The following is a 57,671-nucleotide window of genomic DNA, read 5'->3' as shown; positions in this document are numbered from 1 at the left end:
CACGCGATAACAGGTATCCCCTATCTTGACGATGCGATTGGGATCCACCTTACTGTCTAAGGTGATTGCCGTCTCATACTCATTTTCCTTAGGTAGGGCCAATACCCTCATATCACCATCCATCTCACTCATGGACTTCTTCTGGGTGGCATTTGTGGCAGCACTCTGGACTAAGTTGTCCAACTGCGCCTGCCTGTCTCTGGCCATGTAGTCACCCGTCATGGCGCTTACCGCCCCCGAATAGGCTGATATCGGCTCACCAGCAGGGCCAAGATCTGAACTAAGGTCTGTGCTAATGTCTGAGCTAAGGTTAAGGCCGGGCGCATCTTCGAAAGAAAATGCCTTCTCCTCCTTGTGAGCATCAGAAGTCTCGGCTTTGGGCACAGCCTGAGATGCCTTACTATCTGTGGTTTTGGGATTCGTGGATTGAGTAGTAATTGGCTCAATATCGGTTGCTCGACTAGCAGCAACCTCCTCTGCAGATAACGGCTTAATCAGCGCGGCATTGGCCTTAACGGCACCCTGCGGCGTCGGTTTCTCCTCAGTCGATGCGCGCTGGCTATTTGCACTGTCATCTAACTCGCTTTGTGTTGGTTTAGGAGGCGTTTGTGTAGAAGCATTGGCAGGCAGAGAACGAGGTTTAAGCTTAGACTGAGGCTTAGACTGAACCTGAGACTGTACCTGAAATTGAGGTTGAGGTTGAGGTTGAGGTTGAGGTTGAGGTTGAGACCTAGCCCTCATGGCATCCAACTCTGCCTGAGTCAGCATATAGGCACTTATGGCTTTCTTGTCCTTCGGCATACTTTGCTGCAAATATGGCCCTTCGAACTGCCAACTCAACAAGGTCAGCAGTGCAAGATGCGTGAAGAGGACAACCAAGAAGATAGCCAGATCCATGCGGCCAACTCTCACAAGCAGGCCTTTAGCAAGGGGAACTTCTGTCAGCTTAGCTTGCTGACTGTCTGCAGGCTCATTGACGAAATGACTGAAGGCTGACGGCGCAACATCGATATCAAGATCAATATCAATATCAAGATTAAAATTGGGGCACGGCCAGGGAGGCTGACTATCCTTAGGGAGCACTCGCAATACCAACTCATCTTTTCCTTGGGTCACTTAGCGCTTTAGAGGTGATGAGATGCGATAAGTTCCGCCAAGGATACATGGTGGACAGAGTGAGATTTAAAAGCCAATATATTCAAACACTAAAATATATCCACACAATTTAAGCGTACATATGTACGCTAAATCATTTATTTTTTGAAAGCTTGCTGTTAGACTCGGCACTAATGAGGTCTAACCAGTTTTAGAGAGTGTAATGCCACCACAAACCATGCGGACACAAACAATGCCCCCCCAAGAGATCCCCCTGGATACCCAGCCCAACTTAGGAACAAACGTCGCCCCCTATAGTCGCGCCGAAGAGCTAGCCAATGCCCTCAGTCATGGCCTGGGGGTTATTGCAGGGATCATGGCATTGGTGTTTTCGCTACTCAAGGGATGGGACAGGCTAACCGATTTACAGCTTGGTGGATTGGCGCTCTACTGTTTGAGCATCATACTCCTGTTTCTCTGCTCTACCCTCTATCACAGCGTCTCCGCGCCCAAATTAAAACATCGACTCAAGATAGCCGATCACTGCGCCATCTACCTGCTGATCGCCGGCACCTACACTCCCCTGATGCAGATCCTGCTCGATAGTGTCGAAGCCGATGCCATTCTAGTCGCCATCTGGGCGCTGGCTCTTGGCGGTATCCTGTTCAAGACGCTGTTTATTCATCGCTTCAAGGCCTTTAGCCTGGTGCTCTATCTAGTGATGGGCTGGTTGTGTGTCATAGTGATGAAACAACTGCTGGCCGCCATGAGTCCGCTGGGATTTCAGCTACTCTTGGCGGGCGGGATCTTCTACAGTGTCGGGGTGATCTTCTACGTGGGTAAACGCATCCCCTATAATCACGCCATCTGGCATCTGTTTGTCCTAGCCGGCGCCCTCAGTCACTTTTTATGCGTCTATCTGACGGTGATTTAATTCAGATGATTTAACTCAGCTGCGCTAACTCAGGTGCGTTAACCTAGGCGCTCTAACCCTAGTGCTCCAACCCTAATGCTCCAACATAAAGGCGTCAAAGGCCTCATCCAGCTGCTGCGCCGCTTGGCTCATTCCAAAGCGATTCATCAGGCTAATGATGCACTCTATGGTGCACAGCCCCTCGGACAACTGGTTACGCCTCAGACGATAACGGGAGGGCTTGCATTCTTCTAGGGTCAACCGTCTTGCCGCTTGCAGATAGGGCGTTTGGCGCACCATCTTTCTCGCTTCCTGCCAGGTGGCATCGAGAATGATCACCTGTCCTACGCCCAGCATCCCACACTGGTTAGCCTGGTTCTGCTCATTCAGAAATGACGCTGCCAGAAGTTGCACGGACGAGTCAGCCTCATCCACACTCTCCCCATTATCTGCCTGATCAAGGTTAGATTCCTTGGGAAACAACAACAGGGCATCGCCCGACTCGCAGGCTTGTTTCAGCGCCTCATCGGGCGCAATCCGAGACCAGCGCACGCGGCGACAAAGTTCGGGAAAAGCGGCTAACGCCAGCTGACCAGTGTTACTGGGACGATCGTACTCTCGCTCGTGTGTTAGTAAGACAAACTTCACCCTTTCTCCTTCACTCTGTTGCTTTTCACCCAGTTTTCCCTTCACTCTGTTTTTCTTTTCCCGTCTTCCTTTACCCAGTATTCCTTTACCCAAGCTCTTCCCAGGCTTTTTTACCCATGGGGCATACTCAGCTAACGCTCGGTGAAAAGCCTTGATGAAAGGCGCTCTCCCCTTAGGTGAAAGCGCCCTATCTAAAAAATAAAATGACAGAATAATGAATGTAAAATGCAAGCGATGAGTATACCTCAAAGTGCTATGACAAATGCCATAACAAGTACCATGACAAACGCCATAAGCAAAGTAACGCCAAGGCGCTCGGTGGAAAGACACTCAGTAGAGAGGCAAACAGTGGAGAGGCATTAAGTTGAACAGCACTCAGTTGAAAGATAAATAGTGGAGAGACAAACAGAGCACAGCTCCAATGGCTCCCGGCACTAACGAAAATCTCGCGAGCTTGACTCAAAATCATTCACCATGCCAGATAGGTCATCCAGCCTGCCGGCAATAATATGTGACACACCAGATTGCGTCTCAAGTACGCCGGTTACCTTTAAAATTTTTGATGTTAGAAATGGCTGTCGCTGCGCCCTGGCCGTGGCGCTCCAGACGATCACATTGATGTTGCCCGTCTCATCTTCCAGTGTCACGAAGGTGACGCCCGAGGCGGTCCCCGGACGCTGACGTCCCACGACCACTCCGGCCACGCGAACCAGCTGCCCGTGACGACAACCTGATAGCTCTGCGGCGCGCAGACAGCCTTTAAATGGCATCTGCTCCCTGAGCTGCGCCATCACATGGCGCCCTAGGCTGAGTCCCAGGTGGCGATAATCACTCTGCATGGCCGCCATCTCGCTGGGAGGCGCCAACACCACCTGGCTAGAAGCTGGCGGCAGTTCATCAAACAGTGGCAGGCTCGGCTGATAGGCACTGAGTTGCCAGCGCGCCTGATACCTGTGTCCAGCCAGGCTCAACAGGGCATCGGCGCTGGCCAGTAGGGTCAGACAGCCCTGAGACAGACCAGTCTCATAGAGCTGCTCGACTCGCTTAAAGCCCCCCTCTGGACGCGCCTGAATCAGCACCTTGATATCCTCATGCCTCAGGCCTTTGACCTGGCGAAAGCCTAGGCGGATCGCCGGTTCCTCGCCTTCCTGCAGGCTCACCAGACTATTCTCCCAGTCGCTGTGATTGACGCATACCGGCAACACCATGACATGGTGACGCAACACATCCTGGATCAGCTGCGACGGGCTGTAAAACCCCATGGGTTGGCTGTTGAGTAAGGCGCAGCAGAAGGCCGCCGGATAATGATGCTTAAGATAGGCCGACACATAGGCCAGCAGGGCGAAGCTGGCCGAATGGGACTCGGGAAAACCATACTCGCCGAAGCCCTTGATCTGCCGGTAAATCTGCTCGGCAAATGTTTGGCTGTAGCCGCGCGCCGCCATCCCCTTGAGCAACTTAGCCTCAAACTTATCCAGCTCACCGGTGCGTTTCCAGCTTGCCATCGCCCGACGCAGCTGATCCGCTTCACCGCCGCTAAAACCGGCAGCCACCATGGCCAGCTGGATCACCTGCTCCTGAAAGATAGGCACGCCCATGGTGCGAGATAACACGGACTCGACCGCCGGACTAGGATACTCCACCGCTTCCAGGCCGTCCCTTCGTCTCAGGTAGGGATACACCATATCCCCCTGGATTGGCCCAGGCCTGACGATGGCGATCTGTACCACGAGGTCGTAATAGCAGGCAGGCTTAAGCCTTGGCAGCATGGCGCTCTGGGCCCGCGACTCGACCTGAAACACGCCTATGCTGTCGCCCTTCTGCAACATGCGATAGACCTCCGCCTCCTCCCAGACCACATCGGCCATGGAAAAGCCTTTCTCGGGTCGACTCAGCAAGGCAAAGGTCTTGCGGATCGCCGTCAGCATACCCAGCGCCAGGATATCCACCTTGAGCAGCCCTAGGGTCTCTAGATCATCTTTATCCCACTGGATCACTGTGCGCTCCGCCATGGCCGCATTTTCAATGGGCACCAGCTCAGACAAGGGGCCCGCCGAGATGATAAAACCGCCTACGTGCTGCGACAGGTGACGGGGAAAGCCGATCAGCGTCTGCACTAGGGGCAGCAACATGCGTCCGCGCCCCGAGTCTGGCAGCATGGCGGCCAGCTGAGTCGTCCAGTGGTGCTTGGGATCCCGGCGATCTATGCGCTTAATCATCAGGGCGATCTGCTCGGCATCTATTCCCAGCGCCTTGCCCACATCGCCCATGGCACTCTTGAAGCGGTAGCAGATCACCGCCGCGGCAAGCGCGGTGCGCTCACGGCCATATTTGCGGTAGATATACTGAATCACCTCCTCGCGCCGCTCATGCTCGAAGTCCACGTCGATATCCGGCGGCTCGTTACGCTCCTTAGAGATGAAGCGTTCGAACAACATGTTGATCTTAGTGGGATCCACCTCGGTGATCCCCAGGCAGTAACAGACCACTGAGTTCGCCGCCGAGCCCCGCCCCTGATAGAGGATCTGCTGGGATTTGGCGAAACAGACGATGTCATAGATGGTGAGAAAGAAATACTCATAGGCCATCGCCGCAATCAATTGCAGCTCCTTCTCATATTGCATCTTCACCTTAGCGGGCACCCCGGCCGGAAAGCGCCGTTTGGCCCCTTCCCGCACCGCCTGCGCCAGATACTCACTGGCCTGCATGTCGGCTGGTACCACCTCCGCCGGGTACTCATATTCGAGTTCATCCAGGGAGAAATGACAGCGACGGGCCAGCGCCAGGGCGTTGTCGATCCACGCCTGAGGGTAGCGTTTACGCTGCGCCGCTATTGGCTTGAGGCTGGCTTCAGCGTTGATGGAGCATAGGGCCGCACCGCTATCGAGATCCCGCCCATGGGCGATACAGGTCAAGATATCGAGCAGCGGCTGACGCTCCGCCTCATGCATGCGCACGCCACCGGCCGCCACACAGGGGATCGCCTGGGCCTGACTCAGCCATTGCCATTGCTGTAGGTTGAGTGCCTCTCCCGGCAGCAAGAGTCGCTCCATCAAGAGATGCAGGCGTCCCGAAAAGGCTGAAACCAGCCGTGAGGCTATGCCTCCTATGTGCTCACGATAACGAGATAACATATCGGGCTCTGCGCTCGCTCCCCCGCCGCCTTGCCTAAACTGCGCCAGAGTCGGTGGCCGCCACAGCAGCAGGCTCTGCTGCTGAGCCAGGATAGCCTCTAGGCTCACCCTGTACTCGCCCTTACTCTGACTCCGCCTGGCCTGGGTGACCAGGGCGCTGATCTCGCCATAGGCCAGACGACTGGGTGCCAGCAGCACAAACAGCCCCTCATCGAGATGAAACTCGGCGCCCAAGATCAACTTAAGGTTGCAGCGCTTAGCCGCCTCATGGGCCTTAACCACACCGGCGAAGGAACATTCGTCGGTCAACGCCAGCGCCTGATAGCCCAGGCGCTTGGCCTGCTCCACCAGCTCATGGGGGTGAGAGGCCCCCCGCAAAAAGCTGTAATTGGAGAGAGCGTGTAATTCGGCATACTGTGGCTCAGTGTGCTGTGATTGGGTGCGCATTAGCCAAACCATCCCTGCAGGAATAAGCCCTCAGGCGTGCGAAACACCCAGCAGAGTCCGCCATGGTGTCGGCGGGCAAGATAATAATCCCGCGGCGGACTCGCCGACCAGGGACTATGCAGTCGCTCCGGGCCCTTGAGCAGGCTCACCGACTCCTGCCCAATTGGCTCAGGCTGACGCAGTAGCCAATTGGGCCGAATGCGGCCGTCACACAGGCCATGAAACAGATCCGTAAACAAGGTCGCCTCCTCGCTCAGCGCACGGGTCTTACCCTGATAGCTGGCCCTTGGCTCGGCGCACAGGTTGCTCCCTGAGACCATAGCATCCTGACTCGCTCCCTTGCGTCCCTGGGCACCCAAACGGTTTTGAGAAAGGCTGCGGCTCTGCCAGCTCTGCTCCGGCAGGTGATGACTGTGATTCTCAAGTCCCTTAACCTTGTCTGCCCCTAAACGCGCCTCAAGCAGGGATAACAGACGCATGCTGGCATCGCTCTCCCCCTCACCCTGCCACCAATGGGGTGTCTGCACCGACAGTGCCACCAGCGTATCGGCCTGAATCGCCAGGCTAGTCACCGGTGCCTCCAGGGTAAGACGCTCCAGTTGCACGCGGCAAAGCTTAAGCAGGGCGTCGGCCCTATGTTCGGCGAAGGGGTAACGGATCTCACAGCGTAGCGGGGCTAGATTCAGATCGCGAAACACTAAGGTTAATGACAGCGCCAGCACCGCCTGTTGACGCTGTACAAGATAGGCCGATAGCGTCCCTAACATGCGCCCAAGGGGAAAGGCCAAGCCTTCGAGGTGACTCACCTCATAGAGCAAGGCCAGCTTGTGGCGATAAGACTCAGGCATCTGATAAAACTCATGCACCTGGGGTAGCTGACCTTTGAGGCGAGCCAGTAGGGTCAGCACGGTCTCGCCAAAACGCTCACCAAGCTCCTTGAACGGCAAGGTAAGCAGCGCCTTAACCTGGGTCAGCCCCATATTCTCAAGGGCCTGCAACACATGTTGCGGCAATGGCAAGACAGAGACCGGCAAAGACGCGATTTGGGCGAGAGTAACCTGGACAAACTCCTCCTGTGATAGCCTCTCTTGTGATAGCTCCTCCTGTGATAGCCGCTCCTGACCATAGGCCTGCTGCGCTAACACCTCGGGGGCTACTTCTTCAATCTCTGCGCCTTGGGGATAGGCTGGCGCCACTGACATGCCCTGCGGCTCATTGTCTCGCAGCAATCGCGTATTCTCTTGTGACAACGGCGCATTCTCTTGTGACAACGGCTCATTCTTTTGTGATAACGGCCAATAGTCATCTGATGGCTCACCAGCCTGCCTGAACATAGGCCGGTATCTGGCCCCTAGCTGAGCCAGCAGTGCATTCTCTCCCAGGGCAAACTGGCACTCGAGCCCATAATCCTGGGCTGTCTTATGATACTGGCTGATGAGTCTGTCCAGGCCGCCGAAAACCTTCGCCATCGAGCCTACCTCCAGCAGCAAGGTGTCTGTCAGACTCGGCGACTCATTCGGTTTCTTTTGCCTGGCCTGCTCGAACGGGCAGACGGGCGGCACGACCCTGGCGCTGTAACCATAGCTCCACTGGCACAGCCAATGGCTGGCCTCCTGACTCAAAGAGGGCTCATAGGCTAATAACTGCAGCGATGGGCTGAGCGCCTGGGCGGTCGCCAGACTCTGGCCCGTCTCGACCCCCAGCTTAGCCGCAGCGCTTGAGGCGATAAGGATCTGACTGGACTGACGCTCGAAGAGGGCCAGCTCGCTGCCCTGGGGCAAACCTTGATGGTAGCCTTGATACTGAAGTAACCAGTGAGGAAAATAGACCGCAAGCCACAGCATCTAAGCACTCCAGGGACCTTGCAAGACTTGGGCGCTCTCCTGAGGTCTATCCAGCTTCCTATCCAGTTCATCCTCCCATTCCTTCTCCCGTCCCCTCTCTGTAGCCACATCGAGCATCAGGCTCTGAGCCAATAGCTCGGGCAGAAGCGATAAGGAAAAGCCCGGCGCCGGCCAACCACCACGGCGCTTTAAAATATCTACCTGGGTCTCGAGCGGCTTATCTGTTCCTGCCTCGGTGTTAGCCTGCAAGGCGATCCGCAGCGGCACGGGATGGGCCTGCTCCTTCATCTTATCTGGCAGATAGCAGAAACACAGACTCTCGCCCTTCTCGCAGGCAAGCTGCAAGCGCCTGGCCTGACTGACACTGAGCTCCTTAAGCCAACATAAGACCAGAGGCGAGACGCCGCTAGTTAAGATCTGCTCGAGCGCCCATAGCTGCTCCTTCACCGCCTGGGTGTCGATCCACAAGAGACGGCTGATATCTATGCCCTGCATCGCTAACGCTTGGGGATAAGGCACATGAGGCGGCGCCACCAGGCTCACCAGCCCGGTACCACAACCTTCGGTCGATGCGTTAGGGATCAGGCGGCGCATCAGCGGCAGTACAAGGCTCAGCTCGCCAATCCCCTCGCTGGCAGAGAAGATTTCGCATAGCCCCTGATTAGGCCAGCCTCCCTGCCCTAGATGGCGATTAAGCTCAGGATAACCGCTATCCTGCCCCTCTTGCTGGGGATGATAGGCATCGCCGCGCCAAAGATCGGCGCGCTGGAGTAAACGTTCAAGTTGAAGATCTGCCAAGGCCATGATGCACCCGCTCTCATTCGATTCGCTTAAGGGATGGCTGAGTTGTTAGCCTTGAGCTGTTAACACTAAGATGCCAAGAGCTAATCGCGACTGAATCATGACCTAGTCACGACCCAATCACGACTGAACCACGACTTATACCGCAGCTGGACCGTAACAGAGCCACGACATCAATCTGGCATCTTTCCCAGGCAGCGCTAACCCTGCTTACCTTAAACATGGAAATCGAAACAATACTGTATATAAATACAGTATATTTATAAATGGGCAGATCACAAGCCCGAAAACGGGTGCTCTTTCGAGATCCTTCCACTGCTTGACGGCATAAGCCGCACTCTCTGCCTCTGGCTTAAGCAAGAGGGCAAGCTAGCCACTGATTTTCATCGGTGAACAGAGATAGCTGTTTTGCGACAATCAGTTGCAGCGGCTCATTGAAGTCAAAGCGCGGGATTCACACCGCGCAGGCACAAAAAAACCACCCTAAGGTGGCTTTATCGGTTATCGGCGTCGATCAACGGTATTTCTTGACCTTCTTGAGCGCTATCTGCTGCTTGAGGGGCGACAGGTGCTCGATAAAGACCTTGCCATCGAGATGATCCATCTCGTGTTGCAGCACGATTGCCAGGAAGTCATCGCTCTCGATCTCAAAGGCCTCACCCTGACGGTTAAGCGCCTTGACCTTCACCTTTTCGAAACGTGTCACCTTGGCGCGGTAGCCAGGAATTGAGAGACAGCCCTCTTCGCCGACGATCTCGCCCGAACGCTCGACGAACTCAGGATTGATCACCACGATGGGCTGATCGCGATCCTCAGACAGATCGATCACTAAGATGGCGTGTTCGCTGCCCACCTGAGTAGCGGCGAGCCCAATGCCATCGTCTGTGTGGTACATGGTTTCGATCAGATCATCGATAAAACCTTGCACGGCGGCAATGTCTTCTACGGGCTTGGCCTTACGTTTCAGGCGCTCATCAGGAATGGTCAATATATCGAGTACAGGCATAGTCTCAGGTTCTGGTTAATCAAATTAGGCATATAAAGTGGTGCCATTATGACCGAAATCACATTAAAGGCAACCGCAATCGGGTTTTCCCTTCAGGCCAAGCCTTGCAGCCGACTTGTATTTCATCGCTCAAGTCGATAGCATGACCAGATAAATGTATACAATATACGAGAATGATGATGACGACCCCTATACGTACCCCTCTGCCCAGTACCTTTTATGTGGCCAATACCATGGAGATCTTCGAGCGTCTCGCCTGGTATGGCTTCTTTACCCTCTCCTCCCTCTATATGACCTCTCCTGCTCACCAAGGCGGCTTAGGCTTTAGCGAACAGGAGCGTGGCCTGCTGCAGGGAATGATCCCCTTCTTTCTCTACCTGTTTCCTGTACTTACCGGTGCACTGGCCGATCGCTATGGCTACCGTAAGATGTTTCTTATCGCCTACGCCATCATGTGCCCCAGCTATTTCCTCCTAGGTCAGGTGAGCAGCTTTAGCGGCTTCTTCATCGCCTTCATGGGGGTCGCCATCGGCGCAGCCTGCTTTAAACCTGTGGTGACGGGCACTGTGGCACGCACCACAGATCACACCAACCGAGGCCTGGGTTTTGGCATCTTCTATATGATGGTCAATGTGGGCGGCTTCCTCGGCCCCTTCATCGCCGGCTATGTCCGCGCCATCAGCTGGGACTGGGTCTTCATCATGTCGGCAATCTGGATCGGCATAAATTTCATTCCGGCACTCTTCTTCTATCACGAACCGACCAATCCTCACCAGCAGCGGGGTAAGTCACTGTCTCAGGTATTCAGGGATATTCAAGAGGTGCTGGGCAATGCCCGTTTCGCCCTGCTGTTTTTCGGCACCTTAGTGATCCTGCTCTCCTACGGCGCCAAGTGGATCAGCGGCGAGCAGTGCCTGACCATCTACCTGGTGTGGTTTAGCCTGCATATGATCTGGAATGCCCTCGCCAAATCTGACAAGCAACTGCCCTGGTATCTGCAGAAGATCGCCCTTGGCAACAAGCCCTTCGTGATCTACCTGCTTATCCTTTCCGGCTTCTGGATGGTCTACCAACAGATCTTCATCACCCTGCCCATCTATATTCGCGATTTTGTCGATACCTCGGACCTAGTCGCCATGCTAGCCCCCTGGCCCGGACTGCTCGACTTCTTCGCCCCCGTGGATATCACGCTACTCGGTGACGAACTGCTCGGTACGGCAAAGGCCTATGGCGCCGGTAGCCTGAGCCTGTCAGACGCCTACTTCGATCTGGTGCATGCCAAGGTGATGATCCCAAGAGAAGAACTCGGGGAGGCGTTAGGAATTATCGCGCAAGCGCCAGAGCTCGCCAGTCAATATGCTCAGCAGTTTGCCCTGCAGTATCGCCAGATAAACCCCGAGTACCTTATCGGGCTCAATTTTCTCTCTATCGTGTTGATGCAGGTGATGGTGAGCCGCATCGCCGAGCGATTCAGTCCGCTGCCGGTTTTGGTGGCTGGCACCCTGATTCTTGGGCTAGGCACGGCGCTAGGCGGACTCGCCCACGGCATACTCATGGGCGGCGCCATGGTACTCACCTCCATCTTGGTATTTTCCATCGGTGAGATGGTGGCCTCACCTAAGAGTCAGGAATATGTGGCCAGCTTTGCCCCCCAGGATAAGAAGGCGATGTTTATGGGTTACTATTTTGTCTCATCGGCCATCGGCTTCTTGCTGGCTGGCCCGCTATCTGGCTACCTCTACGCCGAAATCGCCAAGGGCGCAAACCAGCCCGCCTTAATGTGGTACATCATAGGCGGATTTGGCCTGCTGGCCGCCATAGGGCTAGTGCTGTTTCATCGTATCGGAGCCAAACAGGCGTTATCGCCGGCGCAGCCTAATGCCTTAGGCGCACAGAGCTAGTCGACAGATGCCAGTTGAAAAATGCTTATCAAAAAAGGCGAGATTTATCTTGGTATTAGCAGACAGGCAATAAACCGATAATCAAGCAACAGACAGGTCAAAGTCCCATCGACCTGTCTGTCATCCCACTCCATACATACTCAAGCCAATACCAGCGACGGTTAAAGCGTCCAGCCTTCACTTCACTCACCCCGTTATCCTTAGAAATTATCTAGAAACTGGTTTACTATCAGAACATAGCCATTGCACCTAGCAAACGCCTGGCAAGACACATTAAACTCAGGCTAACTAAGCATTTCCTTGACAATGAGATGCCTTAAGGCCAGAACGGAGACAGCGTGAATCAGACACAGTTATCGCCCATGGCCAAGATATGGCACGTGGTTGCCCTGATCCCCGAGGGGCATGTCAGCTCCTATGGCAAGATAGCCGATCTCGCCGGCCTGCCAGGGCGAGCACGCTATGTCTCTCGCGCCCTCAAGATGGCGCCCGATACGTTAGCGCTCCCCTGGCATCGAGTGATCAACAGCCAGGGCAAGATCGCCTTTCCCGAGACCAGCCCCCATTTTATCGAGCAGATGCAGAGATTAAGAAGTGAAGCGATAGAAGTGAACCGAGGTCGGGTAAAGCTGTCCAAGTATGAGTGGCAGCCGGATCTGGCGACCCTAGTGTTTGCATTACCCTTTTAACTTATCGTGATCGGGAGAAGGCCTTGTCGATATTCAAATCCGCATTCATGATTTCATCTTTCTGTGCCATTGCCTTAAGCGCGCAGGCCGATGAATCCCCCTTAACCCCGCACACGGCGGAGTATCAGGTGAACTATGGCAGCATAGAACTGGGCAAGGCACGCTATCAACTGCCGGCGCCCCAGGATAACTTGTACCAATACCGTTTCGACAGCGATGTCAGCCTGCTGATGCTATGGGATAAGCGCACCGTCATCAGTACCTTCAGCGAGGAGGGAGGACAGCTGGTGCCCATGCGTTATATCCATAACCGCAGCGGTACCGGCTCAGACTATCAGGAGCAGTCGGCCTATGTGCTCGATCAAAAACTGGTACATAGCCGCTATAAGGATGAAAGGGCTAAGTTTCCCTATACGCAGGATCTCTTCGACCCCCTGATGGTACAACTGCAATTTAGGCTCGATATCATGAAGGGCAGCGACAAGCTGCACTACAAGATGCTCAAGAGCGGCGAGATCGATGAATATGACTTCAAGGTGGTCAGTAAGGAGCGCATGGTGCTCCCGAGCGGCACCTATGAGACGGTCAAGATAGAAGTCGTGCGTGACAACGACAAGCGCCAAACCTTTTTCTGGATGTCCCCCAAACTCGGCTACCTGCCCGTCAGACTCACCCACTTCGAGAAAGGCAGCAAACAGCTGGATATCCAGCTGCTAAATTATCACTACAGCGAGCCGATCATGGCGCAAACCGATAAACAAACCACGGAGCAGCCAAAAGTCGCCGCCGATACGCCACCCCAGATGCCGCCAAAGTCATAGCCAGGGTCATAGCAAGAGTCAATTGTCGCAAAGCTTGCGCGAGCAGCATTAAAAAGGGGCCTAGGCCCCTTCTTTTATTAAACACTTAGCCGACTAGTCGTCGGTCTCTTGGCTTAAGACAATCTCGCCCCGGGCAAACAGCTTCCACTCTCCCGGCTTTAAAATGTGCCAGTCTTCATTATCGGTCAGCGGCCTGGTGGCGATAACGGTCACGATATCGTTAGGCGTGGTCTCTTTGTCGAAATCGATCACCACATCGGTATCGATAAGCTTGGCCTTACCAAAGGGGGCTCGGCGGGTAATGTGGCACAGGTTGTTACTGCAATAACTCATCAGGTGCTCACCATCGCTTAAGATCATGTTAAACACCCCGAGGGCACGGATCTCATCGGCCAAGGTGGCGATAAAGCGATACACGGGCAGTAGATCCGATGGCGCCTCATCGCCAAAGCGCTCGACCACCTTCTCTAAGATCCAGCAAAACGCCAGCTCGCTATCAGTATCGCCGACTGGCTGGTAACGTCTCACGGCAAATTTTTGCTGATAATCGCTCAGCTGACCATTATGGGCATAGGTCCAGTAGCGTCCCCACAATTCGCGGGTAAAGGGATGGGTATTTTCCAGCGACACACAGCCGCGGTTCGCCTGACGAATATGGCTCACCACCACTTCACTCTTAATGGGGTAGGACTTGATCAACTGCGCCACATGAGACTGACTGCTGGGGGTAGCATCCTTAAAGGTACGACTCCCCTTGCCCTCATAGAAGGTGATCCCCCAACCATCGACGTGTGGCCCGGTGACGCCACCACGCTCTGCCAGCCCGGTAAAACTAAATACGATATCCGTGGGCACATTGGCACTCATGGCCAGCAACTCACACATAAAAAGACACCTTCACTCTAAAATTGCTTATCTTGATTAATTCTAACGACTTGACCCAATTTGTGGAATCCTCGCCTCAACAAAAAAGTTAAACAATTGTTTGAAAAATGCTTGTATAAAACCCGCCATAGGGTTAGATTTTATGCGACACAGGTCTGACCAGCATCTATAATTGTGATTATGGTCATATAAAAAATGCTGACATCGAGCAGCTTTCGGTCGCTATTGAAGGAGAATTACCGTGACTAGCTTACTTTGGATTTTTGTGATGCTCTTTGCATTAGGCGCCTTAGCCTACCTTAGAGTATCCCTGCTGACCTCGACCATCATCGCGGCTATCGTGATGGCGCTGGGTACAGCAACCGCAAGCATTTCCCCTCTTGCTTGGCTGGTCTTTTTGGCCATCGCCCTTCCCATCAACATAGGTGCCTTCAGAAAAAGCGTGATCACCCGTCCGCTACTGAAACTCTATAAAGGGATCATGCCGGAGATGTCTTCCACCGAGAAAGAAGCGATCGAAGCCGGTACCACCTGGTGGGAAGCGGATCTCTTTGCCGGTAAACCCAACTGGAAGAAGCTTCACAACTACCCTGTCGCCCGTCTAACCGCCGAAGAGCAGGCGTTTATCGAAGGACCGGTAGAGGAAGTCTGTAAGATGCTCAACCAGCATCAGGTTTCTCACCAACTCGGCGATCTGCCAGAATCTATCTGGCAATACCTCAAAGACAACGGCTTCTTCGCCATGATCATCAAGAAGAAATATGGTGGTCTGGAATTCTCTGCCTATGCCCAGTCTCGCGTACTACAAAAGCTGGCGGGCGTTAGCAGCGAGCTAGCATCTACCGTGGGCGTACCCAACTCACTCGGCCCCGGCGAGCTGCTACAACACTATGGTACGCCGGCGCAGCAAGATCATTATCTGCCTCGCCTGGCCAAAGGCCTGGAAGTCCCCTGTTTCGCCCTTACCAGCCCGGAAGCGGGTTCGGATGCCGGCGCTATCCCTGACTTCGGTATCGTCTGTAAAGGCCAATGGCAAGGCGAAGAAGTGCTGGGCATGAAGCTCACCTGGAACAAGCGTTATATCACCCTGGCGCCGATCGCTACCGTGCTGGGTCTGGCCTTTAAGCTGCAAGATCCCGACAAGCTACTGGGTGACAAGGAAGAGCTCGGTATCACCTGCGCCCTGATCCCAACGGATGTGCCAGGTGTCGAAACCGGTCGTCGTCACTTCCCGCTAAACTGTATGTTCCAAAATGGTCCGACGCGCGGTAACGAAGTATTTGTGCCACTGGATTTCATCATCGGTGGTCCAGAGATGGCCGGTCAGGGCTGGCGCATGCTGGTCGAGTGCCTCTCTGTTGGTCGCGGCATCACCCTGCCCTCTAACTCTGCAGGTGGCATCAAGACCGCAGCCGTGGCCACTGGTGCCTACGCCCGCATTCGTCGTCAATTCAAGCTGCCTATCGGTAAGCTGGAGGGGATCGAAGAACCGATGGCACGTATCGGCGGTAACGCCTACCTGATGGACGCTGTCACCACGCTAACGACCACAGGTATCGATCTAGGCGAGAAGCCTTCGGTGATCTCAGCCATCGTCAAGTATCACCTGACCGACAGAATGCAAAAATGCGTCATCGACGCCATGGACATTCACGGCGGTAAGGGCGTGTGTCTGGGTGAAAACAACTACCTAGGACGCGGTTATCAGGCGGCACCTATCGCCATTACCGTTGAAGGCGCGAACATCCTGACCCGCTCGATGATCATCTATGGTCAAGGGGCCATTCGTTGCCATCCTTACGTCTTAGCCGAGATGGAAGCGGCGTTTGATCCGGACCTTAATAAGTCACTGAACGATTTTGACTCTGCCCTCTTTGGTCATATCGGCTTCACCACCAGCAACCTGGTGCGCAGCTTCTGGCTAGGCCTGACCTCGAGCTACTTCTCAAATAGCCCATACAAGGACAAGACCAAGCGTTACTATCAGCACATGAACCGTTTCAGCGCCAACCTGGCACTGCTATCGGATCTGGCCATGGCGACCCTTGGTGGCGGCCTCAAGCGTAAAGAGCGCGTCTCGGCGCGTCTGGGGGATCTGCTAAGTCAGCTCTATCTGGCTTCTGCCACCCTGAAGCGTTATCAGGACGAAGGCCGCCAGAGTGAAGACCTCGCGCTGGTACAGTGGGCGGTAGAAGATGCCCTCTACAAGCTGCAAGACTCGCTGGACGATCTGCTCAACAACTTCCCAATGGGACTGGGCCGTGTACTGAGAGTCATCCTCTTCCCATTTGGTCGTCCAATTAAACGTCCAAGCGACGTGCTGGACCATAAGGTGGCTAAGATCATGCAAACCCCTTGTGCCAGCCGTGATCGTCTGGGTAAGGGCCAATTCTGGACCCCATCGCCTTTCAATGCTGTGGGTATTCAGGAGCAGACCTTTAAAGATATTCTGGCCTGTGAACCACTGCACGATAAGATCTGCAAGGCGACCGGTAAGCGTCACCCCTTCATGTGGCTGGATAAACTCGCCGCCGAAGGTAAGGCGCTGGGGATCTTAAGCGATGAGGAAGTGGCACTGCTCGAGCGCGCCGAGATAGGCCGCATGAAGTCAATCAACGTCGATGACTTCGCCCCAGAAGAGCTTAGAGCCCAGACCCTGAGCGATGAGACGCAAAATCAAGCGGCCTGAACTAAAGCCGATTAGATAGGCGCCAACAAACCATAAAAAAGGAGGCTAATGCCTCCTTTTTTATTGCCCACTAACAAGCTCTACAACATTAGAGCCAATCACAGTAAATATTTGCTCAGGAGTAGCGCAGGAAAAACCTTGAGAACAACGCAAGATCTTTAGATAAGTAGTTATTCTACAATTAAAAATACTAATACAGTTATCGAGCGTTTTAACAAGCTAGCATGATCAATTATCTATTACGATTGGTATTAGCCTGTCGCTTTCTCATTGGCTGTCTGCGATGCCTTTTGGCTTTCCTCACTCATGCTGGCCTCACTCATGCCAGCCCCCCTTGCCTTCGCCTTACCGGCAATAGCATCGCTGCTAGGTTCACCCTCACTACTGCCTCGTTCATCGCCGCTTTGTTCACTGCAGCTTTGATCGATTATCGCCTTCTTCTCATCGGCCAGCTGCGCCTCATTCAGGGCCTCTTCCGATAACAGGCTGATCAGCTCGATGCCCACAGGCAGGTCATCAACCGCCTCTGTAATTAATTTTACCTTACCCTCTTGCAGATAAATCAACGGCAAGGCGCCTTCACCATAACGCAGCTTAAAATCGGCGAAGGTGAAATTCTCCGTCAGGCTGGTGCTCTTGATCTTACCGCCCTTGGCCATGGTACTGGCGAGCCTGGCGTAGGTAACATTATCGCCAAACAGGCACAAACGTTTAAGGTAGGCCTCGGACAGCTGATGGCGGGCGCTGTTGCCCTCACCACTCCCCAGGCCAAACACCTTGTTCTTGCCGAGAATATCCTGAAAATGAAAGGTCACCAAGGGGTTAAGTTGACGATAGGGAGACAACACAAGTAGTCGGCCGACTCCCGTCATGTCGAGCGCGTTATCGGCATGTTCAGAGGCGGGATTACCAAAATAGACGGGGATATTGTCCATGCGCGACAAGCGTATGTTGTCCCAGTTATTATCCGCCAGTACCACCTGCACATTCTTCTGCAGCAGCACCTTAGCCAGCTCTCTGGCAAACTGCGAGGCGCCGAATATAAGCAGCCCCTGGGCAGACCCCGCCTTTACCCCGAGAAATTTCGCCCAGGCTCCTGCCGTGAGGCTCTGGGTAACGACCGTCCCTATGATGATCAGAAACACCAGGGGGACGATTTTATCGGCGCCGGCCACCCCGAGACGTTCAAGCTTGATGGCAAAGAGAGACGATACCGCCGCGGCGACGATCCCTCTCGGCGCCACCCAGCTTAGAAACCATTTATCGGCTCTGGGCAGCGAGGTACCAAAGGCGCAGCACCAGACACTCAGGGGCCTGGCAATAAACATCACCACCAGCAAAAGCGCCAAACCCTGCCAGCCCAACTGCATCAAGGCGGCAGAATCTAACCTGGCCGCCAACAAGATGAAGAGACCCGAGATAAAGAGTACCGTCAGCGTCTCTTTAAACTCCACTATCTCACCAATATCGACGCCGCGCATGTTCGCCAGCCAGATCCCCATCACGGTAACGGTCAGCAGGCCCGACTCCTCCTGAAGCAGGTTTGATGCCACGAAGGCGCCCAACATGATGGTGAGTACCGCCGTGTTTTTCAGATAATGAGGCACCCAGGCACGACGCAGCATTACGCCTATGCCGCAGCCAAACAGCGCCCCGAGCCCCAGGCCAACCCCAAGCATGAAAAACAGCGATAACAGCACATGACTCGCAGGCTCGGCCGCGACCGTAAGGTACTCAAACACCAGGACCGCGAGCAAGGCACCGATGGGATCGATCACTATCCCCTCCCAGCGCAGTATGCTGGCCAGTTGCGACTTAGGCTTGATACTGCGCAGCATAGGCACTATCACAGTCGGCCCAGTCACCACCACCAGCGCGCCAAACAACATGGCCAGCTGCCAGGAAAAGTCCATGATGAAATGGGTCGCAACACAGATACACAGCCAGGTGACTAAAGTGCCGAGCGACACCAGGTGGGTCACCATGCGACCATGTTCGCGGATCTCGGAGAAGTTAAGTGTCAGCGCCCCCTCAAACAGGATCACCGCCACACCGAGTGAGATGACAGGAAACAGCAGATCGCCGAATATGGCATCGGGATCCAGAAAATTAAATACAGGCCCCACGAGCAGACCACATAACAACAGTGGGAGTATCGCCGGTAATCGCAGTCGCCAGCCAAGCCACTGACACACAATTGACAAGATCCCCACTAGCCCCAACATGGCCGTGATCTGTTCTACCATTCTCGTTATCCCTTACATGTCTATGATAAAGAAGCGCCTGCAATTAGCATGAGTATAATCAATTAACTCTATGACACCCCATGGTTTGCAAGATAACACTGTCAGCTCAAATGTATAGCGCAAGCAATATGTAAGAATAGCGACAAAAAGACAGTACTGATTAGTTAGCGCGCGATTTGAGAAACAAAAGTCCCGTCATTGCTGACGAGGCTTAGATGGTGTTGGCGCTGGCGGGACTCGAACCCGCGACCCCGATGCGACAGGTCGCCATGCTTTCAACAGAGGTAACCAACTTAACTTAGATACAAGCGTTACAAGTGACAGAAACCACACGAACCCTGCTACGGGCACAACTCATCCTAAATATGGTTCGTACTATAAAAAACACACAAAAAAGCCCCGTCATTGCTGACGAGGCTTCAATGTAGTTGGCGGAGCGGACGGGACTCGAACCCGCGACCCCCGGCGTGACAGGCCGGTATTCTAACCAACTGAACTACCGCTCCTAAACTCGGATAAAACGCCTTGGCATTCCATCAAAATTAGGTACTTGATTGGCGGAGCGGACGGGACTCGAACCCGCGACCCCCGGCGTGACAGGCCGGTATTCTAACCAACTGAACTACCGCTCCACATCAAGTTGCGATGGATAATACTTAGGCCACCTAGTCCCGTCAATAACTTTTTTCCTGAAACAAACTAATCAGTTAAAAATTCGCCAACCAAACGAGAGGATTCAACGAGAACGGCTAGCTTTTATCCGGTTAGGTGGCTTTTTGCTCGCCCTCTTCCGGCATGGTCAGATCGATCTCATCCAGAGTCGGTCCCATCTCCTTGGCCCGCTCCTCTTCTAGACGCGCGGCGGTTACCGCCAGTGCCTGCTTAAGGTTCTGCCGTTTACGCCATACTAGGAGTGCCAGGGTCCCTAAGATCAGCAGCGTTAGATTGACTGTGATTATCCAGAACATGGCATCATCTTTCGCCTTGGCCTCGGCGATGGCCGCCTTCTTGGCCGCAATGGCCGCCAGCTCTTCGGCCGTCGGTGGCGGCTCGGGCGGCGGCACCAGATTAAAGAACTTTTCTGGCAGGGTCAGCAATACCTCGCGCCCAGAGACTGAGGTGGCCGCGGCAATGCCTTTAATGCGATAACTGCCAAACTCAGACACCTGTGGCAGGGTCAGCTGCATTCTTTTATCTGTAATGTTTTGCACCGGCAGCGTCAGCTGCAGACCGGCAGGGCCCACTAACTCAAACTCGAAATGGGTGTTGGCCAGCTGTAGTTGCTCATCATCGACAATGACCTCCACCTGCCAGCGGCCTTTTAATGGATCTTCGGGGGCGATGACAGATAGGGAAACCGGCATGGGCAGCAAAACTATGTCACCGCCAGCCTCGCGACTGAAGATGCTGTTTTTTGCGCTGACCAAGAAACGGTAGTGACCCCAGGGCTGATTGAGGTTGATATCGGCAGTAAAGATGCCATCGTCCGGCGCGCCGTCTAAGCCCTCACCATTGTCCTTATAGCTACCGACAATAAGGGTACCGGCGGCAAAGTTCTCGTCTCCGGGTCTGTGCTCGCTGATAAATTTCGCCGTCCAGTCCACCAGATAATCCAACCCCGGCATGCGCATGCGCTGCTCGTCGCCTAACAGCTTGGCGGTTACCTTGATGCGCTCGCCCTGATAGAGGGGCTGTGGCATGGGGTCGACCTCTATGCCCAGTTTGGACACCTTGTCGATTTTAGAGCCCTTGGCGACTTTACCCAACAATTGCCAAGGCCCCGGCATGGGGGATTTGATGGTGATGATGTCGCCGCTAAGGCCGTCGACCCACTGTACCGACTCGGGATGACGGGAGACATACCACTTGCTACCGTCGGGCTGCACTATGATCACAGGCGCGCTGCCATACTCCCGTTGTACAAACAGAGTCAATTCATCGACCATATGGTCGATTCTGAAACGGTTTTTAAGCTCGCTCGCCTGGGAAGAAGGCACCACCTGGGCGGTGGCATTCAAACAGAGCAGCATTAATCCTGAGGTAAGAATCGCGCGCAGCAGCCAATTTTTCATAAAATGACGTTTATCCTCGCCAAATACATTGTCCTGATTTTTCGACCAAATCTAATCTTTGCTCATGCATACTCAGTTCATCGGCCGTTGCGCCGATCACTTTAAGGTTTGCGCGATTTTGAGCGAGACGTATGATGCCGCCACTCTCCTGCCCCGGCTTTTCATTTGAGAGTTCAAACTTGGTTTGTCCCCCGGTCATGATGAGGTAAACATCGGCCAGGATCTCTGCATCCAACAAAGCCCCGTGGAGTTCACGGCGCGAGTTATCTATGCCGTAACGCTTACACAGGGCGTCGAGGTTGTTCTTCTGACCGGGATGGAGAAACTTGGCGATCTCCAGGGAATCCAGCACCTGACATATGTCTGTCGTCTTGGGCCCCTTTGGCGTAAGTAGCGAAAACTCATGATCCATGAAGCTCACGTCGAAGTTCGCGTTGTGCGCCACTATCTCGGCGCCGTCGATAAACTCGAGGAAGGCGGGAGCGACCTGGGCAAAGGTCGGTTTATCGGCCACAAACTCGTTGGTGATGCCGTGGACGGTGATAGCCTCTTCATCGATCGCCTGCATCGGATTGATATATTCGTGAAAATGGCGGCCGGTCAGCTTACGGTTAATCACTTCGACACAGCCTATCTCGATAATACGATGGCCAAAATAGACGGCACCGGCCCCCTGGTTCATACCCGTGGTTTCGGTATCGAGAATCACTTGGCGCTTAGCATTGGAGATAATATTCATATAATTACACGCTTTTACAAAAAAATATTGGGTATACTGCAGTCCGAATTCGCTATGGTAGCAACTTGATGCACGGACTGAAACAACTGTTAATCTTTACCGATGGTTCTTGCCTGGGCAATCCTGGCCCCGGCGGCTATGGGGTCGTGATGAAATATAGGGCCCATGTGAAAGAACTCAGCGGTGGCTTTGCCCTAACCACTAATAATCGCATGGAGCTTCTGGCTCCCATCGTGGCGCTTGAGGCCCTTAAGGAGCCCTGTGAGATCATTCTCACCAGCGACAGCCAATACATGCGGCAGGGGATCACTCAATGGATCCATGGCTGGAAGAAGCGCGGCTGGCTCACCGCCGCCAAGGAGCCGGTAAAAAACGTCGACCTCTGGCAGCGCCTCGATGCCGCCACTAACCAACACAAGATAGACTGGCGCTGGGTGAAGGGTCACGCGGGCCACATCGAAAATGAGCGCTGCGATACCCTGGCGCGAGAGGCCGCCGAGGCCAACCCGAGCGCGGTCGATACCGGCTATCAACCCAAGGACTAACAGTTAACGGCTGATTACTTAGACCTAAACTGCTTCACCCGCCCCGCCGTCGGCGCAGTCGACCACTTAGGCTGACGCACCTTCTGCCTATCCATGATAGGGGTCAAGGGCGAATCGAGTTTACGGGCCACCAAGATATAGACGCTGCCACTACCTGGTAGCCAGGCCTGCAGCGCATGTTGCCAGATGGAGTCGCCGCGGATCTCACTGAGCAGATGATGGTAGACCAGACGCTCATCGCCCACCACCTGATAACCCAACAGCCCCAGCCAATCCTTCACCCTTGCAGGGGTGAAGAAACGGCCGCTCCAGGGTAATTTTTCCTGGCTGCTGGGCAACATCTTGCCTAAGAAAGCGGGACTCAACGGATTAAAGCCTATGATAAACAGATAGCCACCCGAGATGAGCACCCGGTCGGTTTCCCGTAGCACGCTATAGGGATTGGCCTCAAAATCAAGCAACATGGAGCAGACCACGGCGTCGATCACCCCATTTTGAATCGGCAGACGAGAATACTCCCCCTGCAGACAGCATAGGGCAGACTCACACAGGGAAAACTCCCGGCCGATAGGCAGGTTGGGCTTCTCTAAGGCATGACTAAGGGGCCCCATGCAGAGCATGTGATAGCCAAACACCTTGGGCCACCAGGGCATCAGCTTATCCTCTATGGCCTCTTGCAGCCACAAGCCGTTGGGCAACTCCTGCCAAGTCTGGGGTTTTATCACATTAAAGGACACTGGCCACTCCGCAACTCACTTTTCCGGTTTCCCTAATGATTTGACTATTTTAGTATTAAATCCCTAAAGCGCTATACACGCAATAGCTTTGCTCAGTAAACTAAATCCGTGTCACCCAATCCCAGTAAGAGACGAGTATGCATACTGTTACCCCTATCCCTGCCTTCAACGATAACTATATCTGGCTCATTCATGCAAAAGAGAGCCGAGGCTATTATGTGGTCGATCCCGGTGATGCCTGCGCTGTATTAGACTATCTCCAGCGGCATCAAATTGTGCTCGATGGCATCTTAATTACCCACCACCACAGCGATCACACAGGTGGTATCGCCGAGCTTCAGGCGCAGCACGACCATAAGCTCACCGTATACGGGCCAGATAACGAAAATATCAAGGGGATCAACCATCCTATCTCGGGTCAGACACGAGCGGTTAAGCCCGAAAAACTCGACAGTGAGGCCAAGATATTTCACCTTCCCGGCCACACCCTGGGGCATATCGCCTACCTAATTGATAACCACCTCTTCTGCGGCGATACCCTGTTTAGCGCAGGCTGTGGCCGCCTGTTTGAGGGGACTCCCGCCCAGATGCGACAATCACTACTTACCTTGGCTCAGCTCGATGATGACACCCTAGTCTATCCCGCTCACGAATATACCCAGGCCAACCTGGCCTTTGCCTTGACGGTCGAGGATGACAATGAAGCGCTCATAGCTCACGCCAACATGGTTAAACAGCTTCGAGAACGAAACGAACCGAGTCTCCCAACCAGCATAGCTGTAGAGAAACAGATCAACCCCTTCCTTCGACCCGAGCAACCAAGCATCAAGCAGAACCTGAGTCGTCATTTCGCTCAAGATGTGACAGATAACGACACCAGTTTCACGCTTCTACGTCAATGGAAGGACAACTTCTGATAATTCCTATACAATGGCGCGCTAATTAAGTCCCCGCAGAGCGAGCCTGAGGGTTTTCGCATTCCGAGAGGGACCCAAAAGTAAGGAATTATTGTCGATGCGCTTACCCATTGTCCTGGTTGCAGGGGGACTCTCTCTGCTTGCAGGCTGTCAAAGCTTTACTCAGCCGGAACCGGCCACGCCGACGATCACCACAGCGCCCGTGGTCGTCGAGCCTCAAGTCACAGCCCCTGTCGAGCCTGAACCGATTCAGATCACCGACGTATGGCAACGCATCCGTCTTGGCCTCAGCCTGCCAGTGCCGGATCAAAAACTGGTTAATCAGTACCGTAACTGGTATCTGAAGCATCCTCAGCACCTGGCCAGGGTATCGGAGCGCGCCGAGCCCTTCATGTATCTTATTGTCGAAGAGATTGAGAAGCGTAACCTGCCCATCGAACTGGCACTGCTGCCGATTGTCGAAAGCGCCTTCGATCCCTTCGCCTACTCCCATGGCGCGGCCTCTGGCCTGTGGCAGTTCACCGCCCCCATGGCCAAGCATTTCGGTCTGGAGATGAACTGGTGGTACGACGGTCGCCGCGATGTGCCCGCCGCCACCGTTGCCGCACTAGACATGATGGAGTATCTCTACCAGAAAACCCACAACAACTGGCTGTACGCCATCGCCGCCTATAACACGGGCGAAGGACGGGTGCTCAATGCGGTCAAACGTAATCAGGCCAAGGGGCTGGCAACCGACTTCTGGGCACTGGATCTGCCGCGGGAGACAGAGCGCTACGTGCCTCAACTACTGGCGCTTGCCGATGTGATCGCTAACGCCGATGATTATGGCATCTCCCTCTACCCCATCCCGAACCAACCACAGCTTAAAGTTGTCGATGTGGGCAGCCAGATCGATCTGGCCCTGGCCGCCGACATGGCCGGAATGAAGCTCAATGAACTGCATTCGCTCAACCCAGGCTTTAACCAGTGGGCGACGGCGCCAGAAGGGCCACATCGTCTGGTGGTGCCGCTGGAGCACGCCGAACTGTTTGAAACCAAGTTGGCCGCCAGCGATAAGGACCAACGCCTCAAGTGGCAGCGTTACAAGATAAAGTCCGGCGATAGTCTCGGGCTAATCGCCAAGCGCTTCAATACCACTCCATCGGCCCTTCGCGCGGTGAACGATATCAAGAACAACCGCATCATCGCCGGTAAGCACCTGTTGATCCCTGTATCATCCAAGGATCCGGCTAAATATCTGCTATCGGCCGAGCAGCGCCTGCAGAAGCGTCAGTCAGGCGGTAGCGGCTATAAGCTGACTTACAAGGTAAAATCTGGCGATTCACTCTGGCTGATCGCCAAGCAGCACAAGGTGAGCGTCGCGAAACTGGCCAAGTGGAATGGCATGGCGCCAAAGGATCCCCTCTCTATCGGACAGAAACTGGTGATCTGGCAAAAAGGTAACGGCAAGGCAGTTACCCGCACGGTGAACTACACGGTACGCTCGGGCGACTCCCTGGCAAAGATCGCCAGTAAGTTTAATGTCAGCGTAAACCAATTGGTGAAATGGAACAGCCTTTCGACCAAGAAATACCTGCAACCGGGACAGAAGCTGACCCTGTATGTGGATGTGACCAAGTCTCGGGTTTAATAACACGGTTTTAATCTTACCGATTGATAGAAACTCGCCTCTAATGACGATGTGTGAAAACAAAAAAGCGATGCCTAGGCATCGCTTTTTTATTGTTAGGCCAATCCTATCGTTAAGCCAATCATTGCTGGCTTGGTACTGACCTTTAGGCTCAGCCAATCACAGCCGAGCGTTACAAGCCACCTAGCTTCTTAAACAGCTTATCTTTCAGCTCATCGGTCGCCTTCTCGGTTTCCTTCTTGAGCTTGGCATCAAACAGGGCTGCCGTATCCAGTGAGAACTTAGGCTCGCCTATGGTACCGCCGATGGCAAATGGAATGTCGACGCCATAGAGCACATCTTTCTCCGCACCGCCCTGGCCCTCTAGCGAACCGACAACTGAGGTTTTAAGGGCATAATCGATCGCCTCAGAGAGTAGATTTACATTGCCCTTACCCTGCAGGCGGATCAATGGTGATGCCATGTTGAGATCCGGGTTGGTCACTATCCCCTTAGCCATGGTAAAGCTGCCGGTCAGGCTGGTGAAGTCGGTTTTCTTTTCACCGCTTGAGGCGGCATTTAAATTACCGCCGAGTTTCGCCTTGGCATCGCGCAGCATCTGAGGGATGTTCACCCCGTAAAGCGCGCCATCGGCGACCTCAAACTGCCCCTTGGCGTTGAGATTGCGCTTGATGTTGTCGGGGATCAGGCTGAAGCCTGTTCCTGCCACCTCGAAGTTAGTGGTACCGGCCAGCATGTCGACCTCGGCGGCATCGGTTAACAGAGGGCGCACCTTAATGCCTGAGATCTTCTTGTTAAAGCGATAGCTGGCAACAGGTTTGCGACCATCGAGCTGAACGCTGGCAAGCAACTTGCCCTGATAGAGATCTGCGCTGAGCTGACTAACGTCCAATACCCCATTCTTAAGGGTAAGCTTCATCAACCAGTTTTCTGTCTTGATCTTATCGGCAATCACCGACTTGGCATCGAGATCCAGCTTGAGGTTGACCGCCTTCATGCCGGTAAGATCTGGCTCCTTAGCTGGCCCACTGGCCTTACCTTCAGCCGTCTTATCCTCACCTTTTGCGGCCTCATCTTTTGCCATAAAGGGAGTCACGTCGATATCACCAAAGCTCATGGCAGCCACCACATCGGGCACCTTGCCGCCGTAATTGACCGACAATTTACCTTGAGCCTTAATCTGCTCGATATTCAGGCTTGAGAGCACCAGCGCCATGGTCTTGGCATTATTATCCAGCTCGAGGCCTGTGGTGAGATTAATATTCATCCGCTTGTTGGGAATGGCATCGCCTTCCAGGCTGTTCTCAATCTCAAAATCCTTGATGGCTATTTTGGCCAGGTTGGTATCGACCTTAATCTGACCTTTACCTTGGCTACTTACCTTCATATCGGGTTGCGTCATGGAGAACTTGTAACCCAGATCGGCAAATTGCCCCAGGGCAAACTCGCCTAAGGTTAACGACTCGAGGCTCAGCGCCTGAACCTGGCCTGTCGCCTCGTCATAGAGATTAACCTGAGTGTTAGTGATCGCGATGCCGCCGATATTCAGGCTGCTAAGTTGCACGCTCCCCTGGGCAGCGCCTGATGTATCGCCCTTGCCTTCTGTCTTATCGCTGCCTTTCTCGCTACCTGAGGTCAGGCCGTCCATGCTGCTGCGGCCATTCTTGTAGCTGTCGAAGTTTAGTGTCAGGCCATCTAAGTTAAGCTGAGCTATCTCAACCTCTTTACTCAAAAGCGGTAACAGTGCCACCTCGGCTACTATGCCATCTACCTTGAGCATGGTGTCATGTTTAAAGCCTTTGGGATTCGAGAGGCTGATATCACCAAGGGTGATGCCTATGCTGGGGAAAAAGGTCCAGCTGAGATCTTGATTGATAAACAGATCGCGTCCCGTCTGCTTCTTTACCGCCTCGACAATTTGCGGCTTAAAGTCATTGGGATCGAAGATAAGCGTGAGATAGGCGATCAGTAATATAAAAAGCGAGGCAAATACGATCACTAACCATTTAACAAATTTCATAACAGGTTCCGTCTGGTAAGGGTGAGCAATGGCCCATTAGGCCAATTGCGAGAGATCCAACTGCTCTGACGATACAGCAACGCCATTATCGTCGGCATATAGCATCATACCTGGCTTAATTATAACGCGATCTATCTCTAGCGTAACGTTGACATCGCCAATATCCCGCTTATCCGTCTTGATGGGGGTCGCGCCAAGTGCCTGAATTCCAATGGGCATCTGTGCTAACGCGCCGACATCTCGCACATAGCCATTGATCACTATGCCACTCCAACCATTGTCCACTGCACTCTGGGCAATCATGTCGCCAAGCAGCGCACGACGGTTAGAGCCACCGCCATCCACCACCAGCACCCTGCCTTCACCAGGCTGTGCCAGTAGCTGTTTGACCTTAGAGTTGTCTTCAAAACACTTCACCGTAACCACCTCTCCCCAGAAGATACGCTTCTGGCCAAACTGTCGATAATGGGGAGCCAACAGCGACAGTTGTGTGTCATATTGGTCAAAGAGATCGGGCAGTAAATCTTGCATTGCAGCCTCCCTGCAGGACAAAGAAAAGTTAAGTTACTATAACAAGGCACATATAAAATGAAAATTAGATGAATTTAAATTCAATCGGTTTTAGAATGTGCCTTCGCTAATATAGATTGGCGATTTAATCATCAAGATAATACAACAATATCCTGACTAACAGACCCGTCGATATTAGCCAATATCGACCAAGCAATAGTGGAAAATAATGACAGATCATATCGATTTACATGATGCAATGGCTGCGCTCGACAAATATGGTTACGAGCAAAAAAATAGCAGCGAACTGAGTCAGGCGCGAACCCATGCGCAGATGGATAAATATCTTAGAACATTAGACTTTAACCTACGCAGACTGCTGATCTTGCAAGAAGTCGTGGGCAATTTGGTTGACGAAGAGCAGGCCAACCTCGCCCGTCAGGAAAACATTCAAACCTATAAGACTAAGGTCATAAACCTGTCCCGCGAATATGGCATCTCCTACGACCACGTACTGGAGATCATGCAACAAACGTCGGCGCAAACTAAATAACCTGCCGCTGGGCAGGTTATTTTTCACTACAGCTTAAAGGTCGAGATAAGAGACTCGAGATCCGCCGAACCCGATTTTATCTGCTCACTGGTACTGCCAATCTCTTCACTCTTCTGCTGATTCTCCAGCGATATATCGTTAATACGGGTCACATTCATATTCAGTTCGGCGATCACCGCGCTCTGTTCCTCCGTCGCGGTGGCGATCTGAATATTCATATCTGAGATCTGCCTGATAGAAGACTTGATGGTTTGCAGCGCCTCAACCACCTGACTGGTTTCACCTACCGTCTGCTCCGACTGTGACTTGGCTCTGGCCACCGAGGCGTTGACACTGTCTACCGAGGCGCGAATCGCCTCAATAATGGCATTGATCTCCTGAGTCGACTCCTGGGTTCGGCTCGCCAGGGTACGCACCTCATCGGCCACCACGGCAAAGCCGCGGCCCGCCTCGCCGGCTCTCGCCGCCTCGATAGCGGCATTTAACGCCAACAGATTGGTTTGTTCGGCGATGCCGACAATCACATCCAGGATCTGTCCTATCTTACCTGAGCTTATCTGCAGCGCCTGCGCCTCATCGGCGGTTACCTCTAGCTCATTAGACAGGCCCTTAATCTTGGCCACGGCGCCATCGACCACGGCCACGGTATCGTCGGCCTCACCATCGGCGCTGCCAGCACTGTCGGCCGCGAGCTGGGCATTCGAGGCCACCTCAGACGAGGCCATGGACATCTCGTTGATGGCCGTGGCGACGCTTTGGGTCTCCGCCTGCATGTTGGCCGTCACCGCACTGGCCTGGGCTGAAATATCGGCTAAACCTTCGGCCAGCTCTCGGCTGTGGGTCACAGAGGCACTCACCGAATTCACCAGGGCCTGAATTTTGGCGACAAACTCGTTAAAGCTCGCCGCCACCTGTTTGAGCTCGTCGCGACCCGACTCTTCCAGCCTCAAGGTAAGATCCCCCTCCCCGCGAGCGATATTTTCAAAGGCGGCTATGGTATCGGCCATAGGCGCTGAGATACTGCGGGAAATAGCTCCTAAGATCAGAATCACAGGCAGCCAGACCGCGACGCAGATCAGCAGATACTTGCCGATAAAGGCCTCCATCTCCTCATCAATATCATCGACATAAATGCCCGTCCCCACAATCCAGCCCCAGGGCGGAAACCGCTTAACCACACTCATCTTAGGGCTCGGCGCTGAGGCGTTGGGGCGATTCCACATATATTCGATCAACGCATAATCGCTATTGGCCGTGCCAGTCACCATCTTCTCAAATAGCCTGACACCATTGGGGTCTTTCATCCCCAAAACATTGGTGCCTACCAGCTTCTTGGCAAAGGCATGCTGCACCATGACCCCTTGTCTGTCTATGGTCCAGAAATACTCGTTCCCCTCATACCTCAGGGCATCCAAGGCCACGATAGCACTGCGCTGAGCCTCTTCCGTGCTCATGGTGCCAGCTTGTGCCGCCTCATAGAACTGGCTGATCACCTTCTCACCCACATCGGACAGCGCCGATAACTTGGCCTGTTTCTCCTTAACCAAGACCTCTTCAATGTTAGCCAGCGCAAACACAAACATGATGCCGGTGGCGACGATGGCCAGCAACAACATAAATAGCAAACGGTGGGCAATTTTAAACTTGCGAAGCAGGGCAAATATGGCGTTCATGGCGATCACCTTAAGGCAAGTGACAGAAAATTATGACAACCCCTTAAATCTCGCCCATTCAAAACCTTTTGTCAAAGCCGCTAACTACCTATAAATGCATACTTTAGTGGAATAAACAGGGGGTAAAAGCAAGATATAATACCTATTGGTGAATTATTCACCGCTGTCGGTCAATAACAACTAAACTAAAGTGTCAGTACTTTTTGTAGGGGTAATCTTTTACGATGAAAGCTAAGGGAATTATGCTTCTGGTATTGGCCTTGACAGGCCTCTTATCGGTCAGTTGGTGGGGAGGCAAGGCGCCCGCCATCGAGCCCCCCATTAAGTTAAAGATTGCCACCTCTACCACTCCCTTAAGCGCGCCCCTGATCATCGCCAGAGAGCTGGAACTCTTCAAACCCTACAACCTGGATATCGAGCTTATCCCCCTGCGAGGAGGCCACCTCTGCTTTCAGGCGATGATACAGGGCGTTGCCGATATCGCCACCAGCTCTGAATCAGTGATCATGTTTAATGGCTTCGAGCGCAGCGATTTTCGCCTATTGGCCAGTTTCGTCGAATCGGACAACGACCTGAAACTCCTCACCCTCAACGACAAGCAGCCCAGAAGCATGACTCAGTTAAATGGTAAGAAAATCGGCATGGTCAAGGCCAGCGCCAGCGAGTTCTTTGCCGATGCATTTATGATCATCCGCGGCCACCAGCAGCAGAATTTTCACAAGGTTTTCATGTCCCCCCAGGCGTTAGGGCCAGCACTGCTGGCCGGTGACGTAGATGCCATCTCGATTTGGGAACCCTTCGGCTACAAGTTGATTGAGGAGCATGGCGATGCTATCTATCAATATCCGGGCAAAGGGATCTACAACCTCTCCTTCAATCTAGTGACCTCGGCCGTCAACGCCAAACTACATCAACAACAACACGCCAATATACTTCGGGCGTTAAAGAGCGCACAAAACTTTATTAATCAACATCCTGAAAATGCCAAACAGATCATTAGTGACTACCTGAATATTTCACAGCCAGAGCTGGAGTGGGCGTGGAATGATTATGTATTTCGGCTATCTTTAAATAACTCACTGATCTCAAATTTACATGCTCAGGCACGCTGGGCGATCGCCAGCGGCACGGTTGATGCGCAAGTGCCTCCGGATTTTAGGCTGCTCCTGGATGATTCAGCACTCAAGCAGGCGCTCGATTACTAGGGTCTGTTGACCTTTCCTGTTTGTTTCTGCAGCATTTTGTAGGTTATTTATACAAGACAGAGTCCGTATAGTGTAGTTATTCTACATGAGCGGGCGATAACGCCGTAGAAATGGCCTACAAAAGCTGCCCGAAGGGTTCATCTAAACGCGCCTTGCCCTTTGTTGCCTGCTATTTACATAGAATAACTATGCCGCACAGCATGCGCCTTGAGCAAAACGCGTTTAGATCGAACAAAAATTAAACCTGAAAGATAAACAGACCCTAGGACGTTAACAGCAAATGATGATCAATACTCGCTTGAAGTTGCTGCTTTTTATCAGTCTGTTCCTGACGACCACCATATTACTGACCTTTGCCGGCCTGAAACACATACAGCAGGATAACCTACGGCAACTGTCCAGCATCATGGAACTGGAAAGCAACATAGATATACTCAGGAGTCGGCTTTGGGCCTTGCAGGAGTTTCAAGACCCGGAAGTATTGATCCAGACGCTCAATGCCCATCAAGAGCTTAAACAAAAACTTGCCAAGGCCCAGTTTCTCGCGCCATCTACTAAGATATTGACCACCAATCTAAATCGTCAGGCGGATAGCCTCGCGGCGCTGCTCGAACTCACCCAGCAGCATCTGAGTTCGACTCCTCAGCGTGGCATCACTTCTGCTCGCGGCATGTTAACCACCCGATTCAACATCACGATACAGTCCATGAGTGAAGATCTCACCAGTCTGCAGCGCCAGGTGATCGACAGCTTAGCCGAGCAGCAATCACAGATCCTCTCCTCGACTATCTTGTTCCTGCTGGCGGGCTCCATCATCTCACTGCTGTTTACCATCTCGACCCTCAAGGCCTTCAGAGAGAGCCTGCATCCGATGAAACAGGGGATCAAACGACTCAGCCAGGGCGATCTAGACGGCAATATTAAAGTTGTTCATCACAACGAGCTCGCCATACTCGCGCAGAAGTTTAACGCCATGACCCAGAAGCTCAAAGAGACCACCATACGCAAAGAGGCGCTACAGAGCGAAGTTCAATCGCAGACCAAACAGCTCAAGCGTCAGACCCAGAAACTAAAATATGTCGCGGAACACGACGACTTGACCGGCCTCTACTCCCGCAGCGCTTTCGAGCGGCAGATAGACACGGCCATCGCCCGCTGCCAGCGCACTCAGATGCACGCCGCCATGTTATTCATCGATCTGGATAAATTTAAACAGGTTAACGACAGCCTGGGCCATGATAACGGCGACAAGGTACTCTCGACAGCGGCGAGGCGAATACAGAGCGCCGTGCGCAGCTCCGATATCTGCGGTCGCCTGGGAGGCGATGAGTTCGTGGTCTGGCTCGAGCCCATCAACGACATCGCCGAAGTCTCGATAGTGATAGACAAGATCATTGCTCAGGTCTCGCCCCCTATCGTCTGTGGTCGCACCTCGGTATCACTCACCGTCAGCATAGGCGTTGCCATGTATCCGGGCGATGAGCTAACCCGCCTGAACCTCATCAAAATTGCCGACGACAACATGTATCAAGCCAAAAAGATCAGTGGTAACAGCCACCGCTTTAGCGACACTATTGCCCAGCAGGTGGAAAAGAGTGAGGTTGATTAACCTAGCTCGTCCTCAGTGAAAAGCGCCGCTGCAACTGCTTAAAGTTAACTCTGATCAATAATAAAAAGATCAAGCCAATCAGATAAAGGCTCGGCTCGATCACCTCAGATTTAACTGACCAATAAAAATGGATCGGTGCCAGTAAAGCCACCAGATAGACCCAGTTATGTAACTGTTGCCAGCGCCGTCCCATGGCACGTCTGACCCTGGCAAACGAGGTGATCGCCAGCAGCAACAAGATGAGATAGGCCGTCGCGCCCACCATAATATAGGGACGTTTAACGATCTCACTTAGCAGCAGTTGCCAGGCAAAAAGCAGGTCGAGGCTCAAGAAAGCCAAGATGTGTAAGCTGGCATAGGCAAACACATACAAGCCCACTAAGCGGCGGGTTTGCATCAAGAGCCCGAGCTTAAAATACTTTGCCACCGGCGAGATGAGTAGCACGGCGATCAGGGAATTGATCGCCCCCATTCCGGTATAGTGAATGATGTACTGAACCGGATCGCCCCCAAGCTGTTCGGTTAGCACTCGCCACACCAACACTCCGAGGGGAACTAGAGCGATAAGGTGAAACACTAGCTTGAGCGGCAACAGATGCCTGGCTTGCAATCGAAACAAAGACTTCTCCTCTTTATGGCTCGCTTGTATTCAAATAAATCTAATAGTACTGACGCAGATCCATTCCCTTGTAGAGGTGGGCCACCTGCTCGCCATAGCCGTTAAAGGGTAAGGTCGCGATGCGCTGCGCCGAGAAGATCCCGCCCTCACCTATGCGCCGCTCTGTTGCCTGGGACCACCTAGGGTGATCCACCTTAGGGTTCACATTGGCATAGAAACCATATTCGTGGGGTGCCAGTTGGTTCCAGCTAGTGGGTGGCTGCTTGTCCATTACGCGGATCCTGACCACAGACTTGATGCTCTTGAAGCCATACTTCCAAGGTACCACCAAACGGATTGGCGCACCGTTTTGCGGCGGCAGCGTCTTGCCGTAGAGTCCAACGGCCATGAAGGCCAGTTCATTGGTAGCCTCATCCAGTCTTAGCCCTTCCACATAGGGATAATGAATACCACCTCCCATCAGTCGGCTCTTCTGTCCCGGCATCTGGTCGGGGTCGAACAGGGTCTCAAAGGCCACATGGGTCGCACCCGCCTTGACCCCGGCCTTAGCCAGCAGCGCCTTCAGTGGAAAGCCCACCCAAGGGATCACCATAGACCAGGCCTCGACACAGCGAAGGCGATAGATGCGCTCCTCCTGTGGCAGCAACTTGGTCAAGTCGTCCAGATCCAGTGTGAGCGGCTTGTCTACCATGCCCTCGACCCGCAGCACCCAGGGATCCACCTTGAAGCCTTGGGCATTCTCGACAGGATCTGTCTTGCTGGTACCAAACTCGTAGTAGTTATTGTGGGTGGTCACCTTCTTTTCAGGCGTTAAGATCTCCTGCTGACCAAACGCATCGTTACGACTAAATGCCAGCGGATGGGTCACAAAGGGAGCATGGGGCTCAGACTTTCCGAACAGGTCAAACAGTCCCGCCTGTACCTGTCCGGGAATGCTGGCACCCAGCGCACCCAGACCGAGTGCCTTGACGATATTGCGTCTATCGTTAAATACCGCCTCTGGCGTGACATGTGCACTCTTCTCCTGCCAAGCTTTTCTTCCCGTTCCTATGATGCCCTTCGCCATATCTGCTACCACCTTATGTACGTCGCTTTTCAGCCCATGCTTAATTAGATAGTCAAAACCCTTAAAAAATTTCACCTAAATAATATTTAACGAACAAGTGTTCGTCATTTGCCCTATCCCCCCTTGAACCTGCATTGGCCTCATGAGAGGCTTAACGCCAAGCTTATAACGGGTATCGACTATGTTGACACAACTTCCTCTATCTCTCCCACAAATCATCGTCTTAGCCGCGGTGGCCATGTTAGCACTGCTGATCGGTGCCCTACTCAACCAGCGCCTCACCCGCAGCAAATGGCAGAGGGTAAGAGAGGAGCTAATCCAGGAACACGGCACCGCCATCGCGCTGCTGGAAGCATCGCTGGAAGAGAAGCGCAGCGACATTGCCCAGCTCAACCAGAAGCTTGAACATCAGATTAATCTGCTCGGCATGAGCCGGGCACAGGCCCAGCGCGCCGACGATCTCGAGCAGCAACTCCAGCAGAGCCAGCGCAAACAGATGGAGACCCAACTGGCCCTGTCCAAGTCCAACGCCATTCAGCAGACGCTGACGGTCAAGTTTGAGACCGAGCAAAAGGCGCTGGAAGACAAGATTAAACACCTGCACGAATCAGAGTCGCGCCTGACCCAGCAGTTCGAGAATCTCGCCAACAAAATTTTTGATGCTAAGGCGCAGCGTTTACAACATGAGAGCGAACAACAGCTCTCTAATGTGCTTTCTCCATTTAAACAGCAGCTTGAAGGTTTTAGAAAGCAGGTTCAGGAATCTTATACTGTCGAGCAGAATGAGCGCAGCGCCCTGAAGCATCAACTGGAGTCACTCAAGGCGTTAAACCTGCAAATGAGTCAGGACGCCATCAACCTCACCAAGGCGCTCAAGGGCGATAACAAGCAGCAAGGTAACTGGGGCGAAGTGATTCTCGAGCGTGTGCTACAAGAGAGCGGCCTGAGAGAGGGCCACGAATATGAGACCCAGCAGGATCTCAAACACGACAATGGTAAACGCTTCAAGCCAGATGTGATCGTTCATCTGCCGGAAAACAAAGATGTGGTGATCGACGCCAAGATGTCCCTGGTGGCCTACGAGCGTTATTTCAACAGCGATGATGACAGCGTCAAGGCGGCCGCCATCAAGGAGCATTGCCTATCGATCCGCAATCACATCAAGGGCCTCAGTCAAAAGGATTACCAGGCGCTTCACGGCTTAACAAGCCTGGATTATGTGCTAATGTTTATTCCATTGGAGCCCGCGTTCCTGTTGGCGCTCGAGCATGAACCTAGCCTGATCAACTATGCGCTGGAAAACAACATCATGCTGGTCAGCCCGACTAACTTGCTGGTGGCACTGCGAACCATTAACAACATCTGGCGCTATGAATATCAGAACCAGAATGCCCAGCTCATCGCCAAGCAGGCGGGCAAAATTTACGACAAGCTATGTGGTTACCTCGAGGACATGGAGAAGATAGGTCGCGCGGTGGAATCGCTGGACAGACACTATCAGGCGGCCATGGGTAAGCTAAGCACAGGTAAAGGGAACTTGATCCGCCAGGCCCATCAGATGCAACAAATGGGTGTCACGACCAATAAGCAGTTGGATAGTCAGTTACTCGATCAGGCGCTCAGCGATCATATGGAGCATGACATAAAACTGAATTGATCAACCGTTACACTAGGGCCTGTTGATCTTTGCCGTTTGTTTTTGCAGCAGTTTGAAGGTGATTTATACAAGGCAGAGCCTGTGTCGTGTAGTCTTCTACACAAATTGGCGATAACGCCGTAGAAATGGCCTACAAACGCTGCCCAACGGGTTCATCTAAACGCGCGCTGTTAGAAATCGTTCCAGACGATTTCTTTGTTGTTCGCCATTCACATAGAGTAACTATGCTTCATGGCTCTCGCATCGCGCAAAACGCGTTTAGATTGAACAAAAATTAAACTTGAAAGATCAACAGGCCCTAGCAAATACAGATGCGTCACAGAGCGAATCGAGCAAAGCAGTAGACAAGGATAGGAAGACAATGCCAAAGCGGTTAGGCACACTTTTTCAGGCTAAACGTTATCTCCTCATAGGCTTAGGTGCGCTCATCCCCATGACGCTGTCGGCGGCTAGCCTAACCCAGAACCAGCAGCGCTACCTTGACGCCAGAGAGGCCCTGGATAATGGCAAACTGGAACGCTATCAGACCCTGAGAGCCCAGCTCAATGGCTACCCGCTCATTCCCTATCTCGACTACCACGCGGAAATAGACAACATACTCGCTGCGCCAGGCAGCGAGGCACGTAAGGCGATGGCGCGATTCGATGGCACACCGCTCTATAACAGTGCTCGCCATCGCTATCTGGAAAGCGCCGGTAAAACAAAGCGTTGGCAAGATTTTCTCGCCATCAGCCCTGAGGTGCCCCGCAGCATCAGCCTACAATGCTATTACTACCGTGCCCAACTAAGCCAAGGCGACAAGGCCATGGCCTTCGATGGTGCCAAGAAGCTCTGGCTCCACGGACATTCGCGCCCCAAGGAATGCGATCCTCTGTTTACCGCCTGGGAGAAAGCCGGACACCGCAGTCAATCGCTGCTCTGGTCGCGCATGCTAATGGCTTTCAACGGAAGCGAATATAGTCTGCTCAAATATCTGGCCAGTAAGGTGACGGCTCATCAGAAAGAGGCCAAGCAGCTCCTTGCCGTGTATCAAGACCCCCGCACCCTGAGGCACACCAAACGCTTTAAGGTGAAGGCCGCCATCTATGGCGATATCGTCGATGCGGGTCTTAGGCGCCTGGCCCGAAAAGATCTCATCAAGGCGGTCAGCCTGTTTCAAAAATATGAGAAGGCCCACAGATTCAGCGACTATCAAGCACAAAAACTGGCGCGCTACCTGATGAAACGCGCCTTAATAGCCCAGGAGACAGAGCTCAAAGCCTTCGTCGATAACCGCCTGCCTAAGACAGACAGCGACGATCTAAAGACGCTACGCCTGCGCTGGGCGATAAGAGAAGCCGACAATAAGAGCCTGGACAAATACCTGCCGCTGTTGAGTGAATCCAAACGCCAGAAAGCCCGCTGGCAGTATTGGATAGCGAGGCGCCAGATGGAGACAGGTACTAAGGTGGCCGATACAGCCCTGCCCGCCCTGAGTAAACAGCGAAACTTCTATGGCTTTACTGCCGCCGATCTAGTTTCGACCACCATCAACTTGGCACAGATCGACACTCAGCCCGACGACAAGCTAACTCCCCTGCTCGCTCAGGATCCTGGGCTTGCCCGGGTTGAGGAGCTGCTGGCGCTGGATAAAAAAATTGATGCCCGCGCCGAATGGGTATTGCTACTTGGGCGCCACCCGCAGCAGAAACAGGCGCAGTATGCCCTGCTGGCGAGCCGCAACAAGTGGCACGACCTAACAGTACAGGCCAGCATACAGGGACAGCTGTGGAACGACATGACGCTGCGCTTTCCCTATGCCGCCGAAGAGGCCTTCAAGGCAGCGAGCAAAAACGCCAGGGTCGATATCGATGAGATCCGCGCCATCGCCCGCAGAGAATCTGCCTTTTATCCCTACGCCACCTCAGGCGTGGGTGCCCGCGGCCTGATGCAGTTGATGCCAGCCACGGCAAAAGAGACGGCACGCAAACATGGCATCAAGTACCGCGGCAGCAAGAGTCTTTATGATGTCTCGCTCAATACCGGCCTTGGCAGCCGTTACTATAAGTCGCTGCTCGACAGATTCGATGGTAACCGAGTGCTGGCCACCGCCGCCTATAATGCCGGGCCCCACAGGGTCACGCGCTGGCTAGAACGCAGCCAGGGCAAGCTGGATGTCTTTGCCTTTATCGAGTCTATTCCCTTTACCGAGACCCGCGAATATGTGCAGGCGGTACTGAGTTATCGCGTCATCTATCAGGCGAAGCAACAGAAACCTGTCGCACTGTTTTCGTCAAAGGAACTCGCCTTCAAATACTAAGGTTTGTCGCCAATGCTTCGGCATTGGCGATAAAATCAGCAAGTCTTCACGACTTATCAAGGGAAACATAGACACACTCCAACAAATGTGAATAATTATCATTTGCATTAATTTCCTAAGTGAAGCCATGAAGCTTAGCCAACTCACTATGGGCTGCGAATATCAGCCGTTCATCGCTCTCAACAGCGGACAGATCACAGGCTTTGAGGCGCTTGCGCGATTCTTTACTCCAAAGGGACAACCAACACCTCCAAATAAGGTTTTTGAGCGCCTCCATGACACACCAAACCTGCTTGGTCGAGTCGAATATGCCGCCAAGCATTTACAACTTAACCTAGCTCCAAGAAACAAAGCCTTGTTTCTGAACCTAGATCCTCACGGATTATCAACCGCACTGACCACAGATTTGATAAAGCAGATCCATCGACGCCCAAACACCACTGTAGAGCTTATCGAAAATACCTGTGCCAGCGATGCCAGACAGGCACTCACCCTTGCCACCCGGCTAAGGGCCGCAGGCATTAAGATTGCGCTTGATGATATCGGCGCCCCTCATTCCATGCTCTCTTTGACTTTAACCACTCAGGTTGACTGTCTCAAATTTGATAAATGTTGGCTCAAGCAACTTCATCTTCCCCACACCCAAGAACTACTAAAAGCCTTGATCAGCTTTGCCCGCTATTCAGGTAAACTCACTATACTCGAGGGGATCGAAACCCGTGATGAACTCGCCATAGCCCAAGACTTCCAGTTCGATTGGGTACAAGGTTTTCTTTATCGAGACTCCTTCATCCAGGCAGAGATCAAACTGCCGCTTGCAGGATTACTCGAAACATAAACTATTGTTTAGTCCCCGAAGAACGACCAAAATAAGGTAGCCAATCACAGGCTTCTGCCTCATAGTTAAAGGCCATCATCAGGATTATTTTAACTACCGAGTGCTCGCAATAAGGAGTTCCATGTCTCATTCAAGCATCACGGCGATCTTAAACCAGCTGCAACATGTGTTGCTGGGCAAGCCCCATCAGATCAAGCTGGCCCTTACCTGTATCCTCGCCAAGGGACACCTGCTGATCGAAGATCTGCCCGGCATGGGCAAGACCAGCCTCTCCCAGGGGATGGCCCAAAGCCTGGGGCTAAGCCATCAACGCATCCAATTTACCAGCGACATGCTGCCGGCGGATATTCTCGGCGTCTCTATCTTCGATAAGGAACAATCCCAATTTGTGTTCCATCCTGGCCCCATCTTTAAACAGATGATCCTGGCCGATGAGATCAACCGTGCCAGTCCCAAGACCCAGAGTGCGCTGCTGGAAGCCATGGCAGAGCAGCAGATTTCGGTCGATGGCGTGACCCATGCCCTGCCGAGTCCCTTCTTCGTCATCGCCACCCAAAACCCCAGCGAGCAGTCGGGTACCTTTCCCCTGCCGGAATCCCAGCTCGACCGTTTCATGATGCGGATCTCCATCGGCTATCCTGACGAGACCGCCGAAATGGCCATGCTAAAGGGAGAAGATATCTCGCCCCAGTTACAGCACCTGCCCGCCTGTGTCGATCCCCTCACCCTCATTGAGCTGCAATCTCAGGTGAGTAAGGTCAAGGCCTCCGAGGCGCTGCTCAACTATATCCTGGCGCTGGTGAAGGGCTCACGCCAGCTCAACGAAGGCTACGGGCTATCCCCCAGGGCAAGCAAGGCGCTACTCAGTGCCGCCAAGGCCTGGGCCTTCATTCAGGGACGTAATTATCTGGTTCCCGACGATGTACAGGCGGTATTTGCCGCCGTGGCCGAGCACAGGCTAAGGCATACCAGCCAGCAACAGGGCGAAGCCCTCTCTCAGCGTCTGCTCGCGAGCACTAACCCCATCTTATAAGCCCATATGATATAAGCCATGGCGAATACTAAGGTAAAGCAAAACCGACTCAGCCAATGGTGGCAGGCCTGGATCGCCAGACGCCTTCCCGCCAGCAATAAGGTGACCCTGGCCCACCGAAGCATCTTTATCCTGCCCACGGGTTTTGGCCTCTTCTGGCTGCTGTTCGTGGTCTTGCTGTTTCTCTTTGGCACCAACTACCAGAATAATTTGGTGATCGGACTCTCTATCTTACTGCTCAGCCTCTTCAACACCTGCATCATCTACAGCTATCGCAACCTGGCGGGCATGACACTCGAGGCCAAGACTGGACCCGAAGCCTACGCGGGCGAGACCCTGCTCTATGGCGTCATCCTCCATGCCAAGCAGGTGCAGCATCAGGTGGAGCTTAGCTATGAAAAACAGCGAGTACAGACCCTAAACCGAATCGACGACAAGCCCCAGGAGGCCTTGCTCCCCCTGAGTAACAAGCGGCGAGGATGGGTAGCACCCGGCCGCCTCAGGGTAGAGAGCCGCTATCCGCTAGGACTGTGCCGCGCCTGGTCCCATGTGGATCTCGACAACACTCAGATAGCGTTTGCACAGCCTAAACCGGGCCAGTATGAACTCAGCGCCGAACAGCAAGGCGATGATCATCATGCAAAAGAGAGGGGCAAGAGCGTCGTCGGCGTCGAGGAGTTTCACGGCCTAAAACCCTTCGTCACCGGTGAATCACTCAATCAGATCGCCTGGAAGCAGTTGGCACAGGGACGCGGCATGCTCACCAAAGAGTTTGAGCAGCCCCAGAGCGCGCCCCAATGGTTAACCTTAGACACTAATGCGCCTTTAGAGGAGCAAGTGAGCCTGCTGACCTGGGCGGCAGATAGGCTCTCGGCCAAGGGACAGATCTTTGGCCTAAAGGTGCCGGGTAAGACACTGATGCCTGGCAGCGGCGAGCAACATAGACACTTGGTGCTCAGCACCCTCGCCGTCTATCCTGACCATCTGGAGGCCAGCCATGGCCGATAGCAAGAGTGAGAACATAGGGCGTCAGAGCCTGCTCTGGTTGCTGCTGGTCAACCTCAGCGTATTGGCCCCCCTGTACGATAAGATGACGCCCTGGAGCATGGCGATTTGCGCCATCTGCCTGTTGTGGCGGGTGGGGATCTTTGTCGGTAAGGTGGCTAAGCCCCCCAGATACCTGGTGACCACACTAGCGATCGCCTCCGCCGTCACCCTGGCCTTAGTCACGGCGCAGATAGGCCTGTTAAACGGCTTGATCAACCTGCTGATCTTGGGTTACGCCCTCAAATATATCGAGATGCGCGACAGGCGTGACGTCCGCGCCGTGGTGCTGGTGGGCTTTTTCCTGATCGCCGTTACCCTCATCGAGAGACAGAGCCTCTGGTTCACCCTGCAACTGACACTGGTCGCCACCATCAACATCTGCGTATTGGTCAGCCTCTATCTAAACGCTAGTTCGATTCGGCGGACCGCCAAGCTAGGGGCCAAGCTCATGCTGCAGAGCCTGCCTCTGGCCATCGTCCTGTTTATGGTGCTGCCCAGATTGCCACCGCTCTGGCTGGTGCCCAACCCCAAGAATGCCACCACGGGACTGAGTGACGAGCTCTCCTTCGGCGATATCGGCAAGCTGACCCGCTCAAGCGCCCTGGCCTATCGCGTCACCTTCGACAATCGCCGCCCGGCGAACAGTCAGCTCTATTGGCGCGCCCTAGTGCTGGATCACTACGACGGCAAGACCTGGACCCAAGACCCGCAGATTAAGACGCTACAACGACAACGAGTCATGACCAATGCTCGCCCCAATCCCGAAGGTACGCCGATAAACTACGAGGTGATCGCCGAGCCGAGTTACCAAAACTGGCTGTTTGGTCTGGACCTCGCCTACACCAATACCCGAGATATTCTTGAGCTACCCGATGGCCGTCTGTATGCCAAGGCCCCCCTGAGTCAGAAGTATCAATATCGGGTCAGCTCCTATCCAGAGGCGAAACTCGATCGCCGACTCTCGCCTGAACTCAGGCAGCGTAATCTTCAACTCCCTAAGGAGTCAAATCCAAGGTCACGGGCGCTGGGGCTTAAGCTGAAACACGAGTATCCCGCGCCCGAGTCGCGCCTTAACGCCATCATGACACTCTTTAATCAGGCGCCATTTTTCTACACCCTGGAACCGCCTCGGGTCGGCCCACAGCAGATAGATGACTTTCTGTTTGAGAACCGCGCCGGATTCTGCGCCCACTATGCCAGTGCCATGGTATTCCTCGCCCGACAATCAGGCCTGCCCGCGCGCATGGTAACGGGTTATCAGGGCGGCGAGTGGAACCAGTCTGGCGGTTACCTCAGCGTCTATCAGTATATGGCCCACGCCTGGGTCGAGGTCTGGCTCGAAGGTAAGGGCTGGACCCGCTTCGATCCCACAGCCATGATCGCCCCCGAACGGGTCGAGGCGGGATTCGATGCGCTGTTCTCACCCGAACAGAGCTATCTTATCAATAACCCCTTCAGCAGCCTGAGGCTGCGCCAGTATCCTCTGCTCAATAATTTAAGGATGTCCCTAGCCAGCATAGATTACTACTGGAGCAAGTGGGTGCTGGGTTTCGACGAAGACAGGCAAACGCAATTGCTCAAAGAGATCCTGGGTGAGATCAACGCTACCAAGGTAGCCATCTTTGTCATCGCCTCCTTCAGTGTTATCGCCCTCTTTATCGCCTACAGTGTCGGCCTGCTGCGCTTTAGCCGCCATCCAGACCCGGTAGTCGCCGGGTTCGAGCAGATCTGTACCATGCTAGCCAAACGCGGGCTGCCGCGCGCGCAAGGCGAATCTGTGGATGCTTATCAGGATCGGGTGCTGACCGCGGCGCCAGCGCTCAGCGAGCCCATGACACGCTACACCACAAGTTACATGACACTGAAATATCGCGCCCCCTCACCAAGAGCCAGCAAACAGCTCAAGCGTCAGCTAAAACAGGACCTACGCCGGCTGCGCATTGCCATCCTGAAACTTAAGGGCCCGTTAGAGACCAGTTAATGACTAAGACTAGCAAGGCTTAACCTGCACAAGGAAAACCAAGGGTTCTAAATACTTGCTTAGACAATCATGATCCCAGTTCTCGCAAAGCCATTGAAAATGTGTGAAAAATAAGCATAAACTGAGCGAGGCTATCGAATTACACCGATATCGCACGGCGAGGATTGGCCGGATAACCCAGATGCCCTAGAATAGCCACACAACAACGAAATGGATAAGTGATCTCATGCTGTATTTGGTGCAATCGAATCGAATAGAGGCTTTGGCGCAGCTGCTCGCCAACGAACTGCAGACGCCCCCGGCGGGTCAGTCACCACTGAGCAATGAACAGATCTTAGTCCAGAGTCCCGGCATGTCTACCTGGCTGAGGCTCGCCATCGCCGAGCAAAACAGCGTCGCCGCCGCATTGGAATTCCCCCTGCCGTCTAGCTTCATCTGGCAACTGTGTCATCAGCTGCTGCCCGATGTGCCCAAGGAAAACGCCTTCACCAAACCGGCCATGACCTGGAAGCTGATGGAACTGCTGCCAGGCCTCTTGTCTCAGGAGGTCTTCGCTCCCTTAGCTCACTACCTCAAGGACGATGCCATACTTGAGGACAGCGCGGCGCCGCACTCACTAAAACTGTTTCAGCTCTGCAGTCAGATAGCCGATATCTTCGACCAATATCTGGTCTATCGCCCGGACTGGATCTTGGCCTGGGAACAGGGCGAAGATCGCCTGCCGCCTAAGGAGCGTCCACTGGATGGGTCGCAGCAATGGCAGAGCGTGCTGTGGCGGGCCTTGATCCACTACAATCATCACACTTTGAACCAGAGTCGTTATCACAGGGCCAACCTGCACCAGGCGCTGTTTGATGCCCTCAGCAATCCCCAGTGCGATCTTAGCAAGCTACCGACACGCCTGTTTGTCTTTGGGATCTCCTCCATGGCGCCGCAGACACTTGAGGTGCTCTACTTCCTCGCCAAACGTATCGATGTGGTGATGCTCAATCTCAGTCCCTGCCAACATTATTGGGGCGATATCGTCGATCCTAAGCTCAGGGCGCGCATGGCGCTGCAATATGGCGGCAAGCAGCAATTGTCTATCGACTGGGAGAGTAAACTCGAGGTGGGTAATCCACTGCTGGCTAACAACGGCAAGATGGGCCGTGAGCTGTTAGATCTTATTCTCGAGCTGCCGGAAAATGACACTAACTTCAATTTCGAATGCTACCAAGACCCTGGTAGCCACACTGTGCTACAAGGGGTTCAGCAAGATATCCTCGAGCTGAGCACCCGGGGCCAGACCTTAGGGCCGGACGCCGAGCTCTATCTCACCACCCAGGGGCGACGAATACTGGCGAGTGACGATGATTCCCTGACACTGAGAAGCTGCCACAGTCCGCTAAGAGAGCTGGAGACGCTGCACGATCACCTGCTGGAGCGCTTGTCGCGATCAGACGGTCTCGCCCCCAAGGATATCGTGGTGATGATGCCAGATGTCGCCGCCTACGCCCCCTACATAGATGCGGTGTTTGCCTCAAAACGCGGCGATCATTTTATCCCCTACGCCATAGCCGATCGCGGCGCGGCCCAGGAATCGCCGCTCATCAACAGTTTCCTGCACCTGCTTGGTCTCAACAAGAGCCGCTTCGCCCTGACCGACGTTCTAGGCATACTCGAAGTGCCCGCCGTGATGCGCCGCTTCGAGTTGAACGATGACGACCTCCAGCTTATTCGCCGCTGGCTGGAACAGGCAGGCGTACGCTGGGGCCGGGATGAGCAGAGTCGTCAGGCCCAGCAGCTGCCGGCCTTTGAGCATAACTCCTGGGCCTTTGGCATCAAGCGACTGATCTTAGGCTATAGCTTTAGCGATGAAGCCCCCATCTACCATGACAGCCTGGCACTGCCCGGTGTCGAAGGACAATCCGCCCAGGCCTTGGGTAAGCTGCTCAACTTTATCGAGGCGATCGACGAATTTAATCGGGAGCTCGATTCACATTGCCCCCTCGGCGTGCGTATCACTCAGCTGCAAAACCTGGTAGAGACCTTCTACGACTGCATTGAGGAGGAGCTAAATCAGAAGCAGGAGTTGTTACAGGCGATCATGCGACTGAGTGAGGAACTGACTGCAACTGACTACCAGAGCGAACTCGAACTCGAGGTGATGCAAAATTGGTTTACCCGCCACCTCACCGAATCACGGGTGGGGCAGCGTTATCTGGCGGGTAGCGTCAACTTCTGTACCCTGATGCCGATGCGATCCATCCCCTTCAAGGTGGTCTGCCTATTAGGCATGAATGATGGTGTCTACCCCAGGGTACAACACCCCGTGGGCTTCGACTTGGTGGCGCAAGAGGGGCCGCGCAAGGGCGACCGCTCCCGCCGACTCGACGACAGATACCTGTTCCTCGAGGCGCTGCTCTCGGCCAGAGAGCAGCTCTACATCAGCTATATCGGCCATAGCGAGCGGGATAACAGCGAGCGCATCCCCTCTATGCTGGTCTCTGAGCTTATCGAATACTGCCAGTTCTGCTACCTGCCGGCGTCCTGTGCAGACATGCTCAATGGAGACACAGACACGGCGGATATCGCCCAAATCGAACGGGCCATTTTAGCGCAGCTTATCGTCACTATGCCGCTACAGCCCTTCGACGAGCGCCTCTATTTGGCGCAAGAAGCGCCTCCGGAAGGTAATCACCAGGCTCAGCAACTGCGCCAGAGCTATAGCGAGCAGTGGTGCCCAACCACTCATGCTGAGGAAGCGAGTGAAGCAGACGGCGCCCCCCATACTCAGCCCGGCCAGTTTATCACTGAGCCACTGAGCCTCATCGCCGACGAAGACAAGGACGAGCCGCTGGAGCTCTCGGCACTGATCCGCTTCTTCCGCAATCCGGCGCAGTACTTTTTCAATCGCACCCTCAAGCTGGACCTTAGCCTCAGCATACAGATGGATGAAAATGATGAGCCCTTCGCCCTCAATGCCCTGTCTCGCTATCAGTTGCAATCGCTGCTGATTGAAGATGCGGTCAAATCGGGCGAGGAGCGGCCATCGGATAACCTGCTCAAGCGCCTGAGGCTCTCGGGTCAGCTACCGCTTGCCCCCTTCGACGATATTCTACTCAACCAATATCTGCACGATATTCGCGCCTTAGTGGGGCGTACCCTCTATCTACAGGGGGAGAGCAGTCATACTCAGGATATCGACCTGACGCTGAGTGATAGCGCCGCCACGAACCTGGTGGGCAGAATAGACGGCATCAGTGCCAAGGGGCTGGTTAACTACCGTCCGGGCACGGCGAACGCGCGAGATCTTATTCGCGTCTACTTACGTCACCTCTGCCTCAACGCGGCAGCTGATAAGGGGCAAGCCACTCCTTGGCAGCGCCACAGCTACCTGTTAGATATCGGCCATTTCCATGGCTTTGCGCCGATAACACCCGAGCAGGCGCTCAATCAGCTATCGCGCTGGGCCGAGCATTACCATCAGGGTCAGTGCGAGCCCCTGCCCTTCATGCCTAGGACCGCCTTAGCCTATGTAGAGGCCGAGGGAGAGCATAGAGAGAAGCTAATCGCCGCCCAGCCACAATGGCTGGATGAGCAGTCTAACCTAGGCGAAGGCCAGGAGGCCCACTACCAGAGGCTGTTTACTTTCCCCGACGACTTTAGCGAGGCAGGCTTTGGCACCATTGCCACCTCCCTGCTATCTCCCATGCTGAGTCTCTATCACAAGGCGCCGCTAAGCGAACTGGCCGATTTCGTGGAGGGCCAATAAGATGGCGACACAGACACTCGATCCCCTAAGCCTACCTCTGTCAGGCACACGTCTCATTGAGGCCAGCGCAGGTACAGGTAAGACCTACACCATCGCAGGGCTGTACGTGCGCCTGCTGCTGGGCGATAGCCAGCGCGCGCCCCTAAGCTGCGAGCAGATCCTGGTGGTGACCTTTACCAACGCGGCCACTCAGGAACTCAGGGATCGTATCCGCAAGAAGATACAGCTCGCCTACCGCGCCTTTCTCGGCATGGAGGTGGACGATCCGCTGATCAACACCCTCTACAACGAGGCAGAGCCCGAGGAGCGCAGTCAGGCGCTGAAACGATTCGATCTCGCGCTAAAATCCTTAGATGAGGCGGCAATTTTTACCATTCATGGCTTCTGTCAGCGCATTCTTAGCGACATGGCCTTCGAATCGTCGCTATTGTTTGAATCTGAATTTACCCTGGATGATAGCGAATACCTGCACCATGCGGTGCGGGATTTCTGGCGTGAGGCCTGCTATCCGCTACCTGGCTATCTGGCACAGATCATCGCCAACAAGTTTAGCGATCCCGACGGCCTCACCAAGCAGCTAAGGCCCCTGCTCGGCGCCAATCAGGCCAGTGTCTCACCACAGCCCGAAGCCTTTTCCAAGGTATCTGAGCACCTGAGTCAGAGTCTGGCAAGACTGCGGCTTATCTGGCCCCGTGAGCGCGATGGGACGATTGAGCTACTCAAGGCATTGCCGCTCAACGGCACCCGCTTTGGTAAGAAAGATCAGGGCTACCCCAAGCTGGAAACCCTGTTCGCCGCCATGGATAACTGGGCGGCACAACCACTGTCCCTGCCCGATAACAAGGTCCTCGGCGCCCTGGCCCTAAGTGGCCTTAAGCTCAACAAGGGCGGTGAGATCCCAACGCCGGAGCAGGCCCCGCTGCTGGCCCATATTGAGCGCGTCGCACAGACCATAGAGACCCTGATCCCGAGTTTTCTCTATGGCGCCCGCGATGGCATCAAGGAGCGCTTTGCGGCCCAGAAGCAGCTGAAGAATCTGCGCACGCCAGACGATCTGCTGATCGCCTTAGCTGACGCCCTGAGTGACGAGAGCGACAACGAACGAGCCCTGGCGAGCGCCATTGCCAGACGTTTTCCCATCGCACTGATCGATGAGTTTCAGGACACGGATCCGCTGCAATATCAGATCTTCAGTCGCATCTACCAGCGGGATGCGACCCCAGCGGATAACGACCTCGGCCTCTTGATGATTGGCGATCCCAAACAGGCGATCTACGCCTTTCGCGGTGCCGATATTCATACCTATATCCATGCCAGAGGTCAGACAGAAAACCATTACAGCCTGGACACCAACTACCGCTCGAGCCGAGCCATGGTCGAGGCGGTCAATCAGCTGTTCTCAAGAAGCGACGACCCCTTCATCAGCCAGGCTATCCCCTTTGAGATCATCAAGCCCTCGCCCATGGCGGCAGAGAAGCGCCTGACAGAGAAGGTTCCTCAAAGCAGCGCCCTAAGACTCAAGCTGCTCAGTGAAGACCCCAACACCGGACTGAACAAAGCCAGCGCCCGCAGCCAGCTAGCAGAAGATGCCGCCAACGAGATAGCCAGGCTACTTAACGAGGCTGAGCGCGGCGAGTGCCTAATAAAGGACAGGCCGCTCAAGGCGAAAGATATTGCCGTGCTGGTGCGCGATCGCAACGAGGCAGCCTATATCAAGTCGGCACTCAGCAGTCGCAATATAGGCGCCGTGTTTCTCAGCCGCGACAGCGTGTTCGACACACTCGTGGCCAGGGAGCTCGCCCTGGTGCTGCTGGCCATCGCCAATCCCAAGGATGAGCGCGCGCTGCGCGGCGCCATGGCCACCGCCCTGCTGGGCTATGATGCCCAGGCGATACATGCCTTTAACCTGGATGAAGATGTGCGTCAGCAGCAACTCGAGGCCTTCGACAACCTGCATCAGACCTGGCTTAAGCGCGGGATCATGCCCTGCATGATGGCGCTTGCGGCCGATACCCACCTCATCGAGCGACTGCTGGCAGGCGAAGAGGGTCAGCGCCGCCTGACCGATTTCAGACACCTTGGCGAGCTGCTACAACAAAAGGCGATGGAACTCGATGGCATCAGCGCCCTGCTCAACTGGTATCAACAGACGTTGATCGAGCAAAGCAATACCGAAGAGGCACAGCTGAGACTGGAGAGCGAGCAGAACCTGGTGCAGATAGTCACCATACATAAGAGTAAGGGACTCGAGTATCCCATCTGTTTCCTGCCCTTTGTCAGCCTGGCCCGGGACAATCGCCGCAAGCCTGCGCCGATGCTCTACCATGAGCAAGATGCCCTGGTTTGGGATATCACCCAGACAGATGAAGGCTGGGCCAAATACAAGGCGGAGAATCTTGCCGAAGACCTGCGCCTACTCTACGTGGCACTCACCCGCCCGGTGCTGGCCTGTTACTGCTATATCGCCAACCATTCACGCTTCACCAAGCGTGACGGCATCAGCAGCCAGTTATTCGAGACCGCCATCGGCTACCTGCTGGGGATAGAGTCCAAGGCCTGTGAGTTTGCCGATATCCAGGCCGCCGCCGAGCAGCTCATCAGCGAAGATATTTCGGTCGACTTGGTGCAAAACGCGGCGCCCAAGCAAGACTTTGAGCCCCTTGAAACCGCTCATGAGCTCACCCTGGCACCGCGAACGCTTACCCGCAGACGCGAGACCCCCTGGCGGGTCGGCAGCTATTCAGGCCTGGTGAAACATTCGGCCCACGAGCAGGTAAGTCCTGGCATGGGCGATGAGGCCTTTCCCGAGCTAGAACAGCTAGTGACAGACAGCGAGCAAGTGACCCGCTTTAGCTTCGAGCGCGGCGCCAACGCGGGTAGCTTCCTGCACTGGGTGCTGGAACAGATAGATTTCATCGACGCCGACACCACACTGCGCCAAGAACTGCCCAAGGCGATGGAGCGCTTTGGCATTGACGAACAGTGGCAAGCGATGCTCCATGACTGGTATCTGGATCTGCTGCATACGCCGCTCGATGGCGAGCAGCTGCGCCTTGCACGCCTCAGCCCGGCGCAAAAGCTGGTGGAGATGGAGTTTTATATGCCCATTGGCCAGCTCGACGCCGCGGCGCTTAATCAGCTCCTCTGCCAATACGGCTACAGTTCAGGGCTTAACTTCGATACTCTGCAAGGCATGCTCAAAGGCTTTATCGACTTGACCTTCGAATATCAAGGCAAGTTCTATATCGCCGACTATAAGTCCAATCATCTGGGCGATCATCTGAGTCACTATGATAACGCCGCCATGGCGCGGGCGATTGTCGGGCATCACTACGATCTGCAGTACATCATCTATAGCCTGGCGCTGCATCGCTATCTCAAGCTGCGCCTGCCCGGCTACCAGTATGAGCAGCATGTGGGCGGCTGTTACTACCTCTTCCTGCGGGGCATGTCGGCTCAGTCGCCACAGACCGGCGTCTATTACGACAAGCCACCCTTTGCGCTGATTGAGGCGCTGGATACCCTGCTCAGCCAAAAGTCGGCGCCTGCATCACAGGCCGAATTCCAGCAGGGCGACTCGCATCAGGCCAATTCACAGCAAGCAGATTTACAAGCAGCAGGGAAACCACAAGCGAGTCCACAGACAGACCCCCCGCCTAGCCCAGCACAAGGAGAGCTAGACCTATGATCCAGCTAGCACAGCCACTCAGCCAGCTCCTTAAACTCTGGCAGCAGGAGGGACTGCTTACACCACTGGATCGCCACTTTGCCCTGCAGATGCAGGCGCTGCACGGCGATGGCAACGATCTCTTTACCCTGATCTGCGCCCTGCTCAGCCGCCAGTTGTCCCAGCAGCACACCTGTCTGCCGCTGACCCAGATAGACAGAGATAATCCGCTGCATGAGCAGTTGTCTCAATGCCGGCTGGACCTGTCGCCACAAACGCTCGCCGAGCACCTGATTAACTATCAGGCCGTTAGCCCTGCCGATGGTGAGCTGGATACTCCGTTAATCTTAGATGGCGATAGGCTCTACCTGCAGCGTTACTACCAGTTTGAAACGCAAGTGGCCGAGCGTCTCAAACAGCTCAATCAGCCGCTCACTGTCGTGGCGCCGGACAAGGTCGCGAGCATACTTAACATCCTGTTTGCCGCACAAACCGAGAAACCCGACTGGCAGAAGATCGCCACCGCCACCGCCTTTAGCCAGAAGCTGGCGGTGATCACCGGCGGGCCAGGCACAGGCAAGACCACCACAGTGACTAAGCTCTTGTTGCTGCTCTGTCTGGAGCAGCAACTCACCATCAAGCTGGTGGCGCCGACGGGCAAGGCCGCCGCGCGCCTGAGCGAATCGATCAAGGCCTCCAAGGCCAGACTCGCCCAGGAGCTGGCCCAATATGACGACACCCTAGATCTTAAACAGCTAGAGCAGGTACCCGAAGAGGCCGCCACCCTGCACCGTCTCTTGGGGGTGATCCCAGGCTCTCACAAATTCAGGCACCATAAGGACAACCCGCTTAGATTGGATCTTTTGATCCTGGATGAGGCCTCCATGGTAGATCTACCCATGATGCACAAGCTGTTAGAAGCACTGCCCGACCATGCCAGGCTGATCCTGCTGGGTGACCAGGACCAACTCGCCTCGGTCGAGGCTGGCGCCGTATTGGCGGATATCTGCGCCGGGCTAAAACAAACAGAATCAGTCGAAGCTGGCTGGCGCATGCGCTACTCCCAGGAGAAGGCCACACTGCTCAGTAAACTCACTAGCGAAGATCTCAGCCCTTACATCAATGCGCATCCGGCGCTGGGCGATAGCCTAGCCATGCTGATGCACAGCCACAGATTTAAAGGCGATGCCGGTATCGGCTTGCTGGCCAGCGCCGTAAACCGCCGTGACCTGGCAGGCATATTAAACGTCTGGCAGAGTGGGTATGCCGAGCTAGGCTGGCTGGAGCATCAGCTAACGCTTCAGGGCAACACAGGACTCACGGCGTTGATGAGCCAAAGCGTCGAGCAGTACCGTCCTTATCTTGCCATGGTGACGCAGCTAGCTAGCGAAGATAGCGCCGATGGTAAGGAGCTTGATGAGATAGCCAACGAGATCATCGCTCGCTTCAACGATTACCGTATCCTCTGCGCCATGCGCGCCGGTGAATATGGTGTAGAGGGGATCAATGCCTCCGTCACCCAGGCACTAAAAGATGCTCGGCTCATCGAGCCCTCTAGCGAGTTTTACGCCGGACGTCCCATCATCATCCAAAGCAACGACTATAACCTGGGGCTGTTTAACGGCGATATCGGGGTGATCCTTCCAAGTAGCGGCGCCACCCGCCGCCTGATGGCCTATTTCGTTCAGGCCGATGGCAGCCTGCTCAAGGTACTGCCCGCACGGCTTCCTAGCCACGAGACCTGTTACGCCATGACGGTACATAAGAGTCAGGGCAGCGAATTTCAGCAGGTCGCCTTCGTCTTGCCGCCAAGACCCAGTGTCGCCCAGCGCCAGCTACTCACCAAGGAGTTGGTCTACACCGCCATCACCCGCGCCAAGGGGCACTTCACCTGTCTGGGCAGTCAGGCGGTATTCGAAGCGGCCTGTCGCCAGGCGACGCTTAGGGCCTCGGGGCTGGCTCAGAGGCTTTGGCAGGCATGACGCTCACACTCAACACCCTGCTCAACCAGACACCAAGCGAGCATCCAAGGGCCTTAGTGCTGGGCAACGGCATCAATCGTTATCGCGCCAAGGATGAGAGCCCAAGGCAAGCTCAAGGCATCAACGCCTGGGATGAGATGCTGGTCAGCCTGTGGCGTGCCCATCGGGGCGATGAGGTGGCAAGCGTGCCTGCAGGCATAGCACTCACCGAGTTTTATGATGCGCTGGATCTGATAAGTGAGCGCCCCAACAAACAGCTACAGAAAGAATTTTGTGAGCTGATGTCGAGCTGGCAACCGCGGCGCCAGCACCAAGATCTGGTGGCCTGGGCGGCGGCGAACCAGACCCCGATACTGACCACCAACTTCGAACAGACACTCGCCGCGAGCCAGTCGCTAAAATTACATCACCTACAGGCGAAGCATTTTACCGACTTCTACCCCTGGTCGAGCTATTTCGCCAAGTCTCCCATCGACTCACCCACGCAGGCGTTTGCCATCTGGCATATCAACGGCATGCAAAGGTATGCCCGCAGTGTCCGCTTGGGACTGAGCCATTACATGGGCGCGGTCGACAGGGCCAGAGAGATCTTGCATCAGGGTCACCTGGGCGGCGGGTTTAAGCAGGCCCTCAAGGAAAACTGGCGCGGAAATGCCACCTGGCTCAACATCTTGCTGCATAACGAGCTGGTATTTATCGGTTTAGGGCTAGAGAGCAATGAGATCTTTCTGCGCTGGTTGCTCATCGAGCGCGCCAAACTCTACAAGGCCTTTCCCGAGCGCAGACGCAAGGCCTATTATGTCTACGCCGGTGAGCCCATCTCCCAGGGACAGACGCTGTTTCTCGAGGCGGTGGGCGTGACTGTGCTGCAGCAGGCAGATTATGAGGCGCTCTACCAGACGCCCTGGCGCCATAGGTAGAGTGTTGCCTGGTGGGCTATTTAGGCCACAAAATGCCCGGTCGGACATTAAGCTTTCTTTATGGTGCATCCAAGGCTTGCATAAATAAATCAGCACGTCATAGTGAGCATGGAAAACGATACTGAGTCGAAAACGGAGACCCGATGAATCCGATCAATCTTTTACTTTTATGCGGTGGCGGCGGTGATGAACACGCCATTTCACTGCTGTCGGCCAACTACTTCGAGACCTCGCTGGCAAAGCTTGCTCATATTAATGTGCTGCGCGTCGAGCTGGACGCCGAGGGTCATTATCACACTAAGTCCGGTGAGCCCTGTGAACTCACCAATCGACGTGAGATCCGTTTCGAAGATGAACGCCTCTCGCCCTGGCCGGTAGATTATGTGATCCCCTGTATTCACGGTTATCCAGGTGAGACAGGTGATATTCAATCTTATTTCGAACTCATCAATCTGCCCTATTTCGGCTGTGACGCCGAGGGGTCGCGCAACTGTTTTAACAAGATCACCGCCAAGATGTGGTTTAGCGCCTTAGGGATCCCTAACACCCCCTATCTCTTCCTGAATCAACTGGACGAGCAGGCGATCGCCCAAACCACAGACGCACTGGAAAAATGGGGCTCTGTTTTTGTTAAGGCCGCTTCACAGGGCTCCTCTGTGGGTTGTTATCGGGTCGATGACGCCGCCCAAATTCCAGCCATTCTGGAAGATGCCTTCCGTTACTCCCCCTATGTCGTGGTCGAGAAGACCATTGAGGCACGGGAGTTGGAGGTCGCCGTCTATCAGTATCGCGGAGAGACAGTTGCCACCCAGCCTGGCGAAGTGATCTGCGCCGGCGGCACCTTTTACACCTATGACGAGAAGTATGCCGCCGATAGCAAGGCGACTACACGGGTCGTCGCCGAGGTGAGTGCTGAGATAGCCCAGCAGATCCGCGCCTACGCGGTGAAGGTTTTCGATGGCATGAAGCTCAGACACCTTTCGCGCATCGACTTCTTTCTCACGCCAGAAGGCGAGATCTTACTCAACGAGATCAACACCTTCCCTGGTCTGACGCCAATTTCTATGTTCCCTAAGATGCTCGCAAACCACGGCGACGACTTTAGCGAATACTTAAACGAGGCAATTCTGACGGGACTTAATCGCTAAGCCTAAATAATCCCCAAAATGATTATTTGCCACCAAAAAAGGGAGCCTAGGCTCCCTTTTTTATAGCTATGATCCCGGGGCCTATTAGGCGTCTAATAACTTTGAACTTGAGATCTCAATCTTACGAGGCTTAAGCGCCTCGGGGATCTCGCGCTGTAGATCGATATTGAGCAGGCCATTTTCGAGATCGGCACCTATCACAGTGACATAGTCTGCCAGCTGGAAGGTACGCTCGAAGCCGCGCTCGGCGATCCCTTGGTACAGGTATTTGCGCTCACTCTCCTGCTCAGCCTTAGTCCCTTTAACGACCAACTTGTCGCCTTCGCTGGTAATGTCTAATTCATTCATCGCAAAGCCGGCTACCGCCATAGTGATGCGATAGCGATTCTCGCTGAGTAGCTCGATGTTATAAGGGGGGTAACCTGTATTACCCTTGTTCGATGCAGCATGCTCGGCAAGCTGGGCTAAACGATCGAATCCAATGGCACTACGGTATAGAGGGGTCAAATCATAATTACGCATAGGTATATCCTTGTATTAAGCAATATAGTGGTTAGTGGCCGGCCTTGAATCACACGTTAATATCACGAGAATTGCGCCGCACCTTTTAGTGACATTACCCGGCAGCCCAAAGGCACTGCCATAACAAGACTAAGGTCTAGGATAACATCAGGGGCCTCGATGAGCGCCCCATATTCACTATATGTGGATAGCCATTTATGATTTCAAGGAGCAAATTTAAAATTTTTTTGATAGCCGGTCAAAGTCCACTGGCACGGGAATGAGATAGGGTTTAAGCATAAAAAAGCAGCCTGATGGCTGCTTTTTTAACTCGCTTACCTAAAGCGCTTGCTAATAAGCTAATCTAGATTAGCGTTGGCAAGCCAGTGGGCTGTTGCTGTTCAGGAACTGAATGTCACCGGCAACGGGTGCATAGTCAGCCGCCTTGATAGCGCCGATACCTTCGATGTATGTCGCCAGAACTTCTGCATCAACATAACCTGTCATAACAGGTGTCAATGCTGGGTAGCCGTCACCGCCAGCGGCGTTATAGCTAGGTACAGTAAAGGTATATGTCGCATCGGCAGAGTAGCCTTTACCATTGATGTCGCTGATAGCGACTGTCTTAGCTTCACAATCGACGTCCATCTTGATACCAGCCAGTTGAGGATAGGCACCAGAACCTTCGGCACCAATATCAACAGTCGCCACAACATTCAGGTATTCGGTGATCTCTGCACCCGTCAAAGTGCTTAGGGTGATTGAGTTACCAAATGGTTGAACAGTCAGTACGTCTTTGTAGGTGATTTCGCCCGCTTCGATAGATGCGCGCACACCACCAGAGTTCATTACCGCGAAATCAGCATTCACTTTAGTGCGCTGCGCTTCGGCGATCAAACGGCCCATGTTGGTCTGCTGCTTACGAACCACACCACGGTCGCCTTCAAGCTTATCATCGGTAGAACCGATCACTTTTAGCAGCTCTTCCTGACCTTTATCTTGGTACTGTTGCAGAACTTCCAGAACCGTCGCATCAGGCTCGATAGCTTCGCCGATCAGTACGCGATCGCCTGCTTCATTCTTCTCTTTCAAGTTAACAGGAATTAACTTGTAACCCGCTAAATGCAGCTCACCGTTGAAGTATTCGAAGTCAGCACGGCCAACATACTTACCCCACTCGTGGGCCTGCATGATGTAAGTACCATTTTGCACATCAGGCTTACACTCGGCACCAGGCTTGAAGTTTGGATCGTAGGCATTACCTTCCATACAAACTGGGTTCTGAGAGTGACCACCGATAACAGCAGCTAAATCACCTTCAGTCATTGCACGTGCCAGCGCAACATCACCAGGAGCGTTGCCACCATTTGCGCCATCAGCATAGTGACCCATGTGAGTCGTTGCAAAGATCAGGTCAGCTTCATTGGCCGCCTTGATATCTGCAATCACTTTCTTCAGCTCTTCTTTAGGATCGGTAAACTCAAGACCGCTAATGAACTCTGGGTTACCTATCTTAGCGGTGTCTTCAGTTGTCAGACCCACCACAGCGATACGTAGACCGTTAACGTCAAAGACTTTATAAGCATCGAAGTAACGCTTACCAGACGCCTTGTCGTAGATGTTAGCGGCTAGCATTGGGAATTCGGCTAGCTCACGCTGCATATCGACAACAGAAAGTGGGTTATCAAATTCGTGGTTACCAACTGCCATTGCATCGTAACCAATCAGGTTCATACCAACGAAGTCAGGACGTGCATCTTGCAGATCTGACTCAGGAACACCTGTGTTAATGTCACCGCCAGAAAGCAGCAGCGTTTCGCCGCCGTT

At 54.1% G+C, this 57,671-nt stretch carries 40 protein-coding genes and 2 tRNA genes (2 of these 42 cut by a window edge); 22 read left to right on the top strand and 20 right to left on the bottom strand.

Annotated features, from left to right (window positions below; all coding sequences use genetic code 11):
• Positions 1 to 1,116, bottom strand: partial view of a hypothetical protein gene (locus tag L2731_RS04690; RefSeq protein WP_249252072.1) — the 5' portion only. 147 nt of this gene lie to the left of the window's left edge; the window shows 1,116 of its 1,263 coding nt (coding positions 1-1,116); its start codon is at positions 1,114 to 1,116; the stop codon falls past the left edge of the window.
• Between the two features lie 232 nt (positions 1,117 to 1,348).
• On the opposite strand from L2731_RS04690, the gene trhA reads away from it, so the two are divergent.
• Positions 1,349 to 2,029, top strand: a complete 681-nt coding sequence (gene trhA / locus L2731_RS04685) for a PAQR family membrane homeostasis protein TrhA (protein WP_239850653.1) — start codon at positions 1,349 to 1,351, stop codon at positions 2,027 to 2,029.
• Positions 2,030 to 2,101: 72 nt separating this feature from the next.
• Here the strand turns inward: trhA and L2731_RS04680 are convergent, their stop codons facing one another.
• The 5 genes from L2731_RS04680 to def form a co-directional block, all read right to left on the bottom strand.
• Entirely contained in the window at positions 2,102 to 2,656 is a 555-nt protein-coding gene (locus L2731_RS04680; protein ID WP_239850654.1) for a DTW domain-containing protein, read from the bottom strand.
• A gap of 434 nt (positions 2,657 to 3,090) precedes the next feature.
• A complete protein-coding gene (locus L2731_RS04675; protein ID WP_249252071.1) occupies positions 3,091 to 6,237 on the bottom strand; it encodes an error-prone DNA polymerase in 3,147 nt (1,048 codons plus the stop codon).
• Entirely contained in the window at positions 6,237 to 8,081 is a 1,845-nt protein-coding gene (locus tag L2731_RS04670; RefSeq protein ID WP_249252069.1) for a Y-family DNA polymerase, read from the bottom strand. Before L2731_RS04670 ends, L2731_RS04675 begins: the two co-directional genes overlap by 1 nt.
• A complete protein-coding gene (gene imuA / locus L2731_RS04665) occupies positions 8,082 to 8,885 on the bottom strand; it encodes a translesion DNA synthesis-associated protein ImuA (RefSeq protein WP_249252067.1) in 804 nt (267 codons plus the stop codon). It lies immediately after the preceding gene.
• Positions 8,886 to 9,396: 511 nt separating this feature from the next.
• The gene (gene def, locus L2731_RS04660) at positions 9,397 to 9,888 is read right to left on the bottom strand and encodes a peptide deformylase (protein WP_239850658.1); all 492 of its coding nucleotides are present in this window, start codon (positions 9,886 to 9,888) and stop codon (positions 9,397 to 9,399) included.
• Between the two features lie 179 nt (positions 9,889 to 10,067).
• Here def and L2731_RS04655 point away from each other — a divergent pair, with 179 nt between their 5' ends.
• From L2731_RS04655 to L2731_RS04645, 3 genes are all read left to right on the top strand, one after another.
• On the top strand, positions 10,068 to 11,789 hold the full coding sequence (locus L2731_RS04655; protein WP_249252066.1) for an MFS transporter: 1,722 nt from the start codon (positions 10,068 to 10,070) through the stop codon (positions 11,787 to 11,789).
• A gap of 362 nt (positions 11,790 to 12,151) precedes the next feature.
• A complete protein-coding gene (locus tag L2731_RS04650) occupies positions 12,152 to 12,478 on the top strand; it encodes an MGMT family protein (protein ID WP_239851099.1) in 327 nt (108 codons plus the stop codon).
• Positions 12,479 to 12,525: 47 nt separating this feature from the next.
• Positions 12,526 to 13,299, top strand: coding sequence for a DUF3108 domain-containing protein (locus L2731_RS04645; RefSeq protein ID WP_249252278.1), 774 nt, complete (start codon positions 12,526 to 12,528; stop codon positions 13,297 to 13,299).
• A 93-nt stretch (positions 13,300 to 13,392) separates the two neighbouring features.
• Here the strand turns inward: L2731_RS04645 and L2731_RS04640 are convergent, their stop codons facing one another.
• Positions 13,393 to 14,184, bottom strand: coding sequence for a class II glutamine amidotransferase (locus L2731_RS04640; RefSeq protein ID WP_249252065.1), 792 nt, complete (start codon positions 14,182 to 14,184; stop codon positions 13,393 to 13,395).
• Between the two features lie 241 nt (positions 14,185 to 14,425).
• Here L2731_RS04640 and fadE point away from each other — a divergent pair, with 241 nt between their 5' ends.
• Entirely contained in the window at positions 14,426 to 16,873 is a 2,448-nt protein-coding gene (gene fadE / locus L2731_RS04635) for an acyl-CoA dehydrogenase FadE (RefSeq protein ID WP_249252064.1), read from the top strand.
• Between the two features lie 251 nt (positions 16,874 to 17,124).
• On the opposite strand, the gene L2731_RS04630 is transcribed toward fadE, so the two are convergent.
• The 5 genes from L2731_RS04630 to dnaQ form a co-directional block, all read right to left on the bottom strand.
• On the bottom strand, positions 17,125 to 19,119 hold the full coding sequence (locus L2731_RS04630) for a cation:proton antiporter (RefSeq protein WP_249252063.1): 1,995 nt from the start codon (positions 19,117 to 19,119) through the stop codon (positions 17,125 to 17,127).
• Between the two features lie 429 nt (positions 19,120 to 19,548).
• Positions 19,549 to 19,625 (bottom strand) — tRNA-Asp (locus L2731_RS04625).
• Positions 19,626 to 19,674: 49 nt separating this feature from the next.
• Positions 19,675 to 19,751: transfer RNA gene (locus L2731_RS04620), tRNA-Asp, on the bottom strand.
• Between the two features lie 132 nt (positions 19,752 to 19,883).
• Positions 19,884 to 21,149 (bottom strand): TIGR03503 family protein, encoded by a 1,266-nt coding sequence (locus tag L2731_RS04615; RefSeq protein ID WP_249252276.1) that lies wholly within the window; start codon positions 21,147 to 21,149, stop codon positions 19,884 to 19,886.
• Positions 21,150 to 21,201: 52 nt separating this feature from the next.
• Positions 21,202 to 21,930 carry a DNA polymerase III subunit epsilon gene (gene dnaQ, locus L2731_RS04610; RefSeq protein ID WP_239850663.1) on the bottom strand — a complete coding sequence of 243 codons (729 nt, stop codon included), beginning with the start codon at positions 21,928 to 21,930 and terminating at the stop codon, positions 21,202 to 21,204.
• Positions 21,931 to 21,998: 68 nt separating this feature from the next.
• On the opposite strand from dnaQ, the gene rnhA reads away from it, so the two are divergent.
• Positions 21,999 to 22,475, top strand: a complete 477-nt coding sequence (rnhA, locus tag L2731_RS04605; protein ID WP_249252062.1) for a ribonuclease HI — start codon at positions 21,999 to 22,001, stop codon at positions 22,473 to 22,475.
• A 14-nt stretch (positions 22,476 to 22,489) separates the two neighbouring features.
• On the opposite strand, the gene L2731_RS04600 is transcribed toward rnhA, so the two are convergent.
• The gene (locus L2731_RS04600) at positions 22,490 to 23,212 is read right to left on the bottom strand and encodes a methyltransferase domain-containing protein (protein ID WP_249252060.1); all 723 of its coding nucleotides are present in this window, start codon (positions 23,210 to 23,212) and stop codon (positions 22,490 to 22,492) included.
• 137 nt (positions 23,213 to 23,349) lie between these two features.
• Between L2731_RS04600 and gloB the strand changes: the two genes are divergently transcribed.
• Positions 23,350 to 24,129, top strand: a complete 780-nt coding sequence (gene gloB / locus L2731_RS04595; protein ID WP_249252058.1) for a hydroxyacylglutathione hydrolase — start codon at positions 23,350 to 23,352, stop codon at positions 24,127 to 24,129.
• Between the two features lie 97 nt (positions 24,130 to 24,226).
• On the top strand, positions 24,227 to 25,762 hold the full coding sequence (locus L2731_RS04590) for a LysM peptidoglycan-binding domain-containing protein (RefSeq protein WP_249252057.1): 1,536 nt from the start codon (positions 24,227 to 24,229) through the stop codon (positions 25,760 to 25,762).
• A 172-nt stretch (positions 25,763 to 25,934) separates the two neighbouring features.
• Here the strand turns inward: L2731_RS04590 and L2731_RS04585 are convergent, their stop codons facing one another.
• Together L2731_RS04585 and L2731_RS04580 are read right to left on the bottom strand one after the other, a co-directional pair.
• The gene (locus L2731_RS04585; RefSeq protein ID WP_249252056.1) at positions 25,935 to 27,782 is read right to left on the bottom strand and encodes an AsmA family protein; all 1,848 of its coding nucleotides are present in this window, start codon (positions 27,780 to 27,782) and stop codon (positions 25,935 to 25,937) included.
• A 36-nt stretch (positions 27,783 to 27,818) separates the two neighbouring features.
• Entirely contained in the window at positions 27,819 to 28,313 is a 495-nt protein-coding gene (locus L2731_RS04580; protein ID WP_249252055.1) for a putative 4-hydroxy-4-methyl-2-oxoglutarate aldolase, read from the bottom strand.
• Between the two features lie 208 nt (positions 28,314 to 28,521).
• Here L2731_RS04580 and L2731_RS04575 point away from each other — a divergent pair, with 208 nt between their 5' ends.
• On the top strand, positions 28,522 to 28,845 hold the full coding sequence (locus L2731_RS04575; RefSeq protein ID WP_249252054.1) for a hypothetical protein: 324 nt from the start codon (positions 28,522 to 28,524) through the stop codon (positions 28,843 to 28,845).
• Between the two features lie 26 nt (positions 28,846 to 28,871).
• Here L2731_RS04575 and L2731_RS04570 read toward each other — a convergent pair whose 3' ends face one another.
• Positions 28,872 to 30,518, bottom strand: coding sequence for a methyl-accepting chemotaxis protein (locus L2731_RS04570; RefSeq protein ID WP_249252053.1), 1,647 nt, complete (start codon positions 30,516 to 30,518; stop codon positions 28,872 to 28,874).
• 242 nt (positions 30,519 to 30,760) lie between these two features.
• On the opposite strand from L2731_RS04570, the gene L2731_RS04565 reads away from it, so the two are divergent.
• Both L2731_RS04565 and L2731_RS04560 read left to right on the top strand, forming a co-directional pair.
• A complete protein-coding gene (locus L2731_RS04565; RefSeq protein WP_249252052.1) occupies positions 30,761 to 31,723 on the top strand; it encodes an ABC transporter substrate-binding protein in 963 nt (320 codons plus the stop codon).
• Between the two features lie 280 nt (positions 31,724 to 32,003).
• Entirely contained in the window at positions 32,004 to 33,332 is a 1,329-nt protein-coding gene (locus L2731_RS04560; RefSeq protein WP_249252050.1) for a GGDEF domain-containing protein, read from the top strand.
• 1 nt (position 33,333) lies between these two features.
• On the opposite strand, the gene msrQ is transcribed toward L2731_RS04560, so the two are convergent.
• Both msrQ and msrP read right to left on the bottom strand, forming a co-directional pair.
• Positions 33,334 to 33,951: a protein-methionine-sulfoxide reductase heme-binding subunit MsrQ gene (gene msrQ / locus L2731_RS04555; protein ID WP_239850677.1), complete on the bottom strand. Its 618-nt coding sequence runs from the start codon at positions 33,949 to 33,951 to the stop codon at positions 33,334 to 33,336.
• A 40-nt stretch (positions 33,952 to 33,991) separates the two neighbouring features.
• Positions 33,992 to 35,017: a protein-methionine-sulfoxide reductase catalytic subunit MsrP gene (gene msrP, locus L2731_RS04550; RefSeq protein WP_249252048.1), complete on the bottom strand. Its 1,026-nt coding sequence runs from the start codon at positions 35,015 to 35,017 to the stop codon at positions 33,992 to 33,994.
• Positions 35,018 to 35,198: 181 nt separating this feature from the next.
• Here msrP and rmuC point away from each other — a divergent pair, with 181 nt between their 5' ends.
• The 11 genes from rmuC (at position 35,199) to L2731_RS04495 (ending at position 55,343) form a co-directional block, all read left to right on the top strand.
• Positions 35,199 to 36,674 carry a DNA recombination protein RmuC gene (rmuC, locus tag L2731_RS04545; RefSeq protein ID WP_249252046.1) on the top strand — a complete coding sequence of 492 codons (1,476 nt, stop codon included), beginning with the start codon at positions 35,199 to 35,201 and terminating at the stop codon, positions 36,672 to 36,674.
• A gap of 361 nt (positions 36,675 to 37,035) precedes the next feature.
• Positions 37,036 to 38,973, top strand: coding sequence for a transglycosylase SLT domain-containing protein (locus tag L2731_RS04540; protein ID WP_249252045.1), 1,938 nt, complete (start codon positions 37,036 to 37,038; stop codon positions 38,971 to 38,973).
• 148 nt (positions 38,974 to 39,121) lie between these two features.
• Positions 39,122 to 39,811: an EAL domain-containing protein gene (locus L2731_RS04535; RefSeq protein WP_249252044.1), complete on the top strand. Its 690-nt coding sequence runs from the start codon at positions 39,122 to 39,124 to the stop codon at positions 39,809 to 39,811.
• A gap of 121 nt (positions 39,812 to 39,932) precedes the next feature.
• Positions 39,933 to 40,844: an AAA family ATPase gene (locus L2731_RS04530; RefSeq protein ID WP_249252043.1), complete on the top strand. Its 912-nt coding sequence runs from the start codon at positions 39,933 to 39,935 to the stop codon at positions 40,842 to 40,844.
• 18 nt (positions 40,845 to 40,862) lie between these two features.
• Positions 40,863 to 41,852, top strand: a complete 990-nt coding sequence (locus L2731_RS04525; RefSeq protein WP_249252042.1) for a DUF58 domain-containing protein — start codon at positions 40,863 to 40,865, stop codon at positions 41,850 to 41,852.
• Positions 41,842 to 43,872, top strand: coding sequence for a transglutaminase TgpA family protein (locus L2731_RS04520; protein WP_249252041.1), 2,031 nt, complete (start codon positions 41,842 to 41,844; stop codon positions 43,870 to 43,872). The genes L2731_RS04525 and L2731_RS04520 overlap by 11 nt, the downstream gene beginning before the upstream one ends.
• 226 nt (positions 43,873 to 44,098) lie before the next feature.
• Positions 44,099 to 47,626 carry an exodeoxyribonuclease V subunit gamma gene (gene recC, locus L2731_RS04515; protein WP_249252040.1) on the top strand — a complete coding sequence of 1,176 codons (3,528 nt, stop codon included), beginning with the start codon at positions 44,099 to 44,101 and terminating at the stop codon, positions 47,624 to 47,626.
• A 1-nt stretch (position 47,627) separates the two neighbouring features.
• The gene (gene recB / locus L2731_RS04510) at positions 47,628 to 51,314 is read left to right on the top strand and encodes an exodeoxyribonuclease V subunit beta (protein ID WP_249252038.1); all 3,687 of its coding nucleotides are present in this window, start codon (positions 47,628 to 47,630) and stop codon (positions 51,312 to 51,314) included.
• Positions 51,311 to 53,275 carry an exodeoxyribonuclease V subunit alpha gene (gene recD, locus L2731_RS04505; RefSeq protein WP_249252036.1) on the top strand — a complete coding sequence of 655 codons (1,965 nt, stop codon included), beginning with the start codon at positions 51,311 to 51,313 and terminating at the stop codon, positions 53,273 to 53,275. The genes recB and recD overlap by 4 nt, the downstream gene beginning before the upstream one ends.
• A complete protein-coding gene (locus tag L2731_RS04500) occupies positions 53,272 to 54,195 on the top strand; it encodes a hypothetical protein (protein WP_249252034.1) in 924 nt (307 codons plus the stop codon). The genes recD and L2731_RS04500 overlap by 4 nt, the downstream gene beginning before the upstream one ends.
• Before the next feature lie 143 nt (positions 54,196 to 54,338).
• Entirely contained in the window at positions 54,339 to 55,343 is a 1,005-nt protein-coding gene (locus tag L2731_RS04495) for a D-alanine--D-alanine ligase (RefSeq protein WP_249252031.1), read from the top strand.
• 84 nt (positions 55,344 to 55,427) lie between these two features.
• Here L2731_RS04495 and L2731_RS04490 read toward each other — a convergent pair whose 3' ends face one another.
• Together L2731_RS04490 and ushA are read right to left on the bottom strand one after the other, a co-directional pair.
• Complete coding sequence (locus tag L2731_RS04490; RefSeq protein WP_041511094.1) at positions 55,428 to 55,865, bottom strand: Hsp20 family protein; 438 nt, start codon at positions 55,863 to 55,865, stop codon at positions 55,428 to 55,430.
• Between the two features lie 348 nt (positions 55,866 to 56,213).
• On the bottom strand, positions 56,214 to 57,671 hold the 3' portion of the coding sequence (ushA, locus tag L2731_RS04485; protein WP_041511093.1) for a bifunctional UDP-sugar hydrolase/5'-nucleotidase UshA. Its footprint extends 249 nt past the window's final position; the window shows 1,458 of its 1,707 coding nt (coding positions 250-1,707); the start codon falls outside the window, past its right edge; it ends in the stop codon at positions 56,214 to 56,216.

Source organism: Shewanella aquimarina (genome assembly GCF_023349185.1).
Classification (GTDB): Bacteria; Pseudomonadota; Gammaproteobacteria; order Enterobacterales; family Shewanellaceae; genus Shewanella; species Shewanella aquimarina.
Note: the sequence above shows the minus strand (reverse complement) of the source record. Positions and strands in the feature narration are given on the sequence as shown.

Bases quoted from the DNA above. Each gene is read 5' to 3' on its own strand.
- trhA (WP_239850653.1), top strand. From the start codon at position 1,349: ATGCCCCCCCAAGAGATCCCCCTGGATACCCAGCCCAACTTAGGAACA.
- L2731_RS04675 (WP_249252071.1), bottom strand. From the start codon at position 6,237: ATGCGCACCCAATCACAGCACACTGAGCCACAGTATGCCGAATTACAC.
- L2731_RS04670 (WP_249252069.1), bottom strand. From the start codon at position 8,081: ATGCTGTGGCTTGCGGTCTATTTTCCTCACTGGTTACTTCAGTATCAA.
- imuA (WP_249252067.1), bottom strand. From the start codon at position 8,885: ATGGCCTTGGCAGATCTTCAACTTGAACGTTTACTCCAGCGCGCCGAT.
- def (WP_239850658.1), bottom strand. From the start codon at position 9,888: ATGCCTGTACTCGATATATTGACCATTCCTGATGAGCGCCTGAAACGT.
- L2731_RS04655 (WP_249252066.1), top strand. From the start codon at position 10,068: ATGACGACCCCTATACGTACCCCTCTGCCCAGTACCTTTTATGTGGCC.
- L2731_RS04650 (WP_239851099.1), top strand. From the start codon at position 12,152: ATGGCCAAGATATGGCACGTGGTTGCCCTGATCCCCGAGGGGCATGTC.
- L2731_RS04645 (WP_249252278.1), top strand. From the start codon at position 12,526: ATGATTTCATCTTTCTGTGCCATTGCCTTAAGCGCGCAGGCCGATGAA.
- L2731_RS04640 (WP_249252065.1), bottom strand. From the start codon at position 14,184: ATGTGTGAGTTGCTGGCCATGAGTGCCAATGTGCCCACGGATATCGTA.
- L2731_RS04630 (WP_249252063.1), bottom strand. From the start codon at position 19,119: ATGGTAGAACAGATCACGGCCATGTTGGGGCTAGTGGGGATCTTGTCA.
- L2731_RS04615 (WP_249252276.1), bottom strand. From the start codon at position 21,149: ATGCTGCTCTGTTTGAATGCCACCGCCCAGGTGGTGCCTTCTTCCCAG.
- dnaQ (WP_239850663.1), bottom strand. From the start codon at position 21,930: ATGAATATTATCTCCAATGCTAAGCGCCAAGTGATTCTCGATACCGAA.
- rnhA (WP_249252062.1), top strand. From the start codon at position 21,999: ATGCACGGACTGAAACAACTGTTAATCTTTACCGATGGTTCTTGCCTG.
- gloB (WP_249252058.1), top strand. From the start codon at position 23,350: ATGCATACTGTTACCCCTATCCCTGCCTTCAACGATAACTATATCTGG.
- L2731_RS04590 (WP_249252057.1), top strand. From the start codon at position 24,227: ATGCGCTTACCCATTGTCCTGGTTGCAGGGGGACTCTCTCTGCTTGCA.
- L2731_RS04585 (WP_249252056.1), bottom strand. From the start codon at position 27,782: ATGAAATTTGTTAAATGGTTAGTGATCGTATTTGCCTCGCTTTTTATA.
- L2731_RS04580 (WP_249252055.1), bottom strand. From the start codon at position 28,313: ATGCAAGATTTACTGCCCGATCTCTTTGACCAATATGACACACAACTG.
- L2731_RS04575 (WP_249252054.1), top strand. From the start codon at position 28,522: ATGACAGATCATATCGATTTACATGATGCAATGGCTGCGCTCGACAAA.
- L2731_RS04570 (WP_249252053.1), bottom strand. From the start codon at position 30,518: ATGAACGCCATATTTGCCCTGCTTCGCAAGTTTAAAATTGCCCACCGT.
- L2731_RS04565 (WP_249252052.1), top strand. From the start codon at position 30,761: ATGCTTCTGGTATTGGCCTTGACAGGCCTCTTATCGGTCAGTTGGTGG.
- L2731_RS04560 (WP_249252050.1), top strand. From the start codon at position 32,004: ATGATGATCAATACTCGCTTGAAGTTGCTGCTTTTTATCAGTCTGTTC.
- msrP (WP_249252048.1), bottom strand. From the start codon at position 35,017: ATGGCGAAGGGCATCATAGGAACGGGAAGAAAAGCTTGGCAGGAGAAG.
- rmuC (WP_249252046.1), top strand. From the start codon at position 35,199: ATGTTGACACAACTTCCTCTATCTCTCCCACAAATCATCGTCTTAGCC.
- L2731_RS04540 (WP_249252045.1), top strand. From the start codon at position 37,036: ATGCCAAAGCGGTTAGGCACACTTTTTCAGGCTAAACGTTATCTCCTC.
- L2731_RS04535 (WP_249252044.1), top strand. From the start codon at position 39,122: ATGGGCTGCGAATATCAGCCGTTCATCGCTCTCAACAGCGGACAGATC.
- L2731_RS04530 (WP_249252043.1), top strand. From the start codon at position 39,933: ATGTCTCATTCAAGCATCACGGCGATCTTAAACCAGCTGCAACATGTG.
- L2731_RS04525 (WP_249252042.1), top strand. From the start codon at position 40,863: ATGGCGAATACTAAGGTAAAGCAAAACCGACTCAGCCAATGGTGGCAG.
- L2731_RS04520 (WP_249252041.1), top strand. From the start codon at position 41,842: ATGGCCGATAGCAAGAGTGAGAACATAGGGCGTCAGAGCCTGCTCTGG.
- recC (WP_249252040.1), top strand. From the start codon at position 44,099: ATGCTGTATTTGGTGCAATCGAATCGAATAGAGGCTTTGGCGCAGCTG.
- recB (WP_249252038.1), top strand. From the start codon at position 47,628: ATGGCGACACAGACACTCGATCCCCTAAGCCTACCTCTGTCAGGCACA.
- recD (WP_249252036.1), top strand. From the start codon at position 51,311: ATGATCCAGCTAGCACAGCCACTCAGCCAGCTCCTTAAACTCTGGCAG.
- L2731_RS04500 (WP_249252034.1), top strand. From the start codon at position 53,272: ATGACGCTCACACTCAACACCCTGCTCAACCAGACACCAAGCGAGCAT.
- L2731_RS04495 (WP_249252031.1), top strand. From the start codon at position 54,339: ATGAATCCGATCAATCTTTTACTTTTATGCGGTGGCGGCGGTGATGAA.
- L2731_RS04490 (WP_041511094.1), bottom strand. From the start codon at position 55,865: ATGCGTAATTATGATTTGACCCCTCTATACCGTAGTGCCATTGGATTC.